The sequence below is a fragment of the Pseudomonas sp. BJa5 genome (assembly GCF_030272875.2).
Lineage (GTDB): Bacteria > Pseudomonadota > Gammaproteobacteria > Pseudomonadales > Pseudomonadaceae > Aquipseudomonas.
In genome coordinates this window covers 111,248-166,823 of the sequence record NZ_JALRNG020000004.1, presented here as the reverse complement: position 1 = coordinate 166,823, position 55,576 = coordinate 111,248, and the positions used below count along the sequence as shown (strand labels likewise).

The window sequence follows — 55,576 nt, the reverse complement described above, 5'->3', positions numbered from 1 at the left end:
AATACGTGTCATGCTGGCCGGACCTGATGAAGAAGAAAGAAGTGGATGTCCTTCTAGGCCTCGAGACGGGCCGAGAACAAAATTTGGGCGGCCATTATTGCAAGTAATTCTTGTTAGCAGAAGTAATAAAGTTTCTTTTTTTTCACGATAGCTAGCCGCCTATCGATTTTTTTGGATAGGCTGGCCCTTTGATTTGCGGAGTATCGGGATGTCTGCGCCTTCTGTTCTGATTGTCGGATGTGGCGATGTCGGTGGCCGCCTGGCCGAGCAAATGCTGGCCTGCAACTGGCAGGTGAGTGGTCTGCGACGCAATATTGGTCAGTTGCCGGCAGGGGTTGCCGGGATTGCCGCCGACCTGTTCGATGCGCGCTGCCCGGACGGCTGGCCGAGTGAAGCACCGGATTACCTGGTGTACAGCGTGGCTGCCAGCCAGCATGACGAGGCGGGCTATCAGGCCGCCTATGTCGAGGGCCTCAAGCATGTGCTCGGCTGGTTGGCCGAGCGTGGCCAGAAACCCAGGCGCTTGCTGTTCGTCTCCAGCAGCAGCGTCTACGCCCAGCAGCAGGGCGAGTGGATCGACGAGAACTCGGTTACCGAGCCGCACGGCTATTCCGGCACGGTCATGCTCGAGGCCGAGCGACTGGCCCTGGCCAGCGGCATTCCTGCCAGTATCGTGCGCCTGACCGGTATCTACGGGCCGGGCCGGGAATGGTTGCTCAGCCAGGTGCGCCAGGGCTATCGGGTGACGCAAGAGCCGCCACTGTACGGCAATCGCATTCATGCCGAGGACGCCGCCGGCTTGCTGGCCTTTTTGCTCAAGGCTGACGCCCAGGGGCGTGCGCTGGAGGATTGCTACATCGGTGTGGATGACGCGCCTGCGCCGTTGGCCGAGGTGGTGGCCTGGCTGCGTGAGTACATGGGCGTTACCCAATGGTCGGATCAGGAGCGGGTGCGTCGTACCGGCAGCAAGCGTTGCAGTAACGCCCGTGCCCGGGCACTGGGCTGGGCGCCACAGTACCCGAGCTACAAGGAAGGCTATGCGGCGATCCTTGCCGGTAACGACAGCGTCTGAGTCTTACTGACGCTCAAGCAGCCAGCGTCGGGTGCCGGGATGCAGGTCGGGCATCTCGTCGCCCTTGGCCTGGTTGACGGCCTGGAAGATTTCCAGCTGTTTACCGTCGCGCTTGAAGATCCATGGGTTGCCTTGCTTGTTGCGCTCAAGCCAGAGGCTGTCGAACTCGCCGCTCATGGCGGCGCAATCGCCAGCCAGACACAGCGCGTAGCGGTCCAGGCCGGGCATGCCGTCGAGCTGGCCATTGGCGCGAAAGTGCACCACGGCGCCGCTGCCCGGGCCTTCGATGACCTTCCAGTCTCCGCCCAGGTAGGCGCTGTAGAGCGCGGTTTCGAAGGTGGTACCGACAGGTGCATCCGCCGGTGCGGGCTTATCGGCGCGCTCGAAGGTGCTTGGCTGCGGGTTGGCGTCGCTGGCGGCCTGGATCAGCTCGTCGCCATCGAGGCTGAGTTTTTCCACGTAGTTACCGTAGAAATCCACTTCCCACTCATCGTCCTTCACGGCCTTGAGGGCGCCGTCTCCGGCTTCGAAGCCGTTGCTGAAGGTGGCCTGGGAGGCAGCGATGTTGACCTTCCATTCGAGGTTCGGGCCGTTGCTGAGCAGGGCTTGACGCAGGTTGTTGCCTTTGACGGCAGCGTCGATGGCATTCTGGTTGATCCAGGTGCCGTTGAGGTCTTCCGGGCTGTGACTGGCGCAGCCGCTCAGCAGGGCGGCGAGCAGCGACAGGGCTAGCGCGTGGCGCATGACGGGGGTCCTTGCAGGGCGGGGAGGGCAGGCCGTCCGGCCTGCCCCCTGGGTATTACTCGAGGACCAGGATAGCGTCCATTTCGACTTGCGAGCCGCGTGGCAGAGCGGCAACGCCGATAGCGGCGCGGGCTGGGTACGGCTGTTCGAAGTACTTGCCCATGATCTCGTTGACCTTGGCGAAGTGGCTCAGGTCGGTCAGGAAGATGTTCAGCTTGACGATGTCCTTGAACGAACCACCAGCAGCCTCGGCAACCGCCTTGAGGTTTTCGAAGACCTGGACGGTCTGGGCTTCGAAGCCTTCGACCAGTTCCATGGTTTTCGGGTCCAGGGGGATCTGCCCGGACATGTACACCGTGTTGCCGGCCTTGATCGCCTGGGAGTAGGTGCCGATGGCGGCTGGGGCCTTGTCACTGGTGATGACGGTCTTGGTCATGATGACTCCTTGCTGTTATTGGGCTACGTGCGCATGCGGGTGATGCGGATCACCCCGGTCAGGGCGCGCAGTTTCTTGATCACGCGGGCCAGGTGTACGCGGTCGTGCACGCTGACCACCAGTTGGACCACGCTGATGCGACCATCGCGCTCGTCCATGCTGATTTTCTCGATGTTGCCGTCGGCGGCGTTGACGCTGCTGGCCAGCAGGGCGATCAGGCCGCGTTGGTGCTCCAGCTCGACGCGCAGTTCGACGTTGAATTCGCCGGTGACATCCTTGGCCCAGGACAGCTGCACGCATTTTTCCGGGTTGTGGCGGATTTCACTGATGTTGCGGCAGTTCTCCAGGTGCACGACCATGCCCTTGCCGGCCGACAGGTGGCCGACGATCGGGTCGCCCGGGATCGGCGTGCAGCACTTGGCGTAGCTCAGCACCAGGCCTTCGGTGCCGCGGATCGCCAGCGGACCTTCCGGAGTCGGCAGTTGCTCGCCTTCGGTGGACAGCAGGCGGCGGGCGACCACATAGGCCATGCGGTTGCCCAGGCCGATGTCTTCGAGCATGTCTTCGAGCAGTTCCAGGCGGTACTCGCTGAGCATGGCCTGGATACGCTCCTGGGGAATCTTGTCCAGGGCGCTGTCGAAGCCGTTGAGCACCTTGTTCAGCAGGCGTTCGCCCAGGCTGATGGACTCGGAGCGGCGTTGCAGCTTGAGGGCGTGGCGAATGTGCGTGCGGGCCTTGCCGGTGACCACGAAGTTGAGCCAGGCCGGGTTCGGCCGGGCGCCCGGGGCGCTGACGATCTCGACGGTGGAGCCGCTCTGCAGCGGTTCGGACAGCGGCGCCAGGCGGCGGTTGATCCGGCAGGCGATGCAGCTGTTGCCGACGTCGGTGTGTACCGCGTAGGCGAAGTCGACCGCCGTGGAGCCTTTGGGCAGCTCCATGATCCGGCCCTTGGGCGTGAACACGTAGACCTCGTCCGGGAACAGGTCGATCTTCACGCTCTCGATGAATTCCAGGGAGTTGCCCGCGCGTTGCTGCATTTCCAGCACGCCCTTGACCCACTGGCGGGCACGGGCATGGGTGCCCTTGGGCTGCTCGTCGTCGCTGGACTTGTACAGCCAGTGCGCGGCAATGCCGTTGTTGGCCATCTCTTCCATTTCGCGAGTGCGGATCTGGATCTCGATGGGCACCCCGTGCATGCCGAACAGGGTGGTGTGCAGCGACTGGTAGCCGTTGGCCTTGGGGATCGCGATGTAGTCCTTGAAGCGTCCGGGCAGCGGCTTGTACAGGTTGTGCACGGCGCCGAGCACGCGGTAGCAGGTGTCTACCTTGTCGACGATGATGCGAAACGCATAGACATCCATGATCTCGTTGAAGGCCCGGCGCTTGCCGCGCATCTTCTTGTAGATGCCATAGAGGTGCTTTTGCCGGCCGCTGACTTCGCCTTCGATGCCGTCGACGGCCAGGCAGTTGGCCAGCGAGGTTTCGATCTTGGCGACGATCTCCTTGCGATTGCCGCGGGCGCTCTTCACCGCGCGGTGGATCAGGGACGAGCGCATCGGGTGCATGGCCTTGAAGCCGAGGTCCTCGAATTCCACGCGCACGCTGTGCATCCCCAGGCGGTTGGCGATGGGGGCGTAGATTTCCAGGGTTTCCTTGGCGATGCGCCGGCGTTTTTCGCCGGACAGCACTTCAAGGGTGCGCATGTTGTGCAGGCGGTCGGCCAGCTTGACCAGGATCACGCGGATGTCCCGGGCCATGGCCATGGCCATTTTCTGGAAGTTTTCCGCCTGGGCTTCGGCCTTGGTCTCGAAGTTCATCTGGGTCAGCTTGCTGACCCCGTCGACCAGTTCGGCCACGGTCTCGCCAAACTGCGAGCTGAGGGCTTCCTTGGCGATGCCGGTGTCTTCGATCACGTCATGGAGCATGGCGGCCATCAGGCTCTGATGGTCCATGTGCATGTCGGCAAGGATGCTGGCCACCGCCAGCGGATGCGTGACGTAGGCTTCGCCGCTACGACGGCGCTGGCCGTCGTGGGCTTGTTCGGCGTAGAAGTACGCCCGGCGCACCAGGTTGACCTGGTCGGCGCCGAGGTAGGTCGACAGGCGATCGGCGAGGGCGTCTATGCTCGGCAAGGTACGACCTCCTGCCGAGGGGCTGGGTCCTGCGCCGTACTACGTCGACCAGGCATAGGCTTAGACGGCCTCGTTGTTCTCGTCCTCGAACGCAGCGAAGACTGGATCTTCGGTGACGATTTCTTCGGCGGCGATGAACTCGGGGGTGACGATGCCTTCAGCGATTTCACGCAGGGCTACGACGGTAGGTTTGTCGTTTTCCCACGCCACTTTCGGCTCTTTGCCGCCGGTGGCCAGCTGACGGGCACGTTTGGTAGAGAGCATGACCAGCTCAAAACGGTTATCCACGTGTTCTAGGCAGTCTTCAACGGTTACGCGGGCCATGGTCTTCCTCAAGTAGCAAATGCGGTGTTCAGCCCGAATGGGCGAGCGGACTCGATAGTTTAAAAAATCACCAGCCTTTAGGGAAGCGCTGTTTTCACATCGAGCCCTTGGATAGCCTGACGATAACCACTTCCGGGGCTCTGGCACAACTGTTTGTCGTGGTTTCGGATTTGGACGCATCGCGGGGCAAGCCCGCTCCTACAGGTTCTCGGTGGGAGCGGGCTTGCCGCGCGATCAGGGTTTTCAGGCCTATTGCCGGCCCAGGGCATCGCGCAGGCGCGGGGTCAATTCATCGAACAGGGTCTGCACCGAACGCAGTGCGCGGCAGTCCGGGCGGGTCAGCAGCCACACCTCGGTATCGCAGCCGGGCAGGGCATTGCTCAGCGACTCGACGCCGGGCAGGGTGTGCGCCATGTAGTCGGGCAGCGCGGCTACGCCAAGGCCGGCGGCCACCAGCTGGGCGATGGCCGAGATGCTGCTGCAGCGGTAGCGCGGCACCACGCCGGGCATGTGTTCGCTGCGCCAGACCACGGTGGAGTGGTCCTGCATGGTGTCATCCGGGGCAATCCAGGGCAGGCTGGCCGGCGCCTCCTTGAGCTTGTCGCGAAACTCCTCGCGACCGCAGACCACATAGGATGCCGAGCCCAGGCAGCGGCCGACCAGGTGCTCCGGCGGCGAGTTGGTCAGGCGCAAGGCGAGGTCGGCATCACGGCGGCTGAGGTTGGCGAAGGTGTTGGAGGTGGCCAGCTCCAGCGACAGCGCCGGATAGGCCGGCATGAATTCGGCCAGCGCCGGCAGCAGCAGGCTGTGCAGCACGGCATCGGTACAGGTCAGGCGCACTGTGCCGCTGACCACTTGCTCACCGTGCTCCAGGGCCACCCGGGCGGCATCCAGGGCCTGTTCGGCGCGCTCGGCCTGTTCGGCCAGGGCCTGGGCGGTGCCGGTGGGGATGTAGCCTTTGCGGCTCTTCACGAACAACGCGGTACCGAGGGCGGCTTCCATGCGCCGGATCGAACGGAACACCGTCGAAACGTCTACCCGCAGCAGCTCCGCGGCCTTGGCCAGCGAGCGTCCACGCACCAGGGCGAGGACCAGCGAAAGGTCGGCGTGACTGATCTGATATTGCATGGGTGCACTCTTTGCTTGCCTAAATGCCAATGTCTGTTGCGCTGGGGCCATTCTATAGTGAAGCGGCAGCGGTGAATCAACTCACAACGCTGTCAGAATCTGGAACGTTCGTCCTTGAAGACGGCGTTCGGCAGTTCCCCACGATGGGACTCCTTAGAACAACAAATGAAACCATCGCCGCTCCCGATAGCGCCGCAGTACCTCTTCCACAGCCGTTCGAAAAAAACAAAGGATGCCTAGCCATGACGTCGGTCTCCCCGTGCGCCAAACCTCTCGACGAGGTAGGTGAATTTCTCAAGGCCCACCCTGAAGTGCAATTCGTCGATCTGCTGATTGCCGACATGAACGGCGTGGTACGCGGCAAGCGCATCGAGCGCGCAAGCCTGGTCAAGGTCTACGAAAAAGGCATCAACCTGCCGGCTTCGCTGTTCGCCCTGGACATCAACGGCTCCACGGTCGAAAGCACCGGCCTGGGCCTGGATATCGGCGATGCCGACCGCATCTGCTACCCGATCCCCGGCACCCTGAGCTATGAACCCTGGCAGAAGCGCCCTACCGCGCAGCTGTTGATGACCATGCATGAACTGGACGGCCAGCCGTTCTTCGCCGACCCGCGGGAAGTGCTGCGCGGTGTGGTGGAGAAGTTCGACGCGCTGGGCCTGGACATCTGCGCGGCGTTCGAGCTCGAGTTCTACCTGATCGACCAGGACAACCTCAATGGCCGTCCGCAGCCGCCGCGCTCGCCGATTTCCGGCAAGCGTCCGCAGTCGACCCAGGTGTACCTGATCGACGACCTCGACGAGTACGTCGACTGCCTGCAGGACATGCTGGAAGCGGCGAAAGAGCAGGGCATCCCGGCCGACGCCATCGTCAAGGAAAGCGCCCCGGCGCAGTTCGAAGTGAACATGCACCATGTCGTCGACCCGATGAAGGCCTGCGACTACGCGGTGCTGCTCAAGCGCCTGATCAAGAACATCGCCTACGACCATGAGATGGACTCCACCTTCATGGCCAAGCCCTACCCGGGCCAGGCGGGCAACGGCCTGCATGTGCACATCTCGTTGCTGGACAAGAAAACCGGCAAGAACATCTTCACCAGCGACGACCCCGAGCAAAGCCTGCCGCTGCGCCATGCCATCGGCGGTGTGCTGGAGACCATGCCGGCGTCGATGGCCTTCCTGTGCCCGAACATCAACTCGTACCGCCGCTTCGGCGCCCAGTTCTACGTGCCCAATGCGCCGAGCTGGGGCCTGGACAACCGTACCGTGGCGGTCCGCGTGCCTACCGGCAGCAGCGATGCGGTACGTATCGAGCACCGCGTGGCCGGTGCCGACGCCAACCCGTACCTGATGATGGCGGCCATCCTGGCCGGCATCCACCACGGCCTGACCAACCAGATCGAACCGGGCGCGCCCATCGAAGGCAACTCCTACGAGCAACTGGAGCAGAGCCTGCCGAACAACCTGCGCGATGCGTTGCGCGAACTCGATGACAGTGAAGTGCTGAACCAGTACATCAGCCCGGACTACATCGACGTCTTTGTCGCCTGCAAGGAAAGCGAAATGGCCGAGTTCGAGGTGTCGATTTCCGACCTCGAATACAACTGGTACCTGCATACCGTGTGATGCCCGGAGAAAACAACAATGACAATTGCGCCACGTGAACACTGGGAACAGCTGTTCCAGACCCTGAAGATCGAAGGCCGTGCCTTTGTCGACGGGCAGTATTGCACCAGTGTCTCTGGTGACACTTTCGAGTGTTCGAGCCCCGTCGATGGCCGTCAGCTGGCGCAGATCGCCAGCTGCGACAGCGCCGACGCCGAGCGCGCCGTGGCCGCCGCCCGGCGCAGCTTCGACAGTGGTGTCTGGGCCAACCAGGCACCGGCCGAGCGCAAGCGCGTGCTGATCGCCTTCGCCGACCTGCTGCTGGCCAATGCCGAGGAGCTGGCGCTGCTGGAAACCCTGGACATGGGCAAGCCGATTGCCGATTCCATGAGCATCGACATTCCCGCGGCGGCCAACGCCATCCGCTGGAACGCCGAAGCCATCGACAAGATTTACGATGAAGTTGCTGCGACCCCGTCCGATCAGCTGGGTTTGGTCACCCGCTCGCCGGTCGGCGTGGTCGCGGCCATTGTTCCGTGGAACTTTCCACTGATGATGGCCTGCTGGAAACTCGGCCCGGCCCTGGCCACCGGTAATTCGGTGATCCTCAAGCCGTCCGAGAAATCGCCACTGACCGCCATTCGCATCGCCCAACTGGCGCTCGATGCGGGCCTGCCTGCCGGCGTACTGAACGTGCTGCCCGGCTATGGCCACACCGTGGGCAAGGCCCTGGCCCTGCACATGGATGTCGACACCCTGGTGTTCACCGGCTCCACCCGTATCGCCAAGCAGCTGATGGTCTACGCCGGCGAGTCGAACATGAAGCGGGTCTGGCTGGAAGCGGGCGGCAAGAGCCCGAACATCGTCTTCGCCGACGCCCCCGACCTGCAGGCAGCCGCCGAAGCGGCCGCGGCCGCGATCGCCTTCAACCAGGGCGAGGTGTGCATCGCAGGTTCACGCCTGCTGATCGAACGCAGCGTCAAGGAGCGCTTCCTGCCCATGGTGGTCGAGGCCCTCAAGGCCTGGAAGCCAGGTCACGCCCTGGACCCGCAAACCCGCGTCGGTGCGCTGGTGGACACCACCCAGCTGGACACCGTGCTCGGCTACGTCGAAGCCGGCAAGGCCGATGGCGCTACCCTGCTGACCGGTGGCGAGCGTGTGCTGGAAGACACCTGCGGCGTGTATGTGCAGCCGGCGATCTTCGATGGCGTCACCAACGCCATGCGCATTGCCCGTGAAGAGATCTTCGGTCCGGTGCTGTCGGTGATCACCTTCGACACCGCCGAAGAAGCCGTGGCCATCGCCAACGATTCACCCTTTGGCCTGGCCGCAGCGGTCTGGACCAAGGACATTTCCCGCGCCCACAACACCGCCCGCGCCCTGCGTGCCGGCAGCGTCTGGGTCAACCAGTACGACGGTGGCGACATGACCGCGCCGTTCGGTGGCTTCAAGCAGTCGGGTAACGGCCGCGACAAGTCGCTGCATGCTTTTGACAAATACACCGAACTCAAGGCGACCTGGATCAAGCTGTAAGGGAGGGTGAACCCATGCAAACTACCACTGGCATGCCGCCTTTGATTGGCGTCTCCGCCTGCCGTCAGCAGTTGGGCAACAATTCTTCGCACACCGCCGGCGACAAGTACGTCGAGGCGGCAGGCTTCGCCGGGATCCCGCTGATCCTCCCGGCGCGGGCCGAGCCCAGCGATCCCCAGCGCGTGCTAGAGCGCCTGGATGGCATTCTTTTTACCGGTTCGCCTTCAAATATCGAGCCGCATCATTACAATGGCGCCCCCAGCGTGGAGGGGACGAAGCACGATGTGTTTCGTGACCGCTTGACCCTGCCGTTGCTGCAGGCCGCCATTGCCACCGGTGTACCGGTGTTCTGCATCTGCCGTGGATTCCAGGAACTCAACGTCGCCCTGGGCGGCAGCCTGCACCAGCGGGTGCAGGAGCTGCCAGGTTTCCTCGATCACCGCGAGCCGCAGGACGCGCCACTGGAAGAGCAATACAGCCCCCGCCATAGCGTCTCGGTACAGCCCGGTGGGCTGTTCGAGCGGCTTGGGCTGGAGCAGAGCTTCATGGTCAATTCCCTTCACAGCCAGGGTATCGATCGCCTGGCCGACGGCCTGCGTGCCGAGGTCCTGGCACCGGATGGCTTGATCGAAGCGGTGTCCATGGAGGATGCCCCAGGCTTTGTGGTCGGTGTGCAGTGGCACCCCGAATACCGCTTTGCCGACAACCCGGTTTCGTTGCGCCTGTTCCAGGCGTTCCGTGAGGCATGCCTGGCCCGTGCAAGGGGTGAGCGCTACCGGGAGACAGCAGTTTGACGTGATCCGGTCGATCCGGAGTTCAAGCAACAGGCAACAGGTTTCATTGAGTGCAAGCGGACGCGCTGCGGGGCGTCCTGAGAACAATAGTAATAGCGGCGGCAACTACTCATGAGCGAATACGAAGCAGGCCTGTCCCCGGGTATGGGACAGGCTCGCACCCAGGAAAGCGGTGCATCGAAAGCAACCAAAGGGCTGGCCAAGGGCCGGCTCGGTCTGTTGGCGAGCATTGTCCTGGGTATCTCCACCATTGCACCGGTCTACACCCTCACCGGCGCACTCGGGCCCACCGTGCGCGAGGTCGGTGCCCATCTGCCGGCAGTGTTTATCGTCGGCTTCCTGCCCATGCTGCTGGTCGCGCTGGGCTACCGCGAGCTGAACTCGGCAGAGCCGGACAGCGGCACCTCTTTCACCTGGTCGGCGCGGGCCTTCGGCCCGATGATCGGCTGGATCGGCGGCTGGGGACTGGTCACGGCCACCACCATCGTGCTGTCCAACCTTGCGGGGGTGGCGGTCGACTTCTTCTATCTATTCCTGGGGCAGATATCCGGCAGCCACGAGGTGGCAGCGCTGGCGGATAACCTGTTGATCAACGTCGTCACCTGTTGCGTGTTCATCGCCATGGCGGTGTGGATCTGCTGCCGGGGGATCACCACCACCATGACCGTGCAGTACGGCCTGGTGGCGTTGCAGCTGGTGGTGCTGGTGGGCTTTGCCATGGCCGCGTTCGGCGAATCGTCGACCACGCCGCCGCTGGAATTCGACTTCGACTGGTTCAACCCCTTCGGCGTCGAGTCGTTCTCGGCCTTTACCGCCGGCCTGTCGCTGTCGATCTTCATTTTCTGGGGCTGGGATGTCTGCCTGAGCATCAGCGAAGAGTCGGTGGGCAGCGGTGACACCCCTGGCCGTGCGGCGACCTTGACCGTATTGCTGATCCTCGGTCTGTACCTGGTGACAGCGATCGCCACCCTGCAATTTGCCGGTATCGGTGACATTGGCCTGGGCCTGAACAACCCGCGCATCCAGGAAAACGTCTTCGCCCACCTGGCCGGTCCGGTCATGGGGCCGCTGGCGATCCTGATGTCGATCGCGGTGCTGGCCAGTACCGCAGCGTCCCTGCAGTCCACCTTCGTTTCTCCAGCCCGCACCTTGCTGGCCATGGGTTACTACGGTGCGGTGCCTGAGCGCTTCGCCAACATCTGCCCGCGTTCGCAAACGCCGCGTTACGCGACGATCTGTGCCGGCGTGGCGGCGGGCGTGTTCTACGTCACCATGCGTACCCTGAGCGAGAACGTGCTGGCCGACACCATCACCGCCCTGGGCATGATGATCTGCTTCTACTACTCGCTGACCGCCTATGCCTGTGTCTGGTACTTCCGCCACAGCCTGTTCGACAGCCTGCGCCACTTCCTGATGCGTGGCCTGTGCCCGCTGCTCGGTGGCGGCATCCTCTCGGTGATTTTCCTGCAGACAGCCATCGACAGCGCTTCGCCAGAGTTCGGCAGCGGCTCGCATGTGGGTGGTCTGGGGCTGGTGTTCGTGATCGCAGTGATCATCACCCTGCTGGGTCTGGGGCTGATGATGCTGTCACGCCTGCGGGCGCCGGCGTTCTTCCTGGGCATGACCCTGCAACGTCACGCCACGGTCTCCAGCCGCCGCTAGGCGGCTGGAACTACCGGTTGCTCAGGCCAGCAATTGCTTGAGCAACTGGCCATGCCGCTGCTGCTGGTTCGTCTGCAGCAGGCGGTTGGCGCGGAACACCGCCTTGAGGTCTTCCAGCGCCGTGGCGAAGTCATCGTTGATGATGACGAAGTCATACTCGTCGTAGTGACTCATCTCGCTGACCGCTTCACGCATCCGTCCCTCGATGATCTCGTCGCTGTCCTGGCCACGGTTGGTCAGGCGCTGGCGCAGGGCTTCCTGGGTCGGCGGCAGGATGAAGATCGAACGCGCCTCGGGCATCAGCTTGCGCACCTGCTGGGCGCCTTGCCAGTCGATTTCCAGGATCAGGTCGTGGCCCTGGTCGAGGGTCTGCTGCAGCGCGCTGCGCGAGGTCCCGTAGAAATTCCCGAAGACCTCGGCCTGCTCGAGGAAGTCGCCTTGCTCGATCATCAGCTTGAATTCGGTGTGCTCGACGAAGTGGTAGTTCACGCCGTGCACTTCGCCCGGGCGCATGGCCCGGGTGGTGTGGGAAACCGAGACCTGGATGCTGCTGTCAGCGTCGATCAGGGCCTTGACCAGGCTGGTCTTGCCGGCGCCAGAGGGGGCCGAAACGATGTAGAGGGTACCGCTGCTGTGATTCATGGTCGGGGTGGCCTTACTCAATGTTCTGTACTTGTTCACGCATCTGTTCGATCAGTACCTTGAGGTTGACCGCGGACTGGGTGCTGCGTGGATCGAAGGCTTTGGAGCCCAGGGTGTTGGCTTCGCGGTTGAGCTCCTGCATCAGGAAGTCCAGGCGCCGGCCGGCAGCGCCGCCGGACTTGAGTACCCGGCGAACTTCGGTGATGTGGGTGCTCAAGCGATCGAGTTCTTCGGCGACGTCGCTCTTCTGGGCCAGCAGGACCATCTCCTGCTCCAGGCGTTGCGGGTCGAGCTCGGCCTGCATGTCGGCGAAGCGGTCGAGGGTCTTCTGGCGCTGGGCAGCAAGCATCTGCGGCACCAGGGCGCGCAGGGTGGTGACTTCGCTGGCCATGCCGTCGAGGCGCTCGTTGATCAGGCGGGCCAGTTCGGCACCTTCGCGGTTGCGACCGTTCTTGAGTTCCGTGAGGGCTTCTTCGAACAGGCTCAACGCTTCGTTGTTCAAGGCTTGCGGGTCGCTGGCGTCGGCGACCAGCACGCCCGGCCAGGCCAGCACTTCCAGCGGGTTAAGCGGCGCCGGTTGCTTGATCAGGCTGGCCACGGTCTCGGCGGCGGCGACCAGTTGCGCGGCACGCTCGCGGTCGACCTGCAGGGGCTTGCCGGCGTTCTCTTCATTGAAGCGCAAGGTGCATTCCACCTTGCCCCGCGACAGGCCCTGGCGCAGGGCTTCGCGTACCGCACCTTCGAGGTCGCGCAGGGCCTCGGGCAGGCGCAGGTGGGGCTCCAGGTAGCGATGGTTGACCGAGCGTAATTCCCAGATCAGGGTGCCCTGGCTACCGGCGCGCTCGACACGAGCAAAAGCGGTCATGCTGTGCACCATGGGAAGTACCTCGCAAAAAAGGGGTCAAAGGAAAGCCGGCCGGCTGCAGAGGCGCAAGATTGTAGCGCAGAGCGGCGCTGGCTCCCAATCCACTGATGTTACAAACAGTCAGATATCTGCCGTAAAAATCCGACCAGCGCCTCTGGGCCGTCGGTTTCGGCTGCGGCGACAATAGGTGTGTCCTCATCGCCCGGTGCGCTTATAATGCTGGGCAGATTCGAACCCGGTACAGGTATCCCAAATGAAACGTCCAAGTGGTCGCGCTGCCGATCAGCTTCGCTCGATCCGCATCACCCGCAACTACACCAAACACGCCGAGGGATCAGTACTGGTCGAGTTCGGTGACACCAAGGTCGTCTGCACGGTCAGCGTCGAGAATGGCGTGCCGCGCTTCCTCAAGGGCCAGGGCCAGGGCTGGCTGACCGCCGAATACGGCATGCTGCCGCGCTCCACCGGCGAGCGTAACCAGCGCGAAGCCGCCCGTGGCAAGCAGGGTGGCCGCACCCTCGAGATCCAGCGCCTGATCGGCCGTTCGCTGCGTGCCGCCCTGGACATGAGCAAGCTCGGCGACATCACCCTGTACGTCGACTGCGACGTGATCCAGGCCGACGGCGGCACCCGCACTGCCTCAATCACCGGCGCCATGGTTGCCCTGGTCGACGCCCTGCGCGTGGTCAAGAAGCGTGGCGGCCTGAAGGGCGGCGACCCGCTCAAGCACATGATCGCCGCCGTGTCGGTAGGCATGTACCAGGGCGAAGCGGTTCTGGACCTCGACTACCTGGAAGACTCCGCGGCCGAGACCGACCTGAACGTGGTGATGACCAGCCAGGGCGGTTTCATCGAAGTCCAGGGCACTGCCGAAGGCGCGCCGTTCCAGCCGGAAGAGCTCAACGCCATGCTGGCGCTGGCGCAAAAAGGCATGGTCGACCTGTTCGAACTGCAGAAAGCCTCGCTGGCCGACTGATTTCGACACCGCAAGGAGCAGAGCATGAACGAGCAGCCGTTGCAGTTGCCCACCCCCAATGCCGAGATTCGTCAGTGGGCGATGTTCTGTCACCTGTCGGCCTTGCTGGGCCTGGTGGTGCCTTTTGGCAACCTGCTGGGCCCGCTGGTGATGTGGGTGTGGAAAAAGGACCTGGACCCGTTCGTCGATGCCCAGGGCAAGGAGGCGCTGAACTTCCAGCTCACCGTGTTCCTGGCCTCGATGATCTGCTTCGCGCTGATGTTCGTGCTGGTGGGGATCGTGCTGTTCGGCATGCTGATGGTCGCGGTGCTGGTGCTGACCATCATTGCCGGGGTCAAGGCCAACGACGGGCAGCCGTATCGTTATCCGCTGACGTGGCGGCCGATCAAATAGTGATCGGTTGAGTGGTCCCGGAAAAGGCGAGCCCATGGGCTCGCCTTTTTGTTATCCGCACCTACAGGTTGCATTTTGAGGGCTGTGTAGGACGCTTCTGATTCGACTTCTCCTGCGTAAAAAGCCGTCTTTCCGATGCTAGGTTCCGGGCTTCATTTGCTCAGGGAATCAGTGCATGGCCTTCCGTATGAATATGAATGGCCGCGGCGCCGGGCTACATGGCGACCAGACCACCACCGGCGCCATCTGCCTCAGCAGTCAGAGCGTTCGTTCTGGTAGGAGGCGGATCACTAGCCGGGGGAGCCGGCCTTGGATCATTTGGAGAGTCGTTGGGAGACATCATCTACGAGGTGCAAAGTGATTGATATCAACACTTGGCCGCCGAGCATTGCCATCGCCTTCGGTTTAGCCCCCTTCATAATCGGCTTGTCAGGCGTAGCCATCGATACCTACACCGCCCGCAGCCGTGACTTCGACCTCATCATTGCAAGCCTTCCAAACAGCGTTTGGCTAAAGATGCAAATACCGTTCTGGGGGACGACACGCTTGAAATCGCGCTGCTATCTGCTCACCACCATCGCTGGCGCGATGCTCTATCCAAAGCTAAGTGTTCGCTTGGGAATGATGGACGCAGAAGATTTGCGCAACTTTCCTCCGCGACTGCGGCGTCGAATGTTGATTGCTTCCTGGTTGCTGATCACTGCTGCTGTCTGGCTTGCGATAGGCCTTGCCCTGATCAAGCTTTCCCCAACACGCTGAGATTGCACCCACAAAAAAACCGACGCAATGTCGGTTTTTTTGCAACTGATCGACTCAGATCGTCAGCGTCCAGTCATAGTCCACGATCAGTGGCGCATGCTGGGAGAAGCGTGGCTGACGTGGCAGGCGCGCGCTTCGCACGAAGCGGCGCAGGCCCGGGGTCAGCAGCTGGTAGTCGAAACGCCAGCCCAGGTTGAGCATCTCCGCCTGTTCGTTGTCCGGCCACCAGCTGTACTGGTCGCCTTCACGGCTGACTTCGCGCAGGGCATCGACATAGCCCATGTCGCCGACGACGGTGTCCATCCAGGCCCGTTCAGGCGCCAGGAAGCCCGGCGACTGCTGGCCGTCGCGCCAGTTCTTGACGTCGAGCTTCTGCTGCGCCACGTACAACGAGCCGCAATAGATGTATTCGCGACGCTTGCGCCGCTGCTTGTCCAGGTACTTGGCGAAGTCGTCCATCAACTTGAACTTCTGGTTCAAGTCTTCGTCGCCGTTCATTCCCGAAGGCAGCAGCAGGGTGGCGATGCTTACCTTGTCGAAATCGGCCTGCAGGTAACGTCCGTAGCGGTCGGCTGTCTCGAAGCCCAGGCCGCTGATGACTGCCTTGGGCTGCAACCGCGAATAAAGTGCCACGCCGCCTTGGGCGGGAACTTCTGCGTCGCAGGCATAAAGGAAGTAGCCATCGAGCTGGAAAGCTGGGTCGTCGAGTTCAAAGGCCGAGGCGCGGGTATCCTGAAGGCAGATGACGTCGGCATTCTGGGCTTGCAGCCAGCTGAGCAAACCACGCTCGACTGCAGCCTGAATGCCATTTACGTTCACACTGATGATCCGCATAAATGGCCCCAAAAATCTCGTGCGTGTATGATACCCGAGCTGTACTCAATTAGCTAAATCCGTGGTATCCGGGACTCTTCATGCAGCCGTATCAGCGCGACTTCATTCGTTTTGCCATCGACCGCGGGGTTCTGCGCTTCGGTGAATTCACCCTCAAGTCGGGCCGCACCAGCCCGTATTTCTTCAATGCCGGCCTGTTCAACAGCGGTTCGGCCCTGGCCCAGCTCGGACGTTTCTATGCGGCGGCGATCGTCGACAGCAAGATTCCGTTCGATGTGCTGTTCGGCCCGGCCTACAAGGGTATCCCCCTGGCAGCCGCCACGGCGGTAGCCCTGGCCGAGCACCATCAGCTCGACCTGCCCTGGTGCTTCAACCGCAAGGAAGCCAAGGCCCACGGTGAGGGCGGCAGCCTGGTTGGCGCGCCGCTGACGGGCGACGTACTGATCATCGACGACGTGATCACCGCCGGTACCGCGATCCGCGAAGTCATGCAGATCATCCAGGGCCAGCAGGCCAAGGCTGCAGGCGTGCTGATCGCGCTGAACCGCCAGGAGCGCGGCAACGGCGAGCTGTCGGCGATCCAGGAAGTGGAGCGTGACTTCGGTATTCCGGTGGTGAGCATCGTCTCGCTGACCCAGGTACTGGAGTTCCTCGCCGACGACCCGGCGCTCAAGCAGCACCTGCCGGCCGTCGAGGCCTATCGGGCCCAGTACGGGATCTGAGGCAAATGAAAAAGGCGACCGCAAGGTCGCCTTTTTTGTTTCAGGGCAGCAATCGCCGGCTCTGCCGGCTCCCACAGGTTGTGCATGCACCATTACGTGTGGGAGCTGGCAGCGCCAGCGATGGAAGGCAACGCCTTCCCGAACGACTTAACGCTGCTTGCTGTTGGTGATCAGGGTGCCCACACCGCTGTCGGTGAAGATTTCCAGCAGCACTGCGTTAGGCACCCGGCCATCGATGATGTGCGAGCTGTTGACGCCACCTTGCACCGCTTCCAGGGCGCAGCGGATCTTCGGCAGCATGCCGCCGTAGATGGTGCCGTCGGCGATCAGTTCGTTGACCTGCTCGGTGGTCAGGCCGGTGAGCACGGTGCCTTGCTTGTCCATCAGGCCGGCGATGTTGGTCAGCAGCATCAGCTTTTCGGCTTTCAGCGCTTCGGCCACCTTGCCGGCCACCAGGTCGGCGTTGATGTTGTACGACTCGCCGTTGGCACCGACGCCGATCGGCGCGATCACCGGAATGAAGTCACCTTTGACCAGCATGTTCAGCAGGTCGGTGTTGACGCTGGTGACTTCACCGACATGGCCGATATCGATGATTTCCGGGGTGGTCATCTCCGGGGTCTGGCGGGTGACGGTGAGCTTCTTCGCGCGAATCAGCTCGGCGTCCTTGCCGGTCAGGCCGATGGCGCTGCCGCCATGACGGTTGATCAGGTTGACGATGTCCTTGTTCACCTGGCCGCCGAGGACCATCTCGACCACGTCCATGGTCTGCGCGTCGGTCACGCGCATGCCATCGATGAAGTGGCTTTCGATCGACAGGCGCTTGAGCAGGTCACCGATCTGCGGACCGCCGCCGTGTACGACCACCGGGTTGATGCCGACCGCTTTCATCAGCACCACGTCACGGGCAAAGCCGGTTTTGAGCTCTTCGCTCTCCATCGCGTTGCCGCCGTATTTGATCACCAGGGTCTTGCCGACAAAGCGGCGGATGTAAGGCAGCGCTTCGGACAAAACCTGGGCGACATGGGTGGCGGCATCGCGATCGAGGGTCATGCAGGGCTCCAGTTGGAACAGATAGTCGGTCAGAACGTTGGTTGCAGGTCAGGGGCTACGCGCGACAGTTGTGCGCGGAAAACCTCTTTGATTCGCTGCAGTTCGGCGTCGGTGTCGGCCTCGAAGCGCAGTACCAGCACCGGCGTGGTGTTGGAGGCGCGTACCAGGCCCCAGCCGTGGGGATAGTCGACCCGCACACCGTCAATGGTGGTCAGGTTGGCCGCTTGGCCCCAGTCGGCGTCGCGTTGCAGTGCATCAATGATGCTGAATTTACCCTCGTCGGTCACATCAATGTTGATTTCCGGCGTGGAAATATCGTTCGGGAACGCGGCGAACAGCTGTTCGGCATCGGTCTTGGCCTTGCTGAGGATCTCCAGCAGGCGTGCGGCGCTATAGATGCCGTCGTCGAAACCATACCAGCGTTCCTTGATGAAGATGTGTCCGCTCATCTCGCCGGCCAGCAGGGCGCCGGTTTGCTTCATCTTCTTCTTGATCAACGAATGACCGGTCTTCCACATTAGCGCGCGGCCACCCTGTTGCTCGATCAGCGGGGTCAGGCGGCGAGTGCATTTGACGTCGAAGATGATCTCGGCGCCGGGGTTACGCGCCAGCACGTCCTGGGCGAACAGCATCAGCAGGCGGTCGGGGTAGACGATGTTGCCGGTGTTGGTGACTACGCCGACGCGGTCGCCATCGCCGTCGAAGGCCAGGCCCAGGTCGGCGCCGGTTTCCTTGACCTTGGCGATCAGGTCTTCCAGGTTTTCCGGCTTGCCCGGATCCGGGTGATGGTTGGGGAAGTTGCCGTCGACTTCGCAGAACAATGGGATCATTTCGCAGCCCAGGGCTTCGATCAGTTGCGGGGCAATCACGCCGGCCGCACCGTTACCGCAGTCCACGACGACCTTGAGTTTCTTCGCCAGCTTGATGTCGCCGGTGATCTGCTGGAAATAGCGATCGAGGATTTCGACGTTCTCGACGCTGCCTTCGCCGCGGCTCAGGTCGTTGGTTTTCAGGCGGGTCAACAGGGCCTGGATCTGTTCGTTGGCCAGGGTGTCGCCGGCGATGACGATCTTGAAGCCGTTGTAGTCCGGCGGGTTGTGGCTGCCGGTGAGCATGACCCCGGACTTGCCGGCCAGGACGTTGGCGGCGTAGTACAGGGCCGGGGTCGGCACCAGGCCGACATCGCTGACCCGGCAGCCGGCTTCGACCAGGCCTTTGATCAGTTGCTCGACCAGCATCGGGCCGGACAGGCGTCCGTCACGACCGACCGAAATGTTCGGTTCGCCCTGGGCGAGGGTCTGGGCGCCGATGGCGCGACCGATCCAGTAGGCGGTCTCGGCGGTCAGGGTTTTACCGAGCACGCCACGAATGTCGTAGGCGCGAAAAATACTGTCGGGAAGTGCGGGTACCAGGTGTGCCATGTCGTTCATCTCTGGGGAACTCCAATATCGAGGGCGTGCAGGGCAGGCTCAAACTGAACGCTTTGACGGTCATATCGCCAGAGAGTTCGCCATCCTTGGCGTACTGTGGGCAATCGTGGGATCAGTGACTGCCGGAATGACCGAAGCCGCCAGCGCCGCGCTGGCTTTCGTCGAAGGTTTCGACGATGTCGAAATGGGCCTGCACCACGGGCACCAGGACCAGTTGTGCAATGCGCTCGCCAATGGCGATGGTGAACGGGGTCTGGCCGCGGTTCCAGCAAGAAACCATCAGCTCGCCCTGGTAGTCGGAGTCGATCAGGCCGACCAGGTTGCCCAGCACGATGCCGTGCTTGTGGCCCAGGCCCGAGCGCGGCAGGATCAGCGCCGCCAGGCCCGGGTCACCGATGTACACCGACAGGCCGGTAGGGATCAGCAGGGTCTGGCCCGGCTCAAGAACCGTGTCCTGCTTGAGCATGGCGCGCAGGTCGAGGCCGGCCGAACCCGGGGTGGCGTACTGCGGCAGCGGGAAGTCGCTGCCGATGCGTGGATCGAGAATCTTGGCTTGTAGAGCGTGCATGCAGAGTTAAACCTGGTTGAGACGTTCAGCGATGAAAGCGACCAGCTGACGGGCGATCTTGCCCTTGCTGGTCTGTGCGAAGAGTGTTTCGTGGAGCTGGCGATCGATCACGCTGCAGGCGTTCTCCTCGCTGTTGAAGCCGATGCTGGGGTTGGCCACATCGTTGGCGACAATCAGGTCGAGGTTCTTGTCCTTGAGTTTGCGCGCGGCGTAGTCGAGCAGGTGTTCGGTCTCGGCGGCGAAGCCGACGCTGAACGGGCGGTCGGGACGGGTGGCGATGGTGGCGAGAATGTCCGGGTTGCGGACCATCTGCAGCAGCAGGCCGTCACCTGTCGTAGGGTCTTTCTTGAGTTTCTGTGGTGCGATCACTTCCGGGCGGTAGTCGGCGACCGCAGCGGAGGCGATGAAAATGTCGCAGGGCATGGCCGCTTCACAGGCCGCCAGCATGTCGCGGGCGCTGACTACGTCGATGCGCGAGACCCGATCGGGCGTGGGCAGGTGCACGGGGCCTGTGATCAGGGTGACCTTGGCGCCGGCTTCGACGGCAGCTTCAGCCAGGGCGAAGCCCATTTTCCCGGAGCTATGGTTGGTGATGTAGCGCACCGGGTCGATGTTTTCCTGGGTCGGCCCGGCCGTGATGACGATGTGCTTGCCGGTCAGCGATTCACGTTTGAAGCACTCGGCGGCGCACCAGGCCAGGTCGTTGGCTTCGAGCATGCGGCCCAGGCCTACATCGCCGCAGGCCTGGCTGCCGGAGGCCGGGCCGAAGACCTGGATGTCGCGGCTTTGCAGCAGCTCCAGGTTGGCCTGGGTGGCCGGGTCGCGCCACATGGCCTGGTTCATGGCCGGTGCGACGGCCACGGTGGCGTCGGTGGCCAGCACCAGGGTGGTCAGCAGGTCATCGGCCACACCCTGGGCCATGCGCGCCAGCAGGTCGGCGGTGGCCGGGGCGATCAGCACCAGGTCGGCCCACTTCGCCAGTTCGATATGGCCCATCGCCGCTTCGGCAGCAGGGTCCAATAGGTCCATGTGCACCGGGTGGCCGGACAGGGCCTGCAGGGTCAGCGGCGTGATGAATTCGGCGCCGCCGCGGGTCATGACGACACGCACTTGCGCGCCGTGTTCCAGGAGTCGGCGAACCAGTTCGGCACTTTTGTAGGCGGCGATGCCGCCGCCGACGCCGAGAACGATGCGCTTACGATACAGCCGCTGCATAGGCTTGCCTTTTGCTCAGTGATTGTACGCGGCGACGACGCCTCCCCAGGCCGGATCGTCGCGTAAAAAAGAGCGGGTAATGTAGCACAGGGCTGAAACACAGGAGCAGTAACCGATAGACAGAGGGATGGGTCATGAGTATCAGGGACTGGCCCGCGGCGGAACGGCCGCGGGAAAAACTGCTGGAGCGTGGGGCGGGTAGCCTGTCAGATGCAGAGTTGCTGGCGGTTTTTTTACGCACGGGTGTGGCGGGTAAGAGCGCTGTCGATCTGGCGAGGCATCTGTTGAAGCAGTTTGGCGGATTGCGTCATTTGCTGGAGGCCGATCAGGCCACGTTTCAGCGTGAGGTCGGGCTGGGGCCTGCGAAATACACCCAGTTGCAGGCCGTGATGGAAATTGGCAGGCGACACCTGGAGCAAACCATCGCTCGCGACTCGGTGCTGCAAAGCCCTGACGCGGTACGTCGTTACCTCAAATCCAAGCTGCGACATGAGCGCAGCGAAGTATTCGGGTGTCTGTTTCTCGACACCAAACACCGTCCATTGGGTTTTGAGGTGCTGTTTCGTGGCTCGATCGACAGTGCCAGTGTCTTTCCCCGGGAAGTGATCAAGCGTGCCCTGGCGCACAACGCTGCCGCTTTGATTCTCTGCCATAACCACCCATCAGGCGTCAGCGAGCCCAGCAATGCCGACCAGGTGCTGACGCAGCGCCTCAAGACTGCGCTGGGGCTGGTCGATGTCAGGGTGCTTGACCACTTCATCGTCGGTGACGGCGAGCCGTTGTCGATGGCCGAGTGGGGGTGGTTCGCGTCGTGATTTGGCCTGTCGCGGGGCAAGCCCGCTCCCACAGGTCTGCACTGTATCTGTGGGAGCGGGCTTGCCCCGCGATGAATCAGCGCGAGATCTTCACTGTAGCGAAGTCCTGCCGTCCAAACGGGCTCACCTGATACCCCTCAACATCCGTGCGCAGCAGCGCTGCGGCGGTCGGGTGCGCCAGCGGCAACCACAGCGCCTGTTGCTGGATCAGCCCCTGGGCCTGCTGGTACAGGCGGCTGCGCACGCTCTGGTCGGTGGTGGTCTTGCCGGCGCTGATCAGTTGGTCGAGGCGCTGGTCGCAATAGCGGGCGAAGTTGGTCCCGGATTTGACGGCCGCACAGGCGAACTGCGGGCTGAGGAAGTTATCCGGGTCGCCGTTGTCGCCCGCCCAGCCCATGAACAGCAGGTCATGCTCGCCGGCCTTGGCACGACGAATCAGCTCGCCCCATTCGATCACGCGGATTTCGGCCTTGATCCCGATCTTGGCCAGGTCAGCCTGCAGCAGCTGTGCGCCCAGGCTCGGGTTGGGGTTGAGCAGGCTGCCTTGCGGGCGGGTCCAGATAGTGGTGCTGAAACCGTCCTTGAGGCCGGCCTTGTCCAGCAGGCTGCGGGCCTTGTCGAGGTTGACCGGGTAACCGGGCAGGTCCTTGGCATAGCTCCAGGTATTGGGCGGGTAGGGGCCATTGGCGGCAATCGCGGTGCCTTCGAACACGGCCTTGAGGTAGCTGTCCTTGTCGAATGCCAGGTTGATGGCCTGGCGCACTTCTGCCTTGTCCAGCGGTGGGTGCTGGCTGTTGATGGCCAGGAACGCGGTCATGAAGGCTTCGGTCTTCTCCACCTTCAAGGCCGGGTCCTCGCTGGCCGCGGCGATATCCAGCGGCTTGGGCGACAGGGCGATCTGGCATTCATTGCGCTTGAGCTTCTGCAGGCGCACGTTGGCATCGGGGGTGATGGCGAAGACCAGCGGGTCGACCGCCGGCTTGCCGGCGAAGTAATCCGGGTTGGCCCGATAGCGGATGACTGCGTCCTTCTGGAAGCGGTTGAACACGAACGGGCCGGTGCCGATCGGCTGGCTGTTGAGCTTCTCCGGGGTACCGGCCTTGAGCAACTGGTCGGCGTACTCGGCCGAATAGATCGAGGCGAAGCCCATGCTCAGGGTCGGCAGGAAGGTGGCGTCGGCATGATCGAGGGTAAAGCGCACGGTCAGCGGGTCCACGGCCTCGATCTGCTTGATCAGGCTCGGCAACTGCAGGGACTGGGCGTGGGGGTAGCCGCTCTGGGCGATCTTGTGCCAGGAATGGGCGGGGTAGAGCATGCGCTGGAAGCTGAACAGCACATCGTCGGCGCCCAGGGTACGGCCGGGTTTGAAGTAGCCGGTACTATGGAACTTCACCTCGGGGCGCAGCTTGAACTCATAGATCAGCCCGTCGGGCGACACTGTCCAGCTTTCGGCCAGGCTCGGCACCACTTTGCCCTGGGTGGCATCGAACTCGACCAGGCGATTCATCAGCACGTCTGCCGAGGCGTTGGTGGTGGTCAGCGAGTTGTACTGAACCACGTCGAAGCCTTCGGGGCTGGCCTCGGTGCACACACTCAGTGCCCCAGCCTGGGCGAACACCGGGCTGAGCAGGGTGGCGAACAACAGGGGTAGAGCGGCAGCGCGCATGGGAATTCCTTGGCTGATCGATGGCCCATCTGCCAGTGCAGTCTGGAAATGTCCTACCCTAGTGTGCCGGGCCTTAAATGGCCAACTCCTTTTTTCGCATTTGTGCGACGAGCGGTCGACGGCAGGCCAGCCCTGTCGGTATGCTGCTCCGGCGCGCCAGCTGGCACGACAACACACATCTTCTGTTGTTGTGCTCTGGTCTTTCTGGTATAAAGCAGCGCTCTTTTCTAGGGGCTCGGTTTGTCGCGTTGGTGATCTGACCGATAAGACCCTGAAGAAACACGGCGCCTGGCGCCAAAGACTGAGAGATTAAGCGGCCAACCCATGCCGGGTTGGGCATGTGGTTTTAGAGGGCTGAGGCATGTCGAGAGTCTGTCAAGTTACCGGTAAGGGTCCGGTAACCGGGAACAACATTTCCCACGCAAACAACAAAACCCGTCGTCGTTTCCTGCCGAACCTGCAGCATCATCGCTTCTGGGTCGAGTCCGAGAAGCGTTTCGTGCGTCTGCGCGTATCTGCCAAAGGCATGCGCATCATCGACAAGCGCGGCATCGATGCCGTTCTGGTCGACATTCGCCGTAACGGCGCCAAGGTCTAAGGGAGAGAATCATGCGTGAATTGATCCGTCTGGTGTCGACCGCTAATACCGGCCACTTCTACACCACCGACAAGAACAAGCGCACCACTCCGGACAAAATCGAAATCAAAAAATTCGATCCGGTTGTTCGCAAGCACGTGATCTACAAGGAAGCCAAGATCAAGTAATTGATCCGGCTGACGAAAAAAGGGCCCGTATCTCAGGATACGGGCCTTTTTTTATGGCCTAACTGTGGGAGCGGGCTTGCCCCGCGATGCGATGTGACTGACAGAGCGCTATCGCGGGGCGAGCCCGCTCCTACCAGTTGCTGTTCAGGCGGCTTTTTGCTCGAACATCACGTAGATCTTGCGGCACGGCTCCAGCACTTCCCAGGTGCCCTTGAAGCCCGCCGGGATCACGAAGCGATCGCCTGCGCGCAGGGTCTTCGCCCCGCCGTCCTCATCGCGCAGCACCGAAACACCCTGCACGATCTCGCAATACTCGTGTTCAGTGTAATTGACGGTCCATTGGCCCACTTCGCCTACCCAGACGCCGGCGGCGAACTGCCCGCAGGGGCTTGCGTAGTGGTTGTAGACGGCCTGGTCCGGTTCGCCCTTGAGGATCTTTTCAGCGGCCGGGCGGTAGCGTTCGGCCTCGGTCAGGACCTGGGCGAAGTCGACAATCTGATCAATGCGCATGGCTTTTTCTCTTGCTTGTTTAATAAAATGAACATCAGTAGGCGTTTGGCCTGATTATGTCAAATATATTGATAATTGGGTCCCCTGTGGTTTAGGGTGGCAGGTGCCTGCGCGTATCGCTCGCCCAGCCAGAATTTTTGACAGTGCCCGTGGGACCTCGTACGGCACTGCACCTTAACAAGAGGAGGAGTTTCGTATGACCACCCTGACTCGTGCGGATTGGGAACAGCGTGCCCAACAATTGAAGATCGAAGGCCGCGCTTTCATCAATGGTGAATACACCGCCGCCGTTTCCGGCGCGACGTTCGAATGCCTCAGCCCGGTCGATGGCCGCCTGCTGGCGCACATCGCCAGCTGTGACCTCGCCGACGCCCAGCGTGCCGTGGAAAATGCCCGCGCCACCTTCGCCTCCGGCGTCTGGTCGCGCCTGCCCCCGGCCAAACGCAAAGCCACCATGATCCGCTTTGCCGCGCTGCTCAATCAGCATGTCGAGGAACTGGCGCTGCTGGAAACTCTGGACATGGGCAAGCCGATCGGCGATTCGCTGAGCATCGACGTGCCAGGTGCCGCCCAGGCGCTGCGCTGGAACGGTGAAGCGATCGACAAGGTCTACGACGAGGTCGCCGCCACCCCGCACGACCAGCTGGGTCTGGTGACCCGCGAGCCGGTGGGCGTGGTTGCCGCCATCGTACCGTGGAACTTCCCGCTGCTGATGGCCTGCTGGAAGCTCGGCCCGGCCCTGGCCACCGGTAACTCGGTAGTGCTCAAGCCTTCGGAAAAATCGCCACTGACTGCCATCCGTATCGCCCAACTGGCGATTGAAGCCGGTATCCCGAAGGGTGTGCTGAACGTGCTGCCAGGCTATGGCCATACCGTCGGCAAGGCCCTGGCCCTGCACATGGATGTCGACACCCTGGTGTTCACCGGTTCGACCAAGATCGCCAAGCAACTGATGGTCTATGCGGGCGAATCGAACATGAAGCGTGTCTGGCTAGAAGCCGGCGGCAAGAGCCCGAACATCGTCTTCGCCGACGCACCGGACCTGAACGCGGCAGCCGAAGCCGCTGCCAGCGCCATCGCCTTCAACCAGGGCGAAGTCTGCACCGCAGGTTCGCGCCTGCTGGTCGAGCGTTCGATCAAGGACAAGTTCCTGCCGCTGGTACTCGAAGCCCTCAAGGCCTGGAAGCCCGGCAATCCGCTGGATCCGGCCACCACCGTGGGCGCGCTGGTCGACACCCAGCAGATGAACACCGTGCTGTCCTACATCGAAGCCGGTCACAGTGACGGTGCCAAGCTGCTGGTGGGCGGCAAGCGGACCCTGGAAGAAACCGGCGGCACCTATGTCGAGCCGACCATCTTCGACGGCGTTACCAACGCCATGAAGATTGCCCAGGAAGAGATTTTCGGCCCGGTGCTGTCGGTGATCACCTTCGACACCGCCGAAGAAGCCATCAACATTGCCAACGACACGCCGTACGGCCTGGCCGCCGGTGTGTGGACCGCCGACATCTCCAAGGCGCACCTGACCGCCAAGGCCCTGCGTGCCGGTAGTGTCTGGGTCAACCAGTACGACGGCGGCGACATGACCGCACCGTTCGGTGGCTTCAAGCAGTCGGGCAACGGCCGTGACAAGTCGCTGCATGCGCTGGACAAGTACACCGAGCTGAAGGCGACCTGGATCAAGCTGTAACCGCTACTGCGCGATCCTGATCACAGCCGGACCCTGCTCGATGCGGGTCCGGCTGTGTTGTTTCTGCAGATCCACGACAGCCTGGGAGGCTGCAATGCGTTGGGGAACCTATTTCGCCGTGCTGACGGCGGTGCTCAGTGTCGGCCTGGCGCTGGGGGTGAGCATGCCGCTGGTGTCCTTGCGCCTGGAAGGCTGGGGCTATGGCAGCTTTGCCATTGGCGTGATGGCGGCGATGCCGGCCATCGGCGTGCTGTTCGGCGCCAGTCTGTCCAGTCGCCTCGCCGCCCGCTTCGGCACGCCGGGGCTGATGCGCCTGTGCCTGTGGGGTGGGGCGCTGTCCATCGGCCTGCTGGCGCTGTTGCCCAGTTACCCGCTGTGGCTGGTGCTGCGCCTGCTGATCGGCATGATCCTGACCATTGTGTTCATCCTCGGCGAGAGCTGGATCAACCAGTTGGTGATCGAGCAGTGGCGTGGTCGGCTGGTGGCCCTGTACGGCAGCAGCTACGCCCTGAGCCAGCTGGCAGGGCCTCTGCTGCTCGGGGTGCTGGGCTCGGAAGATGATTTCGGCTTCTGGGCCGGTGCCGGCCTGCTGCTGTTGGCGCCGCTGGTGCTGCTGGGGCGTGACGGAGCGCCGAGCGCGGAGGCCTGCAGCGTCACGTTCTACGATTTGCTCGGCTTCTGCCGGCGCTTGCCGGTCATCGCCTGGGCCATTGCCCTGTTCGCCGCGTTCGAGGCGATGATCCTGACCCTGTTGCCGGTGTATTGCCTGCAGCAGGGCTTCAGCACTGAAATCGCGCTGTTCATGGTCAGTACCGTGGTGGTCGGCGATGCCTTGTTGCAACTGCCGATCGGTGCCCTGGCCGATCGCATGTCGCGGCGAACCTTGTTCGGCGGTTGCGCGGTGACCTTGCTGCTGTCGAGCCTGGCCATTCCGCTGCTGTTGCAGACCTGGCTGATCTGGCCGCTGTGGGTATTGTTCGGCGCCAGTGCCGGTGGTCTGTTCACCTTGTCGCTGGTGCTGATCGGCGAGCGTTACCGGGATGACGCCCTGGTGCGTGCCAATGCCCATGTGGCGCAGCTCTGGGGCATCGGTTGCCTGCTCGGGCCACTGGCGGCAGGGGCGGGTAGCCAATGGATCAGCGGGCATGCCTTGCCGTTGTTGATGGCGGTCGGTGCCGCTGGCCTGGTGCTGTTGGCGCGGCGGCCCAACGCCTTCGAACCGGCGCCGGTCTAGAGCATCCGCTCCAGGCCCACGGCCTTGCTGATCCAGGCGTTGAAGCGCCGCCACAGGCCGCCGGGTTCGGTGCCCAGGGTGTGCAACTGGTGATTGTCCTCGGTGACCCAGACCAACTTGTCATCGACCAGCCGGACCTGGTAACTCAGGGCCGGCGCCATGCCTTGCACGGCCAGGTCGCGGGTGTACTCGGCAAGTTCGGTGCTGTCGACCAGCACACCGACTTCGGTGTTCCACAGCACCGAGCGCGGGTCGAAGTTGAACGAGCCGATAAAGGTCTTGCGTCGATCGAAAATGATCGCTTTGCTGTGCAGGCTCGAATCCGAGCTGCCGTGCAGGTGCACCATGTGCCTGGAGCTCGGGTCGCCCGGCTGGCGCCGCAGCTCATAGAGGTGCACGCCATGCTCCAGCAGCGCCCGGCGATAGGGTGCGTAGCCTCCGTGCACGGCGGGCACGTCGGTGGCCTCCAGGGAATTGGTCAGCAGCTTGACCGAGACACCGGCGTCGGCGCGGCTGGTCAGGTACAGCAGGCCAGGTGCGCCCGGAACGAAGTAGGCCGAGACCAGGATCAACTCGTGACGCACGCCGTTCATCTCGGGGGCCAGTTGCTGGGTCATCAGCAACTGCGGATCCGGCTCGTCACGGGCCAGGACCTTGCTCGGCGCATCCCACAGGGCCTGGTTGTGGGCCCAGATCAGTTCGTTGCGCCAGATATCCAGGCGAGGACGGGTCTTGTAGCCCATCAGGCGGTCATACAGGGCCTTGTGCTCGACCTCGGCTTTGGCCAGCGAGTCTTCCAGGCGCTGGCGGCTGGCGCGCAGGTCGTCGGCATCGGGCTGGGTCATCAGGAAGTCGCCGATCGGCCGGCTCAGCGCGCTGTTCCAGTACTGGTCGAAGCTGTGCCCCAGTTGCTCGGCCACCGGGCCGACGCCGAGCAGGTCGATGTCGGTGAAGTTCAGGTTGGGCTCGGCATCGAAGTATTCGTCGCCCAGGTTGCGTCCGCCGACAATGGCCATGCTGTTGTCCACCAGCCACAGCTTGTTGTGCATGCGCCGGTGTTGCAGGTTCAGGTTGAACAAACGCCCGACGGCCCGGGTGACCCCGGTGCTGCGGCCCAGGTGCAGTGGGTTGAACACGCGGATGTGGATGTTGGGGTGAGCGGCGAGGGTGGCCATCTTCACGTCGAGGCCATCGCTGGTGGTGTCGTCGAGCAGGATGCGCACGCGTACGCCACGATCGGCGGCCTGCAGCAGTTCGTGGACCAGGGTCCGGGTGCTGAGGCCGTCACGCACGATGTAGTACTGCAGGTCGATGCTCGACTGGGCGTTGCGGATCAGTTCGGCGCGGGCGCGAAAGGCTTCGTTGCTGTTGGGCAGCAGGCGAAAGCCCGAGCGACCGTCATAGGCAGAGGCCTGGCGTTGCACCGAGCGGCCGAAGGCCGAGTCGCTGGCCGGCAGGGCCTGGCTGACCTGGCGCGGCTGGCCGACGCTGGCGCACCCGCTCAGGGCGAACATCAGCGACAGCAAAAACGGCAGCGCGCAGGGGTATCTCAAGGCGATGGGTCCTTCACGACGGAGGCTTATGGATGTTGACCGCGAGTAGCGGCGGAAAGTTACCCGCCGCTGTCGGCCTCGGCCAGTAGACGAATGGCGGCTTCACCCACCTTGCGCACCGCCGCTTCGATCGCAGGGGTAGGGCGCGCAGCGAAATTCATCCGCAGGCAGTTACGGTATTTGCCCGAGGCGGAAAAGATACTGCCCACGGCAATCTGTACACCCTGCCCAAGTAAAGCGCGGTTCAGGCGCAGCGTGTCGAAACTTTCCGGCAGCTCCACCCACAGCATGAAGCCACCTTGCGGCCGGCTGGCGCGCGTGCCCGGCGGGAAGTACCGAGTGACCCAATCGCTCATCTGGTCGCGGCCACGCTGGTACTGGCTGCGCATGCGCCGCACATGGGGCTGGTAGTGGCCGCCTTCGATGAAGTCGGCGATCGCCAGTTGTGGTTGGGTCGCGGTGCAACCGGTGCTGATGTACTTCATGTGCAGCACCCGCTCCAGGTAGCGCCCGGGCGCTACCCAGCCGATGCGCAGGCCCGGGGCCAGGGTCTTGGAGAACGAGCTGCACAGCAGCACCCGGCCGTCTTCGTCGAACGACTTGATGGTGCGTGGCCGTGGGTAGGTGTAGGCCAGGTCGCCATACACATCGTCTTCGAGAATGGCCACATCGAAGCGCTGGGCCAGGGTCAGCAGGGCTTTCTTGCGCGCCTCGGGCATGATGTAGCCCAGGGGGTTATTGCAACTCGGGGTGATCTGGATGAGCTTGATCGGCCATTGTTCCAGTGCCAGTTCAAGGGCCTCCAGGCTGATGCCGGTGAGCGGGTCGGTGGGAATCTCCAGGGCCTTCATGCCCAGGCCCTTGAGGGTCTGCATAGCGCCGTGGAAGCTCGGGGAGTCAACCGCGACGATATCGCCGGGCTGGCACACGGCGCGGATGCTGGTCGAGAGGGCTTCGTGGCAGCCGGTGGTCACCACCAGGTCGGCCGGGTCGATGCTGCAGCCGGAGTCGAGCATCAGCCGGGCGATCTGCTCGCGCAGGGCCAGGGTGCCGGAGATGGTGTCGTAGTAGAGCCCCGGCATGTCCTGGCGTCGGCTCAACTGGGCGAGGCTGCGCAGCAGCGGCTTGAGCGTCGGGCTGTCGACGTCCGGCATGCCGCGTCCCAATTGCACCACATCCTTGTTGGGCACGCTGCGGACAAGCTCGATGACCTGTTCCCACTGGGAGATTTCCACCGGCCGCTGCGCCGGCCGGCTGACAGCGGGCAGGGCCGGGAGGTTGCGGTCAACGGGCACGAAGTAGCCGGATTTCGGGCGTGGCGCAGCTAGGCCGTTGTCTTCGAGCAGGCGATAGGCCTGCTGGACGGTGCTCAGGCTGACCCCGTGTTCCACGCTCAGGGCGCGTACCGACGGCAAGCGGTCGCCCGGCCGGTACAGGCCCTGTTCGATGCGGGCGCCCAGCAGCTCGGCAAGGTTGACGTAGAGACTCATGGCATACTCCCGCGTAGAACTACAGCATCTGACCAGTACAGATACTGAAAAAATACAGCATTCAGTAGGAAAGCTGACAATTCTGTATGGAAATAATACATCGTTTTTGAATCTGTAATGCTTTTCCTCAAGCGCGCATGCTTTTCCCACGGTTATCCAACCCCGGAGGAATCAAGCAATGAGCGGCATGAGCGATGTGCGCCTGCAACTTCACCCTGAAGAACTGAGCCGCGAGCAGCGCTTGAAGCTCTTCAATGCCCCGGTCGGGCTCGGTCGCTGGGGGCTGATGGCGCACCGTTGGCACAGCCGCCGCGCGCTGCTGGAGCTGACACCCGAACAGCTGCGCGATGTCGGCCTGACGCCGGGTCAGGCGCTCGAGGAGGGGCTCAAGCCCTTCTGGCGCTCGTAGGCGCGGCGGTGCGACGACTCGACTTGCCCCGCGATAGCGATCTGTCAGCTACATCGCATCGCGGGGCAAGCCCGCTCCTACACAGGTCAGACCAGCTCCTTGAGGCGATGCCAGAGCATGCCTAGGGCCAGCAGCGGCGAGCGCAGGTGCTTGCCGCCGGGGAAGGTCAGGTGCGGCACCTGGGCGAACAGGTCGAAGCGGCCGGCCTGTTCGCCGCTGATGGCCTCGCCCAGCAGCCGGCCAGCCAGGTGGGTGGCGTTCAGGCCGTGGCCGGCGTAGGCCTGGGCGTAATACACATTGGGTTGCTCGCGCAGGCGACCGATCTGCGGCAAGCGGTTGGCGCCGATACCGATCATGCCGCCCCACTGATAGTCGATGCGCGCGTCCGCCAGCAGCGGAAATACCTTGAGCATCTTCGGGCGCATGTAGCCGGCGATATCTTTCGGGTCGCGACCGGAGTAGTGGCAGGCGCCACCGAACAGCAGCCGGCGGTCGGCCGAGAGACGGAAGTAGTCCACCGTCACGCGCTGGTCGCACACCGCCATGTTCTGCGGCAGCAGTTGCCGGGCCTGGGCTTCGCTCAAGGGCTCGGTGGCGATGATGTAGCTGCCGGCGGGCAGGATCTTGCCGCCCAACTGCGGGTTCAGGTTGTTCAGGTAGGCATTGCAGGCCAGGACCAGGGTGGCGGCGCGCACCGAGCCTTGCGCTGTATGGACCCGCACCTGGGGGCCATAGTCGATGCGGGTGACCGGCGACTGTTCGAACAGCCGCACACCCAGGCGCTCGGCCACAGCCGCTTCGCCAATGGCCAGGTTCAGTGGGTGCAGGTGGCCCGAGCCCATGTCGATCATGCCGCCCACGTAACGGTCGGAGCCGATCACCGAGTGCATCTGCCCAGGCTCCACCAGGCGTAGCTCATGGCGGTAACCCAGGCTGTGCAGTTCTTCGGCGTCCTCGATGAAGCCCTGGTAGTCCCGTGGCTTGTTGGCCAGGTCGCAGTATCCCCAGGTCAGGTCGCAGTCGATGGCATGGCGCTCGATGCGCTGGCGGACAATCTCCACCGCTTCAAGCCCCATCAGCTTCAGCGCGCGCACCCCGCTGTCACCCAGCTGCGGGCGGAACTGCTCCAGGCCGTGGCCTACCCCGCGAATCAGCTGGCCGCCGTTGCGTCCGCTGGCGCCCCAGCCGATCCGCCGGGCCTCCAGCAGCACCACCTTCAGGCCACGTTCGGCCAGTTCGATGGCGGTGTTCAGCCCGGAATAGCCACCGCCGACCACACAGACGTCGCACTGCAGTTCGTCGGCCAACGGCGCATAGTCCGGCTGCGGCGCGCTGCTGGCGGCGTAGTAGGAAGCGGTGTGCGAGACGGGCAGCGGGGCACCGACGGTCATGAAGTCATCCTGGTTCGGGTGTTTGGAAAATTTGACGCAGGATAAGCCGTGCTTTCACGGCTGGGCAACCATGAGGCAAAATTGCCCTTTCCCTGCTTCAGCCAAGGCCGCCATGAGTTGCAACAGCCACAAGATCCGCTTCCTGCGTGAGCAGATCCCGTCCTTCGAATGCGTGCCGGGCTGCCACGATTGCTGCGGGCCGGTGACCACCTCGTCCGAAGAGATGGCCCGCCTGCCGCGCAAGAGCGCTGCCGAGCAGGAAGCCGCCCTGGCCGAGCTCAACTGTGTGCATCTGGGTCCGAACGGCTGCACGGTGTATGAAGAACGGCCGCTGATCTGCCGGCTGTTCGGCACTACCCCGCGCCTGCCTTGCCCCAATGGTCGCGGCCCCGCGGAAATGATCGATCCGCAGGCCGAGAAGCTGGTGCACCAGTACATCGCCAGCACCCGCCAGGTGCTGGTCTGAGCCTCAGTCCGGAATCGGCAGGCTGAGGCTTTCCTTGACCTCTTCCATAACGATGTAGCTCTTCGATTCACGCACGTGCGGCAGCTTGAGCAGGATGTCGCCGAGCAGTTTGCGATAGGAGGCCATCTCCGAAATCCGCGCCTTGACCAGATAGTCGAAGTCACCCGAGACCAGATGGCATTCCAGCACGTGCGGCAGTTTCAGCACGGCGCGGCGGAACTCCTCGAAGGTGTCGCCGGACTTGTAGTCCAGGCTGATTTCGACGAACACCAGCAGGCTGCCCTTGAGGTGCTGCGGGTTGAGCCGGGCGTTGTAGCCCATGATGATCCCTTCGCGCTCCAGGCGCCGGACCCGCTCGGTGCAGGGCGTGGTCGACAGGCCGACCTTCTCGCCCAGTTCGGTGAACGAGATCCGCCCGTCTGCCTGCAGGATCCGCAGGATGTTGCGGTCGATCTTGTCCAGCTCACGCTTGCTTTGATGCTGGGTTCTCATAGTGGATGCCCCTCCGTAAAAGCCAACCTTGCCGAGAATTGTCGCCAAATATAGGCTTTTATATAGTGAAATGCACTGGGCTTACCTTCTTATACTGCGCGCATCTACGCCATTAACAACAAATGTCAGCTGCGTGCTGCGTCGAGGGTAATCAACATGCGAGTTCTGGTACTTGGTAGCGGTGTGATCGGAACCGCCAGTGCCTACTATCTGGCACGGCAGGGTTTTGAAGTCGTCGTGGTCGACCGTCAACCGGCCGTCGCCATGGAAACCAGTTTTGCCAACGCCGGCCAGGTCTCGCCGGGTTATGCCTCGCCCTGGGCTGCACCGGGCGTGCCGCTCAAGGCCATCAAGTGGCTGCTCGAGCGCCACGCGCCCCTGGCCATCAAGGCCACCGCCGACATCGATCAATACCTGTGGATGGCGCAGATGCTGCGTAACTGCACCGCCAGCCGCTATGCCGTGAACAAGGAGCGCATGGTCCGCCTGTCCGAGTACAGTCGCGACTGCCTCGACGAACTGCGCGCCGAAACCGGTATCGCCTACGAAGGCCGCAGCCTGGGCACCACCCAGCTGTTCCGGACCCAGGCGCAGCTGGACAACGCCGCCAAGGACATCGCCGTGCTCGAACAGTCCGGCGTGCCGTACGAACTGCTCGACCGCGAAGGCATCGCCCGCGTCGAACCAGCCCTGGCCAATGTCACCGACATCCTCGCCGGCGCCCTGCGCCTGCCCAACGACCAGACCGGCGACTGCCAGCTGTTCACCACCCGCCTGGCGGAAATGGCGGTCAAGCTGGGCGTCGAGTTCCGTTTTGGCCAGGACATCCAGCGCCTGGACTTCGCGGGCGACCGCATCAACGGTGTGTGGATCGACGGCAAGCTGGAAACCGCCGACCGCTACGTGCTGGCCCTGGGCAGCTACTCGCCGCAGATGCTCAAGCCGCTGGGCATCCGCGCCCCGGTCTACCCGCTCAAGGGTTACTCGCTGACCGTGCCGATCACCGACCCGGCCATGGCCCCGACCTCGACCATTCTCGACGAGACCTACAAGGTCGCGATCACCCGCTTCGACAACCGCATCCGTGTCGGCGGCATGGCCGAGATCGCCGGTTTCGACCTGTCGCTGAACCCGCGTCGGCGCGAAACCCTGGAGATGATCGTCAACGACCTTTATCCTCGCGGCGGCGACCTGAGCCAGGCCAGTTTCTGGACCGGCCTGCGTCCGACTACCCCGGACGGTACCCCGATCGTCGGTGCCACGCCGTTCCGCAACCTGTTCCTCAACACCGGCCACGGTACACTGGGCTGGACCATGGCCTGCGGTTCCGGCCGCTTGCTGGCCGACCTGATGGCGCGTAAAAAGCCGCAGATCAGTGCCGAAGGCCTCGATATCTCTCGTTACGGCAAACAGCAGGAGCCTGCAAAGCATGCCAGTCCAGCGCCAGCTCACCAATGAGCGCATGAGTCAGATCGTTACCCACAACGGCACCGTCTACCTGGCGGGCCAGGTGGGTAACGACATGAACGCCGGGATCGAACAGCAGACCCGTGAAGCCCTGGGCAACATCGAGCGCCTACTGGATCTGGCGGGCACCGACAAGACGCGTCTGTTGTCGGTGACCATCTACCTCAAGGACATCGATGCGCATTTCCAGGGCATGAACGCGGTGTGGGACCAGTGGCTGCCCAAGGGCGTCGCCCCGGCCCGCGCCACGGTCGAGGCCAAGCTCTGCGAGCCGGAAATCCTCGTTGAACTGTCGGTGGTCGCTGCCCTGCCGTAACACGCAATCCCTCACCCGGTGCCGCTTGCGGCCTACCAGCTGCGTTCGGGCGCCGGGCTTTTTACTTCCAACCAGACTGCCCAGAAGGCTGCCGTCATGCGTCCTGCCCGTGCCCTGATCGACCTCCAAGCCCTGCGTCACAACTATCAACTGGCCCGTGAACTGTCCGGCGCCAAAGCCCTGGCCGTGATCAAGGCCGATGCCTATGGTCATGGCGCCGTGCGTTGCGCCCTGGCGCTCGAGCAACAGGCCGATGGTTTTGCCGTGGCCTGCATCGAGGAAGCCCTGGAGTTGCGGGCGGCCGGCATCAAGGCGCCGATCCTGCTGCTCGAAGGCATTTTCGAAGCCAGCGAGCTGGAGCTGATCGTCAAGCACGACCTGTGGTGCGTGGTGCATTCGTTGTGGCAGCTGGAAGCCATCGAACAGACCCGGATGAGCGCGCCGATCACCGTCTGGCTCAAGCTCGACAGCGGCATGCACCGGGTCGGCCTGCACCCCAAGGACTACCAGGCGGCCTATCAGCGCCTGTTGGCCAGCGGCAAGGTGACGCGCATCGTGCTGATGAGCCACTTCGCCCGCGCCGACGAGCTCGACAGCGGTGCCAGCAACGACCAGGTGGCGGTGTTCCAGGCCGCGCGCCAGGGCCTGAGTGCCGAGGTCAGCCTGCGCAACTCGCCGGCCGTGCTCGGCTGGCCGAACATCCCCAGTGATTGGGTACGCCCGGGCATCATGCTCTACGGCGCCACCCCGTTCGAAGTGCCACAGGCCGAGGCGGCGCGCCTGCAGCCGGTGATGACCCTGCAGTCGCGGGTCATCAGCGTGCGCGAACTGCCCGCCGGCGAGCCGGTGGGCTACGGGGCGAAATTCATCAGCCCGCGGCCGACCCGCGTGGGCGTGGTTGCCATGGGTTACGCCGACGGCTACCCGCGCCAGGCACCCACCGGTACCCCGGTGCTGGTGGCCGGCAAGCGCAGCCAGCTGATCGGCCGGGTGTCCATGGACATGCTCTGCATCGACCTGACCGACGTGCCCGAAGCCGGCGTCGGCAGCCCGGTGGAATTGTGGGGCAAGAACGTGCTGGCCAGCGATGTGGCGCTGCAGGCCGGGATGATCCCGTATCAGATTTTCTGCAACCTCAAGCGCGTTCCCCTGGACTATATCGACGAGTGAAACGCCAAAGCGGACAGGCTGCGGGTCGAAGTGTTGTAAATACTGAACGCTGTTGCGATGATACGTTCAATTTCGACCCCACTCGTTCGTTTAGGAGGCGCAAGCTTTGGACGTCGGTGAACGACTGCAAGCCATCCGCAAGCTCAAGGGCCTGTCTCAGCGTGAACTCGCCAAGCGCGCGGGTGTCACCAACAGCACCATCTCGATGATCGAGAAGAACAGCGTCAGCCCTTCGATCAGCTCGCTGCGCAAGGTGCTGGGTGGCATTCCGATGTCCATGGTCGAGTTCTTTTCCGAAGAGCTGCAACCTGAAAACCCCACGCAGATCGTCTACAAGGCCCACGAGCTGATCGACATCTCCGACGGTGCAGTGACCATGAAGCTGGTCGGCAAGGCGCACCCGAGCCGGGCCATCGCCTTTCTCAACGAAGTCTATCCACCGGGCGCCGATACCGGTGAAGAGATGCTCACCCACGATGGCGAAGAAACCGGCATCCTCCTCGAAGGCCGCCTGGAGCTGGTGGTGGGGCTGGAAACTTTTATCCTCGAAGCGGGCGACAGCTACTATTTTGAAAGTACCAAGCCGCACCGCTTCCGCAATCCTTACGATGAGCCAGCCCGGCTGATCAGTGCGGCAACCCCGGCCAACTTCTAAGGTGTTGCGCGCGCGGCGGATTGTCGCGGCTAAGACCCTTTGGACTCTAGGGTTGTTTCGGTAAGGCAGGGTTCCCGTTATACTTGCGCCGCCTGCGAAACCGTGGCCGCGGGCGTGACTAGCCACCATGAGGGTGTACGCGTGAATCTAATCAAGAAAATGCTGGCCGTACCAGCTGCCGTATTGGCCCTTTGGGCAGTCAGCGCACAAGCTGCGACCAACGACGACATCGCCAAGCGGCTGGAACCGGTCGGCCAGGTGTGTGTTCAGGGTCAGGAATGCAAGGGCATGGAAGTGGCTGCCTCCGCCGGTGGTGGCGGTGCCAAGACCCCGGACGAAATCATCGCCAAGCACTGTAACGCCTGCCACGGCAGCGGCCTGCTGGGCGCGCCGAAAATCGGCGACACCGCCGCCTGGAAAGAGCGTGCCGACCACCAGGGTGGTCTGGACGGCATCCTGGCCAAGGCGATCACCGGCATCAACGCCATGCCGCCAAAAGGCACCTGCGCCGACTGCTCGGATGACGACCTCAAGGGCGCCATCAAGAAGATGTCCGGCCTGTAAGCCTGCGCTTTCCCGGCAAAGCCCGCCTTGTGCGGGCTTTGTCGTTTCTGGCACTGGCCAGGGGAGCAAACTCGGGCCATGCTCGGTCGAACCTGCAAGGACGACCAGGAGGCACCGATGACGCAACGCTGCTCGATCGAAATGGCCGTGGACCAGGTGCTGGCGCGGTTGCCGACGCATATTCACATGGGTCTGCCCCTGGGATTGGGCAAGCCCAATGCCTTCGTCAACGCGCTGTACGCACGCATCCGCCAGTTGCCGGAGCGACGTCTGACAATCTACACCGCCCTGAGCCTCGGGCGGCCTGATCTGGGTGACGGTTTGCAGCGACGCTTTCTCGAACCCTTTGTCGAGCGGGTGTTCGCCGATTATGAAGAGCTCGATTACCTGGGCGACCTGCGCAAGGACAGCATGCCGCCCAATATCCGCGTCGAGCAGTTCTTCATGCAGCCCGGCAGCCTGCTGCACAGCAGCATGGCCCAGCAGGACTATGTCAGCAGCAACTACAGCCACGCGGCGCGGGACATCAATGCCAAGGGCCTGAACCTGATCGCCCAACTGGTGGCGCAGGACGCACAGCACCCGGAACTCCTGAGCCTGAGCTGCAACCCGGACATCACCCTCGACCTGCTGCCGATGATCGCTCGGCGCCGGGCGGCGGGCGAGACCATCCTGCTGTTGGGCCAGGTGCATGCCGAACTGCCCTACATGCCGGGCGCCTGCGAGCTGCCCCGGCAGGACTTCGACCTGCTGATCGATACGGTCGAGCAGCGGCGCCTGTTCTCGACGCCGAACATGCCGGTCACCACCCAGGACCACTTCATCGGCCTGCACGCCAGCACCCTGGTGCGCGACGGAGGCACCTTGCAGATCGGTATCGGCGCCATGGGCGATGCGCTGACGGGCGCGTTGCTGGCCCGAGACGCGGATAACCCGGCGTACCAGGCCCTGATGGCCGATATCGACCTGCAGCCCTGGCAGCGCCTGATCGAGCGCGAAGGCGGCACCGCAGCCTTCGACCAGGGCCTGTACGGCTGCAGCGAGATGTTCGTCAACGGCCTGCTGGCGCTGGTCGAGGCGGGCATCGTCCGGCGACCGGTGTACGCCGATGAGCAACGCCAGCAGGCCGCCAACGCCGGCCAGCTGGATGACCAGGGTGTGCTGGTGCATGGCGGTTTCTTCCTCGGGCCCCGTTCGTTCTACCAGCGCCTGCGTGAAATGCCCCTGGCGATGCGCAGGCGCTTTGCCATGAGTGCTATCAGCTACATCAACGAACTGTACGGCCAGGAGCCGCTCAAGCGCCTGCAGCGCCGCGATGCGCGCTTTATCAACACGGCGTTCATCATGACCCTGATGGGCGCCGGCGTGGCTGACCAGCTGGAAGACGGCCGAGTGCTCAGCGGCGTGGGCGGGCAGTACAACTTCGTCACCCAGGGCCACGCCCTGGAGGGCGGCCGCTCGATCCTGCTGCTGCGCAGCTGGCGCGAATCGGGCGGCGAGGTCAGCTCCAATCTGGTCTGGGGCTACGGTCATTGCACCATCCCGCGTCACTTGCGCGATGTGGTGGTGACCGAATACGGCATCGCCGACCTGCGCGGGCAGACCGATGCCGAGGTGATTGCCCGGTTGCTGGCGATCAGTGATTCACGGTTCCAGGCCGAGCTGATGGAACAGGCGAAAAAGGCCGGCAAGCTGGCGCCGGGGTTCGCGCTTGAGGCGCGCTTCAGCGACAACACGCCGCAACGTCTGGAGGCCTTGCGCAAACGTCATGCGCAGTTGTTTGCGGAGTACCCGCTGGGCAGCGACTTCACGGCAGAGGAGCGGGATGTGTTGCGGGCGCTGAACTGGCTCAAGAGCAAGTTCAAGTTGAGCGAGGTGCTGGAGCTGGGCAAGGCGGCGCTCGATGCGCCGGCGCCTGAAGCCTATCCCGCGCAGTTGGCGCGCATGGGGCTGGCGCGGCCGGAAGGGCTCAAGGAGGAGTTGTACCAGCGCTTGTTGCTGGCGGGGTTGCAGGCGACGGTGGTCGCTTGATGGACCTATCGCGGGACAAGCCCGCTCCCACGGGGCTGGTAAAAACCCCTGTGGGAGCGGGCTTGCCCCGCGATGAATACGCCACCGATTACTCGATGAAGGTAACCACACCGCCTTCCAGCGACTTGACCCGGGCCAGCGACTCGACGCGGTAGCCCTGGCTGTCCAGCTCGGCGCGGCCGCCCTGGAACGACTTCTCGATGACGATACCCAGGCCGGCAACGGTGGCGCCGGCCTGCTTGATGATCGAGATCAGCGCCTGGGAGGCTTTGCCGTTGGCCAGGAAGTCGTCGATCACCAGCACGCGGTCGCTGCTGTTGAGGTGGCGCGGAGAGATCGCCACGGTGTTTTCGGTCTGCTTGGTGAACGAGTACACCGAGGCGGTCAGCAGGTTCTCGGTCAGGGTCAGCGACTGGTGCTTGCGCGCGAAAATCACCGGTACGCCCAGCTTCAGGCCGGTCATCACCGCCGGGGCAATGCCCGAGGCTTCGATGGTAACGATCTTGGTGACGCCCGAGTCGGCGAACAGACGGGCGAATTCGTCGCCGATCAGTTGCATCAGCGCAGGGTCGATCTGATGGTTGAGAAACGCATCGACTTTGAGAACCTGATCGGAAAGCACGATGCCTTCTTCGCGAATCTTCTGGTGCAGTGCTTCCACTGTGGTAATTCCTCGATGTAGCAAGAGTGGCCACGGCAATACGCCGCGACAAAGGTTGATTATCTAACGTTTGAGCATGGCGCGGATATCGGCCAGTGCATTATTGCCGCGAGCGGCTTTCACTTCGACAGGGGCATCGTCCAGGCCTTCCCAGGCCAGGTCGTCGTCGGGCAGCTCGTCGAGGAAGCGGCTCGGCGCACAATCGATGATCTCGCCGTACTGCTTGCGCTTGGCGGCAAAGGTGAAGGCCAGGGTCTGGCGTGCGCGGGTGATGCCCACGTAGGCCAGGCGGCGTTCTTCTTCGATCGTGTCGGCTTCGATGCTGGAACGGTGAGGAAGGATCTCTTCTTCCATACCGATGATGAACACATAGGGGAACTCCAGCCCCTTGGAGGCATGCAGGGTCATCATCTGCACGCCCTCGGCACCGTCCTCTTCCTCTTGCTGGCGCTCGAGCATGTCGCGCAGCACCAGCTTGCCGATGGCGTCCTCGATGGTCATGTCGCCGTCCTCGTCCTTCTCCAGCGTGTTTTTCAACGCGTCGATCAGGAACCAGACGTTGCCCATGCGGAAGTCCGCGGCCTTGTCGCTGGAGCTGTTGGTGCGAATCCAGGTCTCGTAGTCGATGTCCATGATCATGCTGCGCAGGGCGGCGATCGGGTCTTCCATGGCGACCTGCTCGCGGACCTTGTCCATCCAGCGCTTGAAGCGCTCCAAGCGGTCGGTGAAGCGGCTGTCCAGGTGCTCGCGCAGGCCCAGCTCCTCGCTGGCGGCATACATCGAGATCTTGCGCTCGGTGGCGTAGTTGCCGAGCTTTTCCAGGGTGGTCGAGCCGATTTCCCGGCGTGGTACGTTGATCACCCGCAGGTAGGCGTTGTCGTCGTCCGGGTTCACCAGCAGGCGGAAGTAGGCCATCAGGTCCTTCACTTCCTGGCGGCCGAAGAAGCTGTTGCCGCCGTTCATGCGGTACGGCACCTGGTGGTGCTGGAGCTTGAGCTCCATCAGCTTGGCCTGGTAGTTGCCGCGGTAAAGGATCGCGAAGTCGCTGTAGGGGCGGTCGGTACGCAGGTGCAGGCTGAGGATCTCCATGGCCACCCGCTCGCACTCGGCGTCTTCGTTCTTGCAACGGATCACGCGGATCTCGTCGCCGTGGCCCATTTCACTCCACAGCTGCTTTTCGAAGGCGTGCGGGTTGTTGGCGATCAGCACGTTGGCGCAGCGCAGGATGCGGCTGGTGGAGCGGTAGTTCTGCTCCAGCATCACCACTTTCAGCGACGGGTAGTCTTCCTTGAGCAGCATCAGGTTTTCCGGCCGCGCGCCACGCCAGGCGTAGATCGACTGGTCGTCGTCGCCGACCACGGTGAACTGGTTGCGCGTGCCGATCAGCATCTTCACCAACAGGTATTGGCTGGCGTTGGTGTCCTGGTATTCGTCCACCAGCAGGTAACGCACACGGTTCTGCCACTTTTCGAGGATGTCGGCGTGTTCCTCGAACAGCTTTACCGGCTGCAGGATGAGGTCGTCGAAGTCCACCGCATTGAACGCCTTGAGGGTGCGCTGGTAGTGCGAGTAGACGATCGCGGCCATCTGCTCCTTGGGATTGCGGGCCTTTTCCAGGGCTTCAGGCGGCAGGATCAGGTCGTTCTTCCAGGCGCCGATCATGTTCTTGATCTCGTCGACGCCGTCGTCGCCCGAGTATTCCTTCTGCATGATGTCGGTCATCAGGGCCTTGACGTCGGTCTCGTCGAAGATCGAGAAGCCCGGCTTGTAGCCCAGCCGCGCATGCTCCTTGCGGATGATGTTCAGGCCCAGGTTGTGGAAGGTCGATACGGTCAGGCCGCGTCCCTCGCCTTTGCGCAGCAGGGTACCGACCCGTTCTTTCATCTCCCGCGCGGCCTTGTTGGTGAAGGTCATGGCCACGATGTACTGCGCGCGGATCCCGCAGTTCTGGATCAGGTGCGCGATCTTGCGGGTGATCACGCTGGTTTTGCCGGAGCCGGCACCGGCGAGCACCAAAAGAGGGCCGCCGACGTAGCTCACGGCTTCTTGTTGCCGGGGATTGAGTCGGGACATGAAAAAACCGGGGTCGCTAGAAAAATAGCCGCGCATTTTAGCAGGGGTGGAAAGATTCTGCCGCGACCGTCTGACAGTGTGACGTACTGCGCGATCTAATAATTGCTGCTTTTGTAACTTTCCCGCAGGATGCGTGGCTGAAACCTGCGGGATGTCGGCAAAGGAATGGCTCGACTTTAAGTGAAAATCATTTTCACTAATGGTTTAGGATGACTGTTCTCGCCGCCCATCGTCATTTTGACTGTGTCCACGTCCTAAGGAGCCCGCTTGTCTACGCCTGTCGAACCCTTGCGTTTGCTCTTGTTGGCCGACGAGTCAGAGTGGGCGGCGGCCTTGCGCGATTGCCTGGCGCCGCTGGCGGGTAGCGTGGTGATGTTGACCGCGCCGAACTGGGAGGCAGTCGACAGCCTGTTTGCCCATGACCGCAATGCCCTGGTACTGGCCACCCCGCAACTGCAACCGGCCCCCGGGCGCTGCATATTGCCGATGGTCCTGCTGCTCGAGCACGAGCCGCCGGTGCCGCCGCCGGGCGTCAGCGACTGGCTGATCCTCGACCGCCTGAACACCGACACCCTGCGCCGCTGCCTGCGCCATGTGCGTGAGCGTGGTGTGCTGGAGGCGACCCTGCAACGCCTGGCCGAACAGGATCCGTTGACCGGCATCGCCAACCGCCAGGGCTTCCAGACCCTGCTGGCCGCGCGCCTGGCCGACAACGACGGCCGTGGCGTGGCCCTCGGCCACCTGGACCTGGACAACTTCCGCCATGCCAACGATGCCCTCGGTCATCAGGCTGGTGACCGGCTGATCCTGCAGGTGGTGGGGCGGCTCAAGAGCCAGCTGGAAGCCGGCGACCAACTGGCGCGCCTGGGCAGCGACGAATTCGCCTTGCTGATCGACACCCGCCGCGAGCCCCAGCGGGCCGAGTGGATGGCCGAACGCATCACCGAGGCGCTGGCAGAACCCTACTGGGTCGATGGCGAGAGCCTGTTGATCGGTTGCAGCCTGGGGGTGGCCCATGCCCGCGCCCAGGGCGGCGCCGACCCGTTGATGTGGCATGCGCATATCGCCATGCAACAGGCCAAGGGCACCCAGGGTTGCACCTTTCATATCTTCAACGAGCGGATCAACCGCAATGCGCGCAGTCTGGCGGACCTGGAAAGCGAACTGCGTCGGGCCCTGCGCCGCGATGAGCTGGAGCTGCACTACCAGCCGCGCCTGGACCTGGCCGACGGCCACATCGTCGGCCTGGAAGCACTGGTGCGCTGGCGCCATGCCGAACGCGGCCTGCTGCCGCCCAGCGAGTTCGTACCGCTGGCCGAGCAGAGCGGGTTGATCGTGCCCCTGGGCTACTGGGTCATCTCCCGCGCCCTGCGCGACATGCAGGCCTTGCGTGAGCGGGGCCTGGCACCGCTGCACATGGCGGTGAACCTGTCGTTCCGGCAGTTCCAGGACAGCCAGTTGCTGGCGACCCTGAGCCGCTTGATCATCGAACATGGTGTCGATGCGCGTTGGCTGGAATTCGAACTGACCGAAACCGCCGTGATGCGTCGCAACGACCTGGTCAAACAGACCATGGACGCCCTCAGTCGCCTGGGCGTGCGCTTTTCCCTGGATGATTTCGGCACCGGCTTCTCGTCATTCGTCCACCTCAACAGCCTGCCGATCACCTTGCTCAAGGTCGATCGCAGCTTTGTCGGCGGCATGGAGCAGCGCGAAGAGAACCGCAAGCTGGTGCACGCCATGATCAACCTGGCACACAACCTCAACCTCGAGGTGGTCGCCGAAGGCGTGGAAAGCCCGGAGCAGATGGACCTGCTGCGCAGTTTCAACTGCGACCAGGTCCAGGGCTTTCTGATCAGCCGACCGTTGCCTATCGATGAACTGATGGATTTCCTGCTGGCTGGTGCCCGGCCGCAATCGGCGGCCCTTTAGGCGTCATCAGGCGCTTCATCCGCCATTCGAACGCCAGGGTCAGGCTGATCGCCGCACAGGCCAGGCCCAGGGCCAGGCCCCACCACACGCCCACAGCGCCCATGCCCCAGGAGAAGGCCAGCAGCCAGGCCGCCGGGGCACCGATCACCCAGTAGCAGAACAGGCCGACCAGGAAGGTGGTCTTGGCGTCCTTGAGGCCGCGGATCGAACCCATGGCGATGGTCTGCACACCGTCGAACAGCTCGAACCAGGCGGCGACCATCAGCAGGCTCACGGCCAGCTGGATGACATCGGCGAAGGCCGGGTCGTCATGGTCGAGGAACAGCCCCACCAGCGGCTCCGGCAGCAGCCAGAACAGTATCGCGAAGGCCAGCATCATCGAGGCGCCAAAGCCGATCCCGACCCGTCCGGCATGCCGCGCGCCGGGCAGATCACCGCCGCCGTAGTAGAGCCCGACGCGCATGGTCACGGCATAGGACAACCCGGCGGGGATCATGAACGCGGTGGAGACGATCTGCAGGGCGATCTGGTGGGCCGCGAGTTCGGTGCTGCCCAGCACCCCCATGCACAGGGCGGCGAAGGCGAACAGGCCGACTTCCACGGTGTAGGTGCCGCCGATCGGCAGGCCCAGGCGCCACAGTTCACGCAAGGCCGCCCACGACGGGCGGCTCAGGCCCTGGCGGATCGGATAGGGGTTGTAGGCCGGGTGCCAGCGGATGTACAGGGCCATGGCCACCGCCATGCAGTTGGCAACGATCGCCGTCACCAGGCCGATACCGACCAGGCCCAGCTTGGGCAGGCCGAACATGCCTTCGATCAGGGCATAGTTGAGCAGGAAGTTGGCCACGGTGCCGACCAGGCTGATCACCATGACCGGCGCCGAGCGGCCCAGGGCGCTGGTGAAGCCGCGCAGGGCCATGAAGCTCAGGTAGCCGGGCAGGGCGAAGGGCAATAGCAGCAGGAACTGGCCGGCCGCCTGGACGTTGTCCGGGCTTTGGCCGAGCAGCAACAGCACCGGCTCCAGGTTCCACAGCACCAGGGCCGCCACCAGCGCCATCGCCCAGGCCAGCCACAGCCCGGCCTGGGTCAGGCGGGCGGCGCCCAGGGTATCGCCGGCGCCCTTGCGAATCGCCACCAGGGTCCCGACCGCGGCAATCACGCCCAGGCAGAAAATCGATACGAACGAATAGCTGGCCGCGCCCAGGCCGCCACCGGCCAGGGCCTGGGGGCTGATGCGGGCCATCATCAGGGTGTCGGTCAGCACCATCAGCATGTGCGCCAGCTGCGAGGCGATCAGGGGACCGGCCAGGCGCAGAAGGGCCTTGAGTTCATGAGTGGGTGCGGCCTGCATTGAATCGTCCTTTTTCTGACACGACATGGGTGAAAGTCTTGGATTCTCGCCCTTTGCAGAGTTATCCACAAAAGGATAATAACGATCGTTGGCATGATTAAAACTCATGCAGGTATGATCATCTACATCGTTGTGGAGGAGCGCCCATGTCTCGTCGTTTACCGCCGTTATATGCGTTGAGAGCCTTCGAAGCGGCTGCCAGGCACAGCTCCTTCACCCGCGCCGGGGATGAGTTATCGATCACCCAGAGCGCGGTCAGCCGGCATATTCGCACCCTCGAAGAGCACTTTGCCTGCCGTCTGTTCGTGCGCAATGGCCGCAGCTTGCAGCTGACCGAAGCCGCCCGTCTGCTGCTGCCCGGCGTGCGCGAGGGCTTTGCCGCGCTGGAGCGCGCCTGCAATACCCTGCGTAGCGAAGATGACATTTTGCGCATGAAGGCCCCTTCGACCCTGACCATGCGCTGGTTGCTGGCCCGGCTCAGTCGCTTTCGCCACCTGCAACCGGGCAATGAGGTGCAACTGACCAGCGCCTGGATGGACGTCGACCATGTCGATTTCAATCACGAACCTTTCGACTGCGCGGTGCTGCTCGGTGACGGGCACTTTCCACCGGACTGGGAAGTGGCCCGGTTGTTTTCCGAGTTGCTGATCCCGGTCGGTGCGCCCGAGCTGCTGGCCGAAGGGCCCTGGGATGCCCGGCGCCTGGCCGGTGTCGAATTGCTCCATCCGACCCCGGACAAACGCGACTGGCGCAGCTGGCTGGCACGTATGGGCCTGACCGACAAGGTCTCGCTCAAGGGCGGGCAGGTGTTCGACACCCTGGAGTTGGGCATGATCGCCGCGGCGCGGGGATATGGGGTGTCCATGGGCGATTTGCTGATGGTGGCCGAAGACGTGGCCCAGGGGCGCTTGAGCCTGCCCTGGCCGACGGCGGTGGCCAGTGGCCTGGATTACTATCTGGTGTGGCCCAAGACCCGGCCGGGCGGAGAGCGGCTGCGGCGGTTGAGTGATTTTCTGCAGGGGGAGGCGGATGCGATGGCGTTGCCCAAGGTTGAGATTCTAGGGTGTTCCTGAGATCGCTATCGCGGGGCAAGTCGAGTCGTCGCACCGCCGCTCCCACGGTGGGAGCGGGCTTGCCCCGCGATGAGGCCCTTACAGCCCAGGCACACCCAACGCTTGGGCACAGGCCTGCAACGACCGCTGCTCGCTCTGCGCATACAACGCCAGCTCATCCTGCACCGACTTGCCCAGCGCCTGTTCGAAGGCATCGCGATTGTCATTGCTGCCGTATTCGCTCTGGGCATCATCACCCAGGTTGGACTGGAAGATCCCTGCGGCACTGACCGGCAGGAAGTCTTCGTACACCAGTGCCTCGAAGTGCACATGTCCGGCGTCGATCAGACCCTGCAATGAAGTCGGGCGCTGGCTATCGCCGCGCGCTGCCAACCCGCGCTCGGTCGGGAAGTAGCGGAAGTACGCCAGGCCCTGTTCACGCATCTGCGCCAGGTCATCCGGGAAGGCCTGGAAGCTGTCCTTGAGCAGGCTCATGTAGCGGTCGGCGTTGGCCTCGGCCGGTACGCCACCCAGTGCAGCGCGGGCGGCATCGAGCAACTGGTCGTAGCGCTGGCGGCCTTTAGGGGTAAGCGCCGCACCACGCTGTTCGATTTCACCGAAGCGCGCGGTGTGACTACCACCGGCGGCGCCCTGTTGATCGCTGAACGCGACTTTTTCCTGCAGCGCCTTGAAGCTGGTCTGACGCAGCAGGATCGGGTGGCGACGAGGTGGCGGTCCTTCGATCACGGCCTTGGGTGGGATGCCCTTGGCCGGCATGCCGAGCTGGATGGCATCGATGTCCAGGGTGCGAGGCGTCAGGTGGTTGATGTGCGGGCCCTTGAAGGCCACCACATCGGCGATCAGGCGATGCTGGTCGTGCAGTTGCTGGTACTGCTCGGCGCTGACGGTCGCGTCCTGGTGCCAGCGGAAGGTGTGCAGGGCTTCGTCGACGAAAGTGTTGGCATCATTGGCGTTCAGGCCGCCATCACGTTCGAACTGCTGGATAAGCTCCAGTGCGCGCGGAGTGAAGATCTGCCGTTTGGCAAGGATCGTTCGCGCCAGTTCACGCAAGGCCGGGTTATCGATCAGTTCCAGGCGCAACAGCGAGGTGAAGACCCGGAACGGGCTGATGTGCAGCGATTGTTCGTGCACGGCACGAAAGGCGGTGGAGTGCACCGGCACGCCGGCCGAGCTGAGGTCGTAGTAGCCCACCGGCTGCATGCCCATCACGGCGAACAGGCGGGCGATGGTGGCCAGTTCTTCGGCCGTGCCGACGCGGATGGCGCCGTGGCGCTCCTGGTCCAGGCGCTCGATTTCGCCGGTCCAGCGCAGGGCCTGGGCCACCTCGGGCTGCTCGGCCATGACCTGCTGGTTGATCTCGCTCACCAGCGACAACAGCGTGCCGTAGAGTGGCACTTCTTGCTTGTACATGAGCGACATGGCGGCCGAGAACTGCGCGCGAATGCTGTCCGGGCTGACGAAATCTTGAGCGGGCATCGAAAGCTTCCTGGTGAGTGGGCACCCCTACATGAAAGCGAGGAATGCAGCGCTCCCGCAAGCGAAAAAAAGTCGATCAGTCATTCCGTTATTTCTTGATCTGCGGGCGCCAGTTCCGCCGCGATCCAGTCGACCAGGGCGCGCACCTTGGGGACTTCCGCCGCATGTTCGGCAAATGCCAGGAAATGCGCGCCGTTGCTGCGCATGCTGTGCTGCCAGGGCACGATCAACTTGCCTTCGGCCAGTTCCTGGGCCACCAGGTAGCGCGGCACCAGGGCCACGCCGCAACCGGCCTGGGCGGCGCTCAGGCTCATATAGAAGGTGTCGAAGCGTGGCCCGTGGTAGCTGTGGGCCGAATGCAGGCCCTGTTCGAGAAACCATTCGTGCCAGGCTTCGGGACGCGAGGTGCTTTGCAGCAGCACCAGCTCGGACAGCTCGCTGGCGTCCTTGAGGGTACGGCCCTGCAACAGCTCTGGCGCGCAGACGGGCAGTACCTCCTCGCCGAACAGCTCGACACAGGTAGCCCCCGGCCAGGTGCCCTGGCCGAAGAAGAACACCACGTCGGCCTTGCCCTGCAACAGGGCGAAGGGCTCCATTTCGTTGCGGATGTCCAGGTGGATGTTCGGGTGGCGCTTGCCGAAGCCCTTGAGGTGCGGAATCAGCCAGCGCACGCCGAAACTCGGTTGGGTGGCGACCTTCAGTACTTCGGTCTGCTGGCCATAGGAAAGGATGTAGCGGCTGGACATGTCGACCTGGGTGAGAATCTTGTTGACCTCGGCCAGGTACAGGGCGCCTGCTGGTGTCAGTTGCAGGCGACGGCGGATGCGCAGGAACAGGTGATGGCGAAGCATCTCCTCCAGCTGCGCGACCTGCTTGCTCACCGCACTCTGGGTCAGGTGCAGTTCCTCGGCGGCGCGGGTGAAGCTCAGGTGCCGGGCGGCGGCCTCGAAACACTGCAGGGCGGCCATCGAGGGCACCAGACGTTTGGACATAGCGGTCTCTGAACAGGTGGATCATTACCTGGCGGAATGATATGCAGAATAAAGGTCGTTTGTTGCGCCAGAGTGATCGGATTAATACTGATCCCGATCACTAATTCAACCACTCATCGCATGCAGGAGAAGAAAATGGTTGATGGACTGCTTGACCGCCTCGGTGTCCCGGCCAGTGCCTACACCCAGGGCAACCATCCCGTTCACACCCCGATCGATGGCAGCGCGATTGCCTCGGTGCACCTGGAAAGCAAAGCCCAGGTCGTAGCCAAGATCGACAAGGCCGAGCAGGCATTCCAGGCCTGGCGCAATGTTCCGGCCCCCCGTCGCGGTGAGTTGATTCGCCTGTTCGGCGAAGTACTGCGCGAATACAAGGCCGAGCTGGGCGAACTGGTCTCCATCGAAGCCGGCAAGATCACCCAGGAAGGCCTGGGCGAAGTGCAGGAAATGATCGACATCTGCGACTTCGCCGTCGGCCTGTCGCGCCAGCTGTACGGTCTGACCATCGCCTCCGAGCGTCCGGGCCACCACATGCGTGAAACCTGGCACCCGCTGGGTGTGGTCGGGGTGATCAGCGCCTTCAACTTCCCGGTTGCGGTCTGGGCCTGGAACACCTCGCTGGCCCTGGTCTGCGGCAATGCCGTGGTGTGGAAACCGTCGGAGAAGACCCCGCTCACCGCCCTGGCGTGCCAGGCCCTGTTCGAAAAGGCCCTGAAAGCCTTCGGTGACGCGCCAGAAGGCCTGAGCCAGCTGATCATCGGTGACCGTGACGCCGGCGAAGCCCTGGTCGATGACCCGCGTGTACCGCTGGTCAGCGCTACCGGCAGCACCCGCATGGGCCGTGAAGTCGGTCCGCGTGTGGCCGCCCGCTTTGGCCGCAGCATCCTCGAACTGGGTGGCAACAACGCCATGATCCTGGCGCCGAGCGCCGACCTGGACCTGGCCGTGCGCGGCATCCTGTTCAGCGCCGTCGGCACCGCCGGCCAGCGTTGCACCACCCTGCGCCGCCTGATCGTGCACCGTTCGATCAAGGACGAGGTGGTGGCCCGGGTCAAGGCTGCCTACGCCAAGGTACGTATTGGCGACCCACGCAAGGAAAACCTGGTCGGCCCGCTGATCGACAAGCTGTCGTTCAACGCCATGCAGGATGCCCTGGCCCGTGCCCGCGACGAAGGCGGCCAGGTGTTCGGTGGCGAGCGCCAACTGCAGGATCAGTACCCGAACGCCTACTACGTGGCCCCGTCCATCGTCGAAATGCCGGCCCAGAGCGCGGTGGTGCGTCACGAGACCTTCGCCCCGATCCTCTATGTGCTGGCCTACGACGACTTCGAAGAAGCCCTGCGCCTGAACAACGAAGTGCCACAAGGCCTGTCCTCGTGCATCTTCACCACCGACCTGCGTGAGGCCGAGCGCTTCCAGAGCGCCTCGGGCAGCGACTGCGGCATCGCCAACGTCAACATCGGCACCAGTGGTGCGGAGATCGGTGGCGCCTTCGGTGGCGAGAAGGAGACCGGAGGTGGTCGCGAGTCGGGTTCCGATTCCTGGAAGGCCTATATGCGCCGGCAGACCAACACGGTTAACTACTCCCGTGAGCTGCCGCTGGCCCAGGGGATTGTGTTCGACTGATACGCGCGTCGAAGTCATCGCGGGGCAAGCCCGCTCCTACAGCCCGTAGGAGCGGGCTTGCCCCGCGATTGGGCCCACCACCGAACAAGAACAATGAAGGAAGCCAGCCATGCCAGAGCTGCGTCAACAATGTCTGTGGGAACACGTCACCAGGCTCGCCACTCCGGTGCAAACGCTGGCCACCGAACTCAAGGCCGACGTCTGCGTCATCGGCGGCGGCATCACCGGCCTGAGCGCCGCGCTGCACCTGCTGGAGCAGGGCAAGTCGGTCATCCTGCTGGAAGCCTGGAAGATCGGTCATGGCGGCTCCGGCCGTAACGTCGGCCTGGTCAACGCCGGCACCTGGATTCGTCCCGACGACGTCGAGGCCACCCTTGGCCAGCAACAGGGCAGCCGCCTGAACAAGGTGCTGGGCGAAGCGCCGGCCGAAGTGTTCGCCACCATCAAGCGCCTGGGTATCGAGTGCCAGGCTCACAACACCGGCACCCTGCACATGGCCCACAACGCCACGGGCGTGGCCGACCTCGAAGCCCGTCACCAGCAGTGGAGCCGTCGCGGCGCCGATGTCGAACTGCTCACCGGTGCGCGCTGCGAGGAATACTGCGGTACCGACAAGATTTCCGCCGCGCTGCTCGACCGCCGCGCCGGCACCATCAACCCCATGGCCTACACCCAGGGCCTGGCCGCCGCCGTTGCGCGCCTGGGCGGGCAGATCTTCCAGCAATCGGCTGTCCAAGGGCTGGAACGTGAAGGCCGTGGCTGGCGGGTGAAGACCGCCAAGGGCTCGGTCAGCGCCGAGAAGGTGGTGATCTCCACCGGCGCCTACACCGAAGGCGACTGGACCACCCTGCAGAAACATTTCTTCCGCGGTTACTACTACCAGGTCGCCTCGACACCGTTGCACGGCACGGCTGCCGACAACGTGCTCAAGCACGGCCAAGGCTCCTGGGACACGCGCACGGTACTCAGCAGCATTCGCCGCGATGACGAGGGCCGCCTGCTGCTCGGCAGCTTGGGTCGGGTCGACAACAAGCCGAGCTGGTTCATCCGCAGTTGGGCCGACCGCATCCAGAACCACTACTTCCCGCAACTGGGCAAGGTCGAGTGGGAAATGCACTGGACCGGCTGCATCGACTTCACCCCCGATCACCTGATGCGCCTGTTCGAGCCGGCCCCGGGGCTGGTGGCCGTGACCGGCTACAACGGTCGCGGCAACACCACCGGCACGGTGATTGGCAAGGCCTTTGCCCAGTTCCTGCTGCAGGACAACCCGGATGCCTTGCCGATTCCGTTCTCGGCGATGAAACCGGTGTCGGCCCCGGCGCTGCGCACCGGCTTCTACGAAACCGGGTTCTCGCTGTATCACGCCGGGCAGTGCTTGCGCGTGGTGCTGTAAGCGTTACTTGTGCAGCCAGCTGAGAAAGCCGCCTTTCTTGATGGCTGCCGGTTTTTGCTCCAGCAGCGACTGCCGGGTTTGCTGGCGGATACGTTGCAGCTTGATCAGCGCGGTCTTGACCTCGCCGCGCTGTTCCAGGCAGCTGCGCACTTGGGCCTTGTCGATGCGGTAGAGGATGCAACTGGTCAAGGTGCGGAACTCGGCGCTGGAATCGTCGGCTTCCAACAGGCCTTCCAGACCGAGGATCTCGGCGGGGCCCATGCGTCCGGCCTCGATCAGCTTGTCGCCATCGCGAATGTTGGCTGACACCACGCCGGTGCCGATCACCAGCAGATAGTCCGAACTGTCGCCCACGCCCAGGATCACCTGGTCGACCAGGTATTCCACGGCCGTCATGCGCTGGCTGAGGTTGTCTTTTTCCTCGTTGCTCAGCGAGCGGAAGATCCGCACATCCTCCAGCAGTGCGCGTTGCCGGCTCCAGGCCTGGGGCGGCAGGGTGTCGCTGTTCCAGACCACGCCTGCCGCCTCCAGGTGGCGGTGGGCGAGGTCGAACATGTGGTTGCGTACCTCGGCCTTCTGGCCCATGGCGCTGACGAAACCACTGGCCTCATACTCGACCGATTCGAGGGTCGAGCTCTTGATGGTCACCTTGGGGGCCGGGTTGGCCAGCAGCACTCGGGTGCCCTGCAGGGTTTTTTCCAGGGCGTCGAATACCCGGCGCGGGCGCACTTTGGCCGGCACCACCACAGTGATGGAGACGCCATGTACATCGTTCGGCTGGCTGAAATTGAGCAGCTTGGCCTTGGCCGCCACCGAGTTGGGAATCACCGCCATGCTGCCGTTGCTGGTCAGCAGCCGGGTGGCGCGCCAGTCGATCTCGATCACCTTGCCTTCGGTGCCGTCGATGCTGATCGAGTCGCCGAGTTGATAGGGCCGGGTGGTGTTGAGGACGATGCCGGAAAATACATCGCTCAGGGTGCTTTGCAGGGCCAGGCCGATGACGATGGCCATGACCCCGGAGGTGGCCAGCAGCCCCTTGACCGGTAGCTGCAGGACATAGGCGGCTGCGGCCACCATGGCGACCAGGAAGATCAACGCCCCCAGCACGTCCTGCAGCAACCGCCCGGTATGGCCGTTGCGTGCGCCGAGGATCACGCCGATGAGGATGGTCATGGTGCGCGCACCGAATAGCCACCAGCCAATGCCCAGCGCGGTCGCCAGCAGGTTGCGCGGCACGTCATCGACCCAGGGGGCCGGTTGCAGCGGGCTGATTCCGGCATTGATCAGCACCCAGGTGAACAGGGCGAATGCCAGCGTCCGGGTGACGATGCGCCAGGGGCGACGGTGGACCGGGATCAGTTGCCAGAGGGTGATATCGATGATGATCAGCGAGATGCCGATCAGCAGCGGGTAATTCTCGAAGAACGCGAACATGCCGGACTCGCAACAATGGGCTGTTGCTAGTAAAGAGCAGGTTGGCGGTAATTACTACTGGCTTGCAGAGGGGAGCGGCTCACGAGCGTGGCGTGAGCCGCGAGGACGATCAGAACATCACGTAGACGCTGGCGCTGGTCTGGTCCAGGTCGATGTCGCCGACCTGCAGCACTTCCTGCTCCAGGCGCACGCCGATGTTGCGGAAGACGTCCACCTCGACACCCAGGCCGTAGGTCAGGTCCAGGTCGCTGCTGTCGCCGGCGATATCCCGGTCGGCATCCCAGGCGTGGACACCGGCGCTGGCAAACAGGCGCACACGCTTGCCGACCGGTACACCGAAGTGGGCAGTGGCCTGCAGCGAGTGACCCTCGAAGTTGCCGTACTTGCTGTCGAAGTTACCCAGGTCTACCCAGGCACCTTCCACGGCCAGGTAAGGGTTCAGCCGGTAGCCGACGAAAGCCTTGTAGGCGTTGTCGTCATCGCTGATCTGATGGTCGTCGATTTCCACCCGGGTCAAACCACCGCCCAGGTACAGGCCGCGATCATCTGCCATGGCGCTGAAGGAGCTGCATACAACGAGAGCCGCTACAAACTGCTTTGCAAGTTTCATTTTTCTTCCATTGTCATTTGATTTAGTCGGGGGATGGCCGGGTCAGGCCGCACCCTTGGGCTGGAATTCCCTGTCCAGGCGTTCGCGAATCAGTCGCGCCACGGTATCCAGGGCGGGGTAGATGTCCTCGACGGCGGGGCCCTTGTCCTGGTCGATGTTCTTGCCGCTGGTCCGGTCCACGGCACGGATGAGGGTTTCACCGCTCAAGCTGTCGCTGACAGTGCTCTTGAAGAACAGGTACGGGGTTTCGTCGCGCACGCCGGTTGCATGCAGGGACAGGCCGACCAGCATGCCGATGGGGATGTATTCCGTGACGTTGGGATCACGGGGCGCGCGTTCGATATCGGTAATCGAAACTTGCAGCGTCAGCGCCCCTTTAACAGGCTTGTCGACCAGGCGATAACCGGCTGTGGTCAGTTGTTTTTTCAACTCGTTGCGAAAGTGCAAGCGCAGTTTGTTTGCATCGTCTGAAAAGTTGGCAAGTCGAGGATCGTTACTGTCGAATGAAAAGGTTTTCGGCAAGTTGATCATCACCACCTTGCCATGGTCTTTCGACAAGGGCGTGGAGGACTTTTTCCAGGCAATAGCGCCGTCATCATGTTCAATGATGTGGAGCTGTGCGCTGGGTTGCACTTCGGGCGTGATCGCCGTGTCGATGCTGGGGGCCATCGAACAACCGAAGAGGCTCATCGAGAGCAAAAGAACGGAAAGCTTTTTAAGAGGCATGAAAATTCCTGAGGTCGTCACCTTGCGAGCGGCGCGGCGCCACTCTGGGCTGCGAGCGAGGAAAACAGGAATCAAAAATCGTTATTTATGCCCCGCTGCGTGGCGCTGGCGGGGCTCAAGGGTTCATGCAGCGCAAGCGATCGAGCTCAAGCAGGTAATAGCACAGCGCATCCGTGTCGGTCGGGATGACGGCCAGGGTCAGGATCGAGCCCAACCTGAAGTACTGGCGAGAAAACAGCAATTCCGCGTTATGGCTGACATCAAAGAGCTCTTCACGGGTGCTGGCCTGAATGTCTTCGACCTTCACTTTCATTTGCCAGCGTGAGGTGTCGACCAGTGATATACCCACGGCGGCGTGCCGTTCGCTGTCCCCCATGCGCTCAAGCAGACTGATGACAGCGCTGGGCTCGCTGATGGTCAGACCTTCCTTGGCGACCATGATGTCGTGGCCCATGTAGTGATTCGCCTCGGATCGATAGGGCTGGCTATTGATGTAGGGGCGGGGAAGCGTGATAGAGAAGATTGCCAGGCAAGCCAGTAAAATCGACGCGATAATTGCCCAGTGAATGCACAGGGTTCGATTAGTGTTCATCATTCACCACCCATGCACTTTTTGAGCATGCCGATGATGCGCTCATCATCAAACTGGAATTCAA

At 63.3% G+C, this 55,576-nt stretch carries 54 protein-coding genes and 1 pseudogene (2 of these 55 cut by a window edge); 26 read left to right on the top strand and 29 right to left on the bottom strand.

Annotated features, from left to right (window positions below; translation table 11 throughout):
• On the bottom strand, positions 1-12 hold the 5' portion of the coding sequence (exbB, locus tag M2D63_RS03895) for a tonB-system energizer ExbB (protein ID WP_285861479.1). 954 nt of this gene lie to the left of the window's left edge; the window shows 12 of its 966 coding nt (coding positions 1-12); the start codon lies at positions 10-12; its stop codon lies beyond the left edge, outside the window.
• Positions 13-208: 196 nt separating this feature from the next.
• Between exbB and M2D63_RS03890 the strand changes: the two genes are divergently transcribed.
• The gene (locus M2D63_RS03890) at positions 209-1,072 is read left to right on the top strand and encodes an SDR family oxidoreductase (protein ID WP_285861478.1); all 864 of its coding nucleotides are present in this window, start codon (positions 209-211) and stop codon (positions 1,070-1,072) included.
• 3 nt (positions 1,073-1,075) lie between these two features.
• On the opposite strand, the gene M2D63_RS03885 is transcribed toward M2D63_RS03890, so the two are convergent.
• From M2D63_RS03885 to M2D63_RS03865, 5 genes are all read right to left on the bottom strand, one after another.
• On the bottom strand, positions 1,076-1,816 hold the full coding sequence (locus tag M2D63_RS03885; protein WP_285861477.1) for a hypothetical protein: 741 nt from the start codon (positions 1,814-1,816) through the stop codon (positions 1,076-1,078).
• A 55-nt stretch (positions 1,817-1,871) separates the two neighbouring features.
• Positions 1,872-2,252: a RidA family protein gene (locus tag M2D63_RS03880; protein ID WP_038615925.1), complete on the bottom strand. Its 381-nt coding sequence runs from the start codon at positions 2,250-2,252 to the stop codon at positions 1,872-1,874.
• Positions 2,253-2,275: 23 nt separating this feature from the next.
• Entirely contained in the window at positions 2,276-4,384 is a 2,109-nt protein-coding gene (spoT, locus tag M2D63_RS03875) for a bifunctional GTP diphosphokinase/guanosine-3',5'-bis pyrophosphate 3'-pyrophosphohydrolase (protein WP_285861476.1), read from the bottom strand.
• A 60-nt stretch (positions 4,385-4,444) separates the two neighbouring features.
• Positions 4,445-4,708, bottom strand: a complete 264-nt coding sequence (rpoZ, locus tag M2D63_RS03870; RefSeq protein ID WP_225786768.1) for a DNA-directed RNA polymerase subunit omega — start codon at positions 4,706-4,708, stop codon at positions 4,445-4,447.
• 249 nt (positions 4,709-4,957) lie between these two features.
• Entirely contained in the window at positions 4,958-5,836 is an 879-nt protein-coding gene (locus M2D63_RS03865; protein ID WP_285861475.1) for a LysR family transcriptional regulator, read from the bottom strand.
• A gap of 242 nt (positions 5,837-6,078) precedes the next feature.
• Here M2D63_RS03865 and M2D63_RS03860 point away from each other — a divergent pair, with 242 nt between their 5' ends.
• The 4 genes from M2D63_RS03860 (at position 6,079) to M2D63_RS03845 (ending at position 11,429) form a co-directional block, all read left to right on the top strand.
• Complete coding sequence (locus M2D63_RS03860; protein WP_285861474.1) at positions 6,079-7,461, top strand: glutamine synthetase family protein; 1,383 nt, start codon at positions 6,079-6,081, stop codon at positions 7,459-7,461.
• An 18-nt stretch (positions 7,462-7,479) separates the two neighbouring features.
• On the top strand, positions 7,480-8,973 hold the full coding sequence (locus M2D63_RS03855; RefSeq protein WP_285861473.1) for an aldehyde dehydrogenase: 1,494 nt from the start codon (positions 7,480-7,482) through the stop codon (positions 8,971-8,973).
• A 14-nt stretch (positions 8,974-8,987) separates the two neighbouring features.
• A complete protein-coding gene (locus M2D63_RS03850; RefSeq protein ID WP_285861472.1) occupies positions 8,988-9,767 on the top strand; it encodes a gamma-glutamyl-gamma-aminobutyrate hydrolase family protein in 780 nt (259 codons plus the stop codon).
• Between the two features lie 111 nt (positions 9,768-9,878).
• Entirely contained in the window at positions 9,879-11,429 is a 1,551-nt protein-coding gene (locus tag M2D63_RS03845) for an APC family permease (RefSeq protein ID WP_285861471.1), read from the top strand.
• A 21-nt stretch (positions 11,430-11,450) separates the two neighbouring features.
• On the opposite strand, the gene gmk is transcribed toward M2D63_RS03845, so the two are convergent.
• Positions 11,451-12,071, bottom strand: coding sequence for a guanylate kinase (gene gmk / locus M2D63_RS03840; RefSeq protein ID WP_285861470.1), 621 nt, complete (start codon positions 12,069-12,071; stop codon positions 11,451-11,453).
• Between the two features lie 13 nt (positions 12,072-12,084).
• Complete coding sequence (locus M2D63_RS03835; RefSeq protein ID WP_285861469.1) at positions 12,085-12,948, bottom strand: YicC/YloC family endoribonuclease; 864 nt, start codon at positions 12,946-12,948, stop codon at positions 12,085-12,087.
• 241 nt (positions 12,949-13,189) lie between these two features.
• On the opposite strand from M2D63_RS03835, the gene rph reads away from it, so the two are divergent.
• The 3 genes from rph to M2D63_RS03820 all read left to right on the top strand — a co-directional run bounded on the left by rph (position 13,190) and on the right by M2D63_RS03820 (position 15,064).
• Positions 13,190-13,912, top strand: coding sequence for a ribonuclease PH (gene rph / locus M2D63_RS03830; protein ID WP_028942458.1), 723 nt, complete (start codon positions 13,190-13,192; stop codon positions 13,910-13,912).
• Between the two features lie 24 nt (positions 13,913-13,936).
• Positions 13,937-14,305, top strand: a complete 369-nt coding sequence (locus M2D63_RS03825; protein ID WP_285861468.1) for a DUF4870 domain-containing protein — start codon at positions 13,937-13,939, stop codon at positions 14,303-14,305.
• A 357-nt stretch (positions 14,306-14,662) separates the two neighbouring features.
• Complete coding sequence (locus M2D63_RS03820; RefSeq protein ID WP_285861467.1) at positions 14,663-15,064, top strand: hypothetical protein; 402 nt, start codon at positions 14,663-14,665, stop codon at positions 15,062-15,064.
• Between the two features lie 54 nt (positions 15,065-15,118).
• On the opposite strand, the gene M2D63_RS03815 is transcribed toward M2D63_RS03820, so the two are convergent.
• On the bottom strand, positions 15,119-15,898 hold the full coding sequence (locus M2D63_RS03815; protein WP_028942456.1) for an exodeoxyribonuclease III: 780 nt from the start codon (positions 15,896-15,898) through the stop codon (positions 15,119-15,121).
• Between the two features lie 80 nt (positions 15,899-15,978).
• Between M2D63_RS03815 and pyrE the strand changes: the two genes are divergently transcribed.
• Positions 15,979-16,620 carry an orotate phosphoribosyltransferase gene (gene pyrE / locus M2D63_RS03810; protein WP_285861466.1) on the top strand — a complete coding sequence of 214 codons (642 nt, stop codon included), beginning with the start codon at positions 15,979-15,981 and terminating at the stop codon, positions 16,618-16,620.
• Between the two features lie 147 nt (positions 16,621-16,767).
• On the opposite strand, the gene argB is transcribed toward pyrE, so the two are convergent.
• The 4 genes and pseudogenes from argB to coaBC all read right to left on the bottom strand — a co-directional run bounded on the left by argB (position 16,768) and on the right by coaBC (position 20,886).
• Positions 16,768-17,673, bottom strand: coding sequence for an acetylglutamate kinase (argB, locus tag M2D63_RS03805; RefSeq protein WP_285861465.1), 906 nt, complete (start codon positions 17,671-17,673; stop codon positions 16,768-16,770).
• Positions 17,674-17,702: 29 nt separating this feature from the next.
• Positions 17,703-19,079: pseudogene (locus M2D63_RS03800) on the bottom strand (phosphomannomutase/phosphoglucomutase); the annotation flags it as partial.
• Between the two features lie 136 nt (positions 19,080-19,215).
• Complete coding sequence (gene dut, locus M2D63_RS03795) at positions 19,216-19,671, bottom strand: dUTP diphosphatase (RefSeq protein ID WP_285861464.1); 456 nt, start codon at positions 19,669-19,671, stop codon at positions 19,216-19,218.
• A 6-nt stretch (positions 19,672-19,677) separates the two neighbouring features.
• A complete protein-coding gene (coaBC, locus tag M2D63_RS03790) occupies positions 19,678-20,886 on the bottom strand; it encodes a bifunctional phosphopantothenoylcysteine decarboxylase/phosphopantothenate--cysteine ligase CoaBC (protein ID WP_285861463.1) in 1,209 nt (402 codons plus the stop codon).
• A 134-nt stretch (positions 20,887-21,020) separates the two neighbouring features.
• Here coaBC and radC point away from each other — a divergent pair, with 134 nt between their 5' ends.
• The gene (gene radC / locus M2D63_RS03785; RefSeq protein ID WP_285861462.1) at positions 21,021-21,701 is read left to right on the top strand and encodes a DNA repair protein RadC; all 681 of its coding nucleotides are present in this window, start codon (positions 21,021-21,023) and stop codon (positions 21,699-21,701) included.
• 76 nt (positions 21,702-21,777) lie between these two features.
• Here the strand turns inward: radC and M2D63_RS03780 are convergent, their stop codons facing one another.
• Positions 21,778-23,367 (bottom strand): ABC transporter substrate-binding protein, encoded by a 1,590-nt coding sequence (locus tag M2D63_RS03780; RefSeq protein ID WP_285861461.1) that lies wholly within the window; start codon positions 23,365-23,367, stop codon positions 21,778-21,780.
• A gap of 361 nt (positions 23,368-23,728) precedes the next feature.
• On the opposite strand from M2D63_RS03780, the gene rpmB reads away from it, so the two are divergent.
• Both rpmB and rpmG read left to right on the top strand, forming a co-directional pair.
• The gene (gene rpmB / locus M2D63_RS03775) at positions 23,729-23,965 is read left to right on the top strand and encodes a 50S ribosomal protein L28 (RefSeq protein WP_010225868.1); all 237 of its coding nucleotides are present in this window, start codon (positions 23,729-23,731) and stop codon (positions 23,963-23,965) included.
• Positions 23,966-23,976: 11 nt separating this feature from the next.
• Positions 23,977-24,132: a 50S ribosomal protein L33 gene (rpmG, locus tag M2D63_RS03770; protein WP_010225867.1), complete on the top strand. Its 156-nt coding sequence runs from the start codon at positions 23,977-23,979 to the stop codon at positions 24,130-24,132.
• A gap of 144 nt (positions 24,133-24,276) precedes the next feature.
• Here rpmG and M2D63_RS03765 read toward each other — a convergent pair whose 3' ends face one another.
• Entirely contained in the window at positions 24,277-24,642 is a 366-nt protein-coding gene (locus M2D63_RS03765; protein WP_285861460.1) for a cupin domain-containing protein, read from the bottom strand.
• A gap of 196 nt (positions 24,643-24,838) precedes the next feature.
• Between M2D63_RS03765 and M2D63_RS03760 the strand changes: the two genes are divergently transcribed.
• Both M2D63_RS03760 and M2D63_RS03755 read left to right on the top strand, forming a co-directional pair.
• On the top strand, positions 24,839-26,332 hold the full coding sequence (locus tag M2D63_RS03760) for an aldehyde dehydrogenase (RefSeq protein ID WP_285861459.1): 1,494 nt from the start codon (positions 24,839-24,841) through the stop codon (positions 26,330-26,332).
• A gap of 94 nt (positions 26,333-26,426) precedes the next feature.
• Positions 26,427-27,566: an MFS transporter gene (locus M2D63_RS03755; protein ID WP_285861458.1), complete on the top strand. Its 1,140-nt coding sequence runs from the start codon at positions 26,427-26,429 to the stop codon at positions 27,564-27,566.
• Here M2D63_RS03755 and M2D63_RS03750 read toward each other — a convergent pair.
• Positions 27,563-29,119, bottom strand: a complete 1,557-nt coding sequence (locus M2D63_RS03750) for a phospholipase D family protein (RefSeq protein ID WP_285861457.1) — start codon at positions 29,117-29,119, stop codon at positions 27,563-27,565. The two genes, M2D63_RS03755 and M2D63_RS03750, sit on opposite strands and share 4 nt — an antisense overlap.
• Before the next feature lie 59 nt (positions 29,120-29,178).
• Positions 29,179-30,609, bottom strand: a complete 1,431-nt coding sequence (locus M2D63_RS03745; protein WP_285861456.1) for a PLP-dependent aminotransferase family protein — start codon at positions 30,607-30,609, stop codon at positions 29,179-29,181.
• 178 nt (positions 30,610-30,787) lie between these two features.
• Here M2D63_RS03745 and M2D63_RS03740 point away from each other — a divergent pair, with 178 nt between their 5' ends.
• Complete coding sequence (locus M2D63_RS03740) at positions 30,788-31,018, top strand: DUF1127 domain-containing protein (protein ID WP_285861455.1); 231 nt, start codon at positions 30,788-30,790, stop codon at positions 31,016-31,018.
• A gap of 86 nt (positions 31,019-31,104) precedes the next feature.
• Here M2D63_RS03740 and M2D63_RS03735 read toward each other — a convergent pair whose 3' ends face one another.
• On the bottom strand, positions 31,105-32,409 hold the full coding sequence (locus M2D63_RS03735; RefSeq protein WP_285861454.1) for an FAD-binding oxidoreductase: 1,305 nt from the start codon (positions 32,407-32,409) through the stop codon (positions 31,105-31,107).
• A gap of 112 nt (positions 32,410-32,521) precedes the next feature.
• Here M2D63_RS03735 and M2D63_RS03730 point away from each other — a divergent pair, with 112 nt between their 5' ends.
• Positions 32,522-32,875 carry a YkgJ family cysteine cluster protein gene (locus M2D63_RS03730; protein ID WP_285861453.1) on the top strand — a complete coding sequence of 118 codons (354 nt, stop codon included), beginning with the start codon at positions 32,522-32,524 and terminating at the stop codon, positions 32,873-32,875.
• Between the two features lie 3 nt (positions 32,876-32,878).
• Here the strand turns inward: M2D63_RS03730 and dadR are convergent, their stop codons facing one another.
• Positions 32,879-33,367, bottom strand: coding sequence for a transcriptional regulator DadR (dadR, locus tag M2D63_RS03725; protein ID WP_027980766.1), 489 nt, complete (start codon positions 33,365-33,367; stop codon positions 32,879-32,881).
• A gap of 156 nt (positions 33,368-33,523) precedes the next feature.
• On the opposite strand from dadR, the gene dadA reads away from it, so the two are divergent.
• From dadA to M2D63_RS03695, 6 genes are all read left to right on the top strand, one after another.
• Positions 33,524-34,825: a D-amino acid dehydrogenase gene (dadA, locus tag M2D63_RS03720; protein ID WP_285861452.1), complete on the top strand. Its 1,302-nt coding sequence runs from the start codon at positions 33,524-33,526 to the stop codon at positions 34,823-34,825.
• On the top strand, positions 34,797-35,150 hold the full coding sequence (locus M2D63_RS03715) for a RidA family protein (protein ID WP_285861450.1): 354 nt from the start codon (positions 34,797-34,799) through the stop codon (positions 35,148-35,150). The genes dadA and M2D63_RS03715 overlap by 29 nt, the downstream gene beginning before the upstream one ends.
• A 96-nt stretch (positions 35,151-35,246) precedes the next feature.
• On the top strand, positions 35,247-36,320 hold the full coding sequence (gene alr, locus M2D63_RS03710; RefSeq protein WP_285861449.1) for an alanine racemase: 1,074 nt from the start codon (positions 35,247-35,249) through the stop codon (positions 36,318-36,320).
• Between the two features lie 106 nt (positions 36,321-36,426).
• Positions 36,427-36,975 (top strand): cupin domain-containing protein, encoded by a 549-nt coding sequence (locus tag M2D63_RS03705; protein WP_028942437.1) that lies wholly within the window; start codon positions 36,427-36,429, stop codon positions 36,973-36,975.
• Positions 36,976-37,116: 141 nt separating this feature from the next.
• On the top strand, positions 37,117-37,539 hold the full coding sequence (locus M2D63_RS03700; RefSeq protein WP_353050858.1) for a c-type cytochrome: 423 nt from the start codon (positions 37,117-37,119) through the stop codon (positions 37,537-37,539).
• Positions 37,540-37,656: 117 nt separating this feature from the next.
• Positions 37,657-39,570: an acetyl-CoA hydrolase/transferase C-terminal domain-containing protein gene (locus M2D63_RS03695; RefSeq protein WP_285861448.1), complete on the top strand. Its 1,914-nt coding sequence runs from the start codon at positions 37,657-37,659 to the stop codon at positions 39,568-39,570.
• A gap of 88 nt (positions 39,571-39,658) precedes the next feature.
• Here the strand turns inward: M2D63_RS03695 and xpt are convergent, their stop codons facing one another.
• The gene (gene xpt / locus M2D63_RS03690; protein WP_028689919.1) at positions 39,659-40,231 is read right to left on the bottom strand and encodes a xanthine phosphoribosyltransferase; all 573 of its coding nucleotides are present in this window, start codon (positions 40,229-40,231) and stop codon (positions 39,659-39,661) included.
• Positions 40,232-40,294: 63 nt separating this feature from the next.
• Complete coding sequence (rep, locus tag M2D63_RS03685) at positions 40,295-42,304, bottom strand: DNA helicase Rep (protein ID WP_285861447.1); 2,010 nt, start codon at positions 42,302-42,304, stop codon at positions 40,295-40,297.
• 267 nt (positions 42,305-42,571) lie between these two features.
• On the opposite strand from rep, the gene M2D63_RS03680 reads away from it, so the two are divergent.
• Positions 42,572-44,236 (top strand): bifunctional diguanylate cyclase/phosphodiesterase, encoded by a 1,665-nt coding sequence (locus tag M2D63_RS03680; protein ID WP_285861446.1) that lies wholly within the window; start codon positions 42,572-42,574, stop codon positions 44,234-44,236.
• Here the strand turns inward: M2D63_RS03680 and M2D63_RS03675 are convergent.
• A complete protein-coding gene (locus M2D63_RS03675) occupies positions 44,175-45,587 on the bottom strand; it encodes a NorM family multidrug efflux MATE transporter (protein WP_285861445.1) in 1,413 nt (470 codons plus the stop codon). The genes M2D63_RS03680 and M2D63_RS03675 overlap by 62 nt on opposite strands.
• A 146-nt stretch (positions 45,588-45,733) precedes the next feature.
• On the opposite strand from M2D63_RS03675, the gene M2D63_RS03670 reads away from it, so the two are divergent.
• A complete protein-coding gene (locus M2D63_RS03670) occupies positions 45,734-46,660 on the top strand; it encodes a LysR substrate-binding domain-containing protein (RefSeq protein WP_285861444.1) in 927 nt (308 codons plus the stop codon).
• Positions 46,661-46,738: 78 nt separating this feature from the next.
• Here the strand turns inward: M2D63_RS03670 and M2D63_RS03665 are convergent, their stop codons facing one another.
• On the bottom strand, positions 46,739-48,136 hold the full coding sequence (locus M2D63_RS03665; RefSeq protein ID WP_285861443.1) for a VOC family protein: 1,398 nt from the start codon (positions 48,134-48,136) through the stop codon (positions 46,739-46,741).
• An 80-nt stretch (positions 48,137-48,216) separates the two neighbouring features.
• Positions 48,217-49,128, bottom strand: a complete 912-nt coding sequence (gene gcvA / locus M2D63_RS03660) for a transcriptional regulator GcvA (RefSeq protein ID WP_285861442.1) — start codon at positions 49,126-49,128, stop codon at positions 48,217-48,219.
• Positions 49,129-49,263: 135 nt separating this feature from the next.
• Between gcvA and M2D63_RS03655 the strand changes: the two genes are divergently transcribed.
• Together M2D63_RS03655 and M2D63_RS03650 are read left to right on the top strand one after the other, a co-directional pair.
• A complete protein-coding gene (locus M2D63_RS03655; protein WP_285861441.1) occupies positions 49,264-50,754 on the top strand; it encodes an aldehyde dehydrogenase family protein in 1,491 nt (496 codons plus the stop codon).
• A 109-nt stretch (positions 50,755-50,863) separates the two neighbouring features.
• Positions 50,864-52,150, top strand: a complete 1,287-nt coding sequence (locus M2D63_RS03650; RefSeq protein ID WP_285861440.1) for an FAD-binding oxidoreductase — start codon at positions 50,864-50,866, stop codon at positions 52,148-52,150.
• Between the two features lie 3 nt (positions 52,151-52,153).
• On the opposite strand, the gene M2D63_RS03645 is transcribed toward M2D63_RS03650, so the two are convergent.
• The 5 genes from M2D63_RS03645 to M2D63_RS03625 all read right to left on the bottom strand — a co-directional run.
• Entirely contained in the window at positions 52,154-53,584 is a 1,431-nt protein-coding gene (locus M2D63_RS03645; protein WP_285861439.1) for a mechanosensitive ion channel family protein, read from the bottom strand.
• A gap of 109 nt (positions 53,585-53,693) precedes the next feature.
• Positions 53,694-54,194, bottom strand: coding sequence for a porin family protein (locus M2D63_RS03640; RefSeq protein ID WP_285861438.1), 501 nt, complete (start codon positions 54,192-54,194; stop codon positions 53,694-53,696).
• A 42-nt stretch (positions 54,195-54,236) separates the two neighbouring features.
• Positions 54,237-54,920, bottom strand: a complete 684-nt coding sequence (locus M2D63_RS03635; protein ID WP_285861437.1) for a DUF3313 family protein — start codon at positions 54,918-54,920, stop codon at positions 54,237-54,239.
• Positions 54,921-55,035: 115 nt separating this feature from the next.
• Positions 55,036-55,512 carry a hypothetical protein gene (locus tag M2D63_RS03630; protein WP_285861436.1) on the bottom strand — a complete coding sequence of 159 codons (477 nt, stop codon included), beginning with the start codon at positions 55,510-55,512 and terminating at the stop codon, positions 55,036-55,038.
• A protein-coding gene (locus M2D63_RS03625; protein ID WP_285861435.1) for a winged helix-turn-helix domain-containing protein crosses the window boundary here: on the bottom strand, positions 55,512-55,576 show its 3' portion. Its footprint extends 715 nt past the window's final position; the window shows 65 of its 780 coding nt (coding positions 716-780); its start codon lies off the right edge, out of view — the gene reads right to left on this strand; the stop codon is at positions 55,512-55,514. The genes M2D63_RS03630 and M2D63_RS03625 overlap by 1 nt, the downstream gene beginning before the upstream one ends.

Excerpts from the sequence above, each read along its gene's own strand:
- M2D63_RS03890 (WP_285861478.1), top strand. The coding sequence starts at position 209 with ATGTCTGCGCCTTCTGTTCTGATTGTCGGATGTGGCGATGTCGGTGGC.
- M2D63_RS03885 (WP_285861477.1), bottom strand. The coding sequence starts at position 1,816 with ATGCGCCACGCGCTAGCCCTGTCGCTGCTCGCCGCCCTGCTGAGCGGC.
- M2D63_RS03880 (WP_038615925.1), bottom strand. The coding sequence starts at position 2,252 with ATGACCAAGACCGTCATCACCAGTGACAAGGCCCCAGCCGCCATCGGC.
- rpoZ (WP_225786768.1), bottom strand. The coding sequence starts at position 4,708 with ATGGCCCGCGTAACCGTTGAAGACTGCCTAGAACACGTGGATAACCGT.
- M2D63_RS03865 (WP_285861475.1), bottom strand. The coding sequence starts at position 5,836 with ATGCAATATCAGATCAGTCACGCCGACCTTTCGCTGGTCCTCGCCCTG.
- M2D63_RS03860 (WP_285861474.1), top strand. The coding sequence starts at position 6,079 with ATGACGTCGGTCTCCCCGTGCGCCAAACCTCTCGACGAGGTAGGTGAA.
- M2D63_RS03855 (WP_285861473.1), top strand. The coding sequence starts at position 7,480 with ATGACAATTGCGCCACGTGAACACTGGGAACAGCTGTTCCAGACCCTG.
- M2D63_RS03850 (WP_285861472.1), top strand. The coding sequence starts at position 8,988 with ATGCAAACTACCACTGGCATGCCGCCTTTGATTGGCGTCTCCGCCTGC.
- M2D63_RS03845 (WP_285861471.1), top strand. The coding sequence starts at position 9,879 with ATGAGCGAATACGAAGCAGGCCTGTCCCCGGGTATGGGACAGGCTCGC.
- gmk (WP_285861470.1), bottom strand. The coding sequence starts at position 12,071 with ATGAATCACAGCAGCGGTACCCTCTACATCGTTTCGGCCCCCTCTGGC.
- M2D63_RS03835 (WP_285861469.1), bottom strand. The coding sequence starts at position 12,948 with ATGGTGCACAGCATGACCGCTTTTGCTCGTGTCGAGCGCGCCGGTAGC.
- rph (WP_028942458.1), top strand. The coding sequence starts at position 13,190 with ATGAAACGTCCAAGTGGTCGCGCTGCCGATCAGCTTCGCTCGATCCGC.
- M2D63_RS03825 (WP_285861468.1), top strand. The coding sequence starts at position 13,937 with ATGAACGAGCAGCCGTTGCAGTTGCCCACCCCCAATGCCGAGATTCGT.
- M2D63_RS03815 (WP_028942456.1), bottom strand. The coding sequence starts at position 15,898 with ATGCGGATCATCAGTGTGAACGTAAATGGCATTCAGGCTGCAGTCGAG.
- pyrE (WP_285861466.1), top strand. The coding sequence starts at position 15,979 with ATGCAGCCGTATCAGCGCGACTTCATTCGTTTTGCCATCGACCGCGGG.
- argB (WP_285861465.1), bottom strand. The coding sequence starts at position 17,673 with ATGACCCTCGATCGCGATGCCGCCACCCATGTCGCCCAGGTTTTGTCC.
- dut (WP_285861464.1), bottom strand. The coding sequence starts at position 19,671 with ATGCACGCTCTACAAGCCAAGATTCTCGATCCACGCATCGGCAGCGAC.
- coaBC (WP_285861463.1), bottom strand. The coding sequence starts at position 20,886 with ATGCAGCGGCTGTATCGTAAGCGCATCGTTCTCGGCGTCGGCGGCGGC.
- radC (WP_285861462.1), top strand. The coding sequence starts at position 21,021 with ATGAGTATCAGGGACTGGCCCGCGGCGGAACGGCCGCGGGAAAAACTG.
- M2D63_RS03780 (WP_285861461.1), bottom strand. The coding sequence starts at position 23,367 with ATGCGCGCTGCCGCTCTACCCCTGTTGTTCGCCACCCTGCTCAGCCCG.
- rpmB (WP_010225868.1), top strand. The coding sequence starts at position 23,729 with ATGTCGAGAGTCTGTCAAGTTACCGGTAAGGGTCCGGTAACCGGGAAC.
- rpmG (WP_010225867.1), top strand. The coding sequence starts at position 23,977 with ATGCGTGAATTGATCCGTCTGGTGTCGACCGCTAATACCGGCCACTTC.
- M2D63_RS03765 (WP_285861460.1), bottom strand. The coding sequence starts at position 24,642 with ATGCGCATTGATCAGATTGTCGACTTCGCCCAGGTCCTGACCGAGGCC.
- M2D63_RS03760 (WP_285861459.1), top strand. The coding sequence starts at position 24,839 with ATGACCACCCTGACTCGTGCGGATTGGGAACAGCGTGCCCAACAATTG.
- M2D63_RS03755 (WP_285861458.1), top strand. The coding sequence starts at position 26,427 with ATGCGTTGGGGAACCTATTTCGCCGTGCTGACGGCGGTGCTCAGTGTC.
- M2D63_RS03745 (WP_285861456.1), bottom strand. The coding sequence starts at position 30,609 with ATGAGTCTCTACGTCAACCTTGCCGAGCTGCTGGGCGCCCGCATCGAA.
- M2D63_RS03740 (WP_285861455.1), top strand. The coding sequence starts at position 30,788 with ATGAGCGGCATGAGCGATGTGCGCCTGCAACTTCACCCTGAAGAACTG.
- M2D63_RS03735 (WP_285861454.1), bottom strand. The coding sequence starts at position 32,409 with ATGACCGTCGGTGCCCCGCTGCCCGTCTCGCACACCGCTTCCTACTAC.
- M2D63_RS03730 (WP_285861453.1), top strand. The coding sequence starts at position 32,522 with ATGAGTTGCAACAGCCACAAGATCCGCTTCCTGCGTGAGCAGATCCCG.
- dadR (WP_027980766.1), bottom strand. The coding sequence starts at position 33,367 with ATGAGAACCCAGCATCAAAGCAAGCGTGAGCTGGACAAGATCGACCGC.
- dadA (WP_285861452.1), top strand. The coding sequence starts at position 33,524 with ATGCGAGTTCTGGTACTTGGTAGCGGTGTGATCGGAACCGCCAGTGCC.
- M2D63_RS03715 (WP_285861450.1), top strand. The coding sequence starts at position 34,797 with ATGCCAGTCCAGCGCCAGCTCACCAATGAGCGCATGAGTCAGATCGTT.
- alr (WP_285861449.1), top strand. The coding sequence starts at position 35,247 with ATGCGTCCTGCCCGTGCCCTGATCGACCTCCAAGCCCTGCGTCACAAC.
- M2D63_RS03695 (WP_285861448.1), top strand. The coding sequence starts at position 37,657 with ATGACGCAACGCTGCTCGATCGAAATGGCCGTGGACCAGGTGCTGGCG.
- rep (WP_285861447.1), bottom strand. The coding sequence starts at position 42,304 with ATGTCCCGACTCAATCCCCGGCAACAAGAAGCCGTGAGCTACGTCGGC.
- M2D63_RS03675 (WP_285861445.1), bottom strand. The coding sequence starts at position 45,587 with ATGCAGGCCGCACCCACTCATGAACTCAAGGCCCTTCTGCGCCTGGCC.
- M2D63_RS03670 (WP_285861444.1), top strand. The coding sequence starts at position 45,734 with ATGTCTCGTCGTTTACCGCCGTTATATGCGTTGAGAGCCTTCGAAGCG.
- M2D63_RS03665 (WP_285861443.1), bottom strand. The coding sequence starts at position 48,136 with ATGCCCGCTCAAGATTTCGTCAGCCCGGACAGCATTCGCGCGCAGTTC.
- gcvA (WP_285861442.1), bottom strand. The coding sequence starts at position 49,128 with ATGTCCAAACGTCTGGTGCCCTCGATGGCCGCCCTGCAGTGTTTCGAG.
- M2D63_RS03655 (WP_285861441.1), top strand. The coding sequence starts at position 49,264 with ATGGTTGATGGACTGCTTGACCGCCTCGGTGTCCCGGCCAGTGCCTAC.
- M2D63_RS03650 (WP_285861440.1), top strand. The coding sequence starts at position 50,864 with ATGCCAGAGCTGCGTCAACAATGTCTGTGGGAACACGTCACCAGGCTC.
- M2D63_RS03645 (WP_285861439.1), bottom strand. The coding sequence starts at position 53,584 with ATGTTCGCGTTCTTCGAGAATTACCCGCTGCTGATCGGCATCTCGCTG.
- M2D63_RS03640 (WP_285861438.1), bottom strand. The coding sequence starts at position 54,194 with ATGAAACTTGCAAAGCAGTTTGTAGCGGCTCTCGTTGTATGCAGCTCC.
- M2D63_RS03635 (WP_285861437.1), bottom strand. The coding sequence starts at position 54,920 with ATGCCTCTTAAAAAGCTTTCCGTTCTTTTGCTCTCGATGAGCCTCTTC.
- M2D63_RS03630 (WP_285861436.1), bottom strand. The coding sequence starts at position 55,512 with ATGAACACTAATCGAACCCTGTGCATTCACTGGGCAATTATCGCGTCG.